The sequence below is a fragment of the Thioclava sp. JE_KL1 genome (assembly GCF_009296265.1).
In the GTDB taxonomy this organism is placed as follows: domain Bacteria; phylum Pseudomonadota; class Alphaproteobacteria; order Rhodobacterales; family Rhodobacteraceae; genus Thioclava.
The window spans coordinates 169651-225927 of record NZ_WBJS01000004.1 but is presented as its reverse complement, the minus strand read 5'-3'; the positions used below and the strand labels follow the sequence as shown (position 1 = coordinate 225927).

Annotated in this window: 53 protein-coding genes and 1 pseudogene (2 of these 54 cut by a window edge); 32 read left to right on the top strand and 22 right to left on the bottom strand. The window is 64.6% G+C overall.

Annotation, left to right across the window (positions count from 1 at the left end; translation table 11 throughout):
• Nucleotides 1-903, top strand: partial view of a sigma-54 dependent transcriptional regulator gene (locus F8R15_RS08910; RefSeq protein ID WP_078520784.1) — the 3' portion only. It extends 498 nt beyond the left edge of the window; the window shows 903 of its 1401 coding nt (coding positions 499-1401); the start codon falls outside the window, past its left edge; it ends in the stop codon at nt 901-903.
• Between the two features lie 102 nt (nt 904-1005).
• Here F8R15_RS08910 and F8R15_RS08905 read toward each other — a convergent pair whose 3' ends face one another.
• The 6 genes from F8R15_RS08905 to F8R15_RS08880 form a co-directional block, all read right to left on the bottom strand.
• Nucleotides 1006-2334 carry a branched-chain amino acid ABC transporter permease gene (locus tag F8R15_RS08905; protein WP_152844329.1) on the bottom strand — a complete coding sequence of 443 codons (1329 nt, stop codon included), beginning with the start codon at nt 2332-2334 and terminating at the stop codon, nt 1006-1008.
• Nucleotides 2331-3338 (bottom strand): branched-chain amino acid ABC transporter permease, encoded by a 1008-nt coding sequence (locus F8R15_RS08900; RefSeq protein ID WP_078550208.1) that lies wholly within the window; start codon nt 3336-3338, stop codon nt 2331-2333. The genes F8R15_RS08905 and F8R15_RS08900 overlap by 4 nt, the downstream gene beginning before the upstream one ends.
• A 3-nt stretch (nt 3339-3341) precedes the next feature.
• Nucleotides 3342-4046, bottom strand: a complete 705-nt coding sequence (locus tag F8R15_RS08895; RefSeq protein ID WP_078540796.1) for an ABC transporter ATP-binding protein — start codon at nt 4044-4046, stop codon at nt 3342-3344.
• On the bottom strand, nt 4043-4903 hold the full coding sequence (locus F8R15_RS08890; protein ID WP_078540797.1) for an ABC transporter ATP-binding protein: 861 nt from the start codon (nt 4901-4903) through the stop codon (nt 4043-4045). Before F8R15_RS08890 ends, F8R15_RS08895 begins: the two co-directional genes overlap by 4 nt.
• Nucleotides 4904-5007: 104 nt before the next feature.
• Nucleotides 5008-6192, bottom strand: coding sequence for an ABC transporter substrate-binding protein (locus tag F8R15_RS08885; RefSeq protein ID WP_152844328.1), 1185 nt, complete (start codon nt 6190-6192; stop codon nt 5008-5010).
• Between the two features lie 191 nt (nt 6193-6383).
• A complete protein-coding gene (locus F8R15_RS08880) occupies nt 6384-7412 on the bottom strand; it encodes a GlxA family transcriptional regulator (protein WP_108722344.1) in 1029 nt (342 codons plus the stop codon).
• A gap of 222 nt (nt 7413-7634) precedes the next feature.
• On the opposite strand from F8R15_RS08880, the gene F8R15_RS08875 reads away from it, so the two are divergent.
• Nucleotides 7635-9005, top strand: coding sequence for a class II 3-deoxy-7-phosphoheptulonate synthase (locus F8R15_RS08875; RefSeq protein ID WP_078540799.1), 1371 nt, complete (start codon nt 7635-7637; stop codon nt 9003-9005).
• 104 nt (nt 9006-9109) lie between these two features.
• On the opposite strand, the gene F8R15_RS08870 is transcribed toward F8R15_RS08875, so the two are convergent.
• Nucleotides 9110-9874, bottom strand: a complete 765-nt coding sequence (locus F8R15_RS08870) for a PAS domain-containing protein (RefSeq protein ID WP_152844327.1) — start codon at nt 9872-9874, stop codon at nt 9110-9112.
• A gap of 174 nt (nt 9875-10048) precedes the next feature.
• On the opposite strand from F8R15_RS08870, the gene F8R15_RS08865 reads away from it, so the two are divergent.
• From F8R15_RS08865 to F8R15_RS08855, 3 genes are read left to right on the top strand one after another with little or no spacing between them, the layout of a single operon-like run.
• Nucleotides 10049-10987, top strand: coding sequence for a YicC/YloC family endoribonuclease (locus F8R15_RS08865; RefSeq protein WP_253732500.1), 939 nt, complete (start codon nt 10049-10051; stop codon nt 10985-10987).
• Nucleotides 10988-10992: 5 nt separating this feature from the next.
• Nucleotides 10993-11637 (top strand): guanylate kinase, encoded by a 645-nt coding sequence (gene gmk, locus F8R15_RS08860; RefSeq protein WP_152844326.1) that lies wholly within the window; start codon nt 10993-10995, stop codon nt 11635-11637.
• The gene (locus F8R15_RS08855; protein ID WP_152844325.1) at nt 11634-12155 is read left to right on the top strand and encodes a gamma carbonic anhydrase family protein; all 522 of its coding nucleotides are present in this window, start codon (nt 11634-11636) and stop codon (nt 12153-12155) included. Before gmk ends, F8R15_RS08855 begins: the two co-directional genes overlap by 4 nt.
• Here F8R15_RS08855 and F8R15_RS08850 read toward each other — a convergent pair.
• Nucleotides 12152-12505, bottom strand: a complete 354-nt coding sequence (locus F8R15_RS08850) for a hypothetical protein (protein WP_152844324.1) — start codon at nt 12503-12505, stop codon at nt 12152-12154. The genes F8R15_RS08855 and F8R15_RS08850 overlap by 4 nt on opposite strands.
• A gap of 297 nt (nt 12506-12802) precedes the next feature.
• On the opposite strand from F8R15_RS08850, the gene F8R15_RS08845 reads away from it, so the two are divergent.
• The 4 genes from F8R15_RS08845 (at nt 12803) to F8R15_RS08830 (ending at nt 16969) form a co-directional block, all read left to right on the top strand.
• On the top strand, nt 12803-13861 hold the full coding sequence (locus F8R15_RS08845; RefSeq protein ID WP_152844474.1) for a cell wall metabolism sensor histidine kinase WalK: 1059 nt from the start codon (nt 12803-12805) through the stop codon (nt 13859-13861).
• A 131-nt stretch (nt 13862-13992) separates the two neighbouring features.
• The gene (locus tag F8R15_RS08840) at nt 13993-15138 is read left to right on the top strand and encodes a Ppx/GppA phosphatase family protein (RefSeq protein WP_078520771.1); all 1146 of its coding nucleotides are present in this window, start codon (nt 13993-13995) and stop codon (nt 15136-15138) included.
• Nucleotides 15138-15872 (top strand): RlmE family RNA methyltransferase, encoded by a 735-nt coding sequence (locus F8R15_RS08835; RefSeq protein ID WP_152844323.1) that lies wholly within the window; start codon nt 15138-15140, stop codon nt 15870-15872. The genes F8R15_RS08840 and F8R15_RS08835 overlap by 1 nt, the downstream gene beginning before the upstream one ends.
• A gap of 125 nt (nt 15873-15997) precedes the next feature.
• On the top strand, nt 15998-16969 hold the full coding sequence (locus tag F8R15_RS08830) for a GAF domain-containing protein (RefSeq protein WP_078520769.1): 972 nt from the start codon (nt 15998-16000) through the stop codon (nt 16967-16969).
• 49 nt (nt 16970-17018) lie between these two features.
• Here F8R15_RS08830 and F8R15_RS08825 read toward each other — a convergent pair whose 3' ends face one another.
• The 5 genes and pseudogenes from F8R15_RS08825 to F8R15_RS08805 form a co-directional block, all read right to left on the bottom strand.
• Nucleotides 17019-17669, bottom strand: a complete 651-nt coding sequence (locus tag F8R15_RS08825; protein WP_152844322.1) for an aspartate/glutamate racemase family protein — start codon at nt 17667-17669, stop codon at nt 17019-17021.
• Nucleotides 17670-17675: 6 nt separating this feature from the next.
• Nucleotides 17676-18512 carry an ABC transporter permease gene (locus tag F8R15_RS08820; protein WP_078520767.1) on the bottom strand — a complete coding sequence of 279 codons (837 nt, stop codon included), beginning with the start codon at nt 18510-18512 and terminating at the stop codon, nt 17676-17678.
• Between the two features lie 3 nt (nt 18513-18515).
• Nucleotides 18516-19373 carry an ABC transporter permease gene (locus F8R15_RS08815; protein WP_078601352.1) on the bottom strand — a complete coding sequence of 286 codons (858 nt, stop codon included), beginning with the start codon at nt 19371-19373 and terminating at the stop codon, nt 18516-18518.
• 74 nt (nt 19374-19447) lie between these two features.
• Nucleotides 19448-20711, bottom strand: a pseudogene (locus F8R15_RS08810) (PotD/PotF family extracellular solute-binding protein).
• A 31-nt stretch (nt 20712-20742) separates the two neighbouring features.
• A complete protein-coding gene (locus tag F8R15_RS08805) occupies nt 20743-21717 on the bottom strand; it encodes an ABC transporter ATP-binding protein (protein WP_078601354.1) in 975 nt (324 codons plus the stop codon).
• Between the two features lie 228 nt (nt 21718-21945).
• Here F8R15_RS08805 and F8R15_RS08800 point away from each other — a divergent pair, with 228 nt between their 5' ends.
• From F8R15_RS08800 to adh, 4 genes are all read left to right on the top strand, one after another.
• Complete coding sequence (locus tag F8R15_RS08800; RefSeq protein ID WP_078550232.1) at nt 21946-22632, top strand: GntR family transcriptional regulator; 687 nt, start codon at nt 21946-21948, stop codon at nt 22630-22632.
• A complete protein-coding gene (locus F8R15_RS08795) occupies nt 22629-23447 on the top strand; it encodes a GNAT family N-acetyltransferase (RefSeq protein ID WP_152844321.1) in 819 nt (272 codons plus the stop codon). Before F8R15_RS08800 ends, F8R15_RS08795 begins: the two co-directional genes overlap by 4 nt.
• 475 nt (nt 23448-23922) lie before the next feature.
• The gene (locus F8R15_RS08790) at nt 23923-26304 is read left to right on the top strand and encodes a S8 family peptidase (RefSeq protein ID WP_152844320.1); all 2382 of its coding nucleotides are present in this window, start codon (nt 23923-23925) and stop codon (nt 26302-26304) included.
• Between the two features lie 265 nt (nt 26305-26569).
• Entirely contained in the window at nt 26570-28096 is a 1527-nt protein-coding gene (gene adh, locus F8R15_RS08785; protein WP_078540815.1) for an aldehyde dehydrogenase, read from the top strand.
• Nucleotides 28097-28199: 103 nt separating this feature from the next.
• Here adh and F8R15_RS08780 read toward each other — a convergent pair whose 3' ends face one another.
• Nucleotides 28200-29093 (bottom strand): helix-turn-helix domain-containing protein, encoded by an 894-nt coding sequence (locus tag F8R15_RS08780; RefSeq protein ID WP_078540816.1) that lies wholly within the window; start codon nt 29091-29093, stop codon nt 28200-28202.
• 108 nt (nt 29094-29201) lie between these two features.
• The gene (gene miaA, locus F8R15_RS08775; protein ID WP_253732498.1) at nt 29202-30086 is read right to left on the bottom strand and encodes a tRNA (adenosine(37)-N6)-dimethylallyltransferase MiaA; all 885 of its coding nucleotides are present in this window, start codon (nt 30084-30086) and stop codon (nt 29202-29204) included.
• Nucleotides 30087-30204: 118 nt separating this feature from the next.
• Here miaA and pyrH point away from each other — a divergent pair, with 118 nt between their 5' ends.
• The 14 genes from pyrH to F8R15_RS08710 all read left to right on the top strand — a co-directional run bounded on the left by pyrH (nt 30205) and on the right by F8R15_RS08710 (nt 43062).
• On the top strand, nt 30205-30936 hold the full coding sequence (gene pyrH / locus F8R15_RS08770) for a UMP kinase (protein WP_078550242.1): 732 nt from the start codon (nt 30205-30207) through the stop codon (nt 30934-30936).
• 89 nt (nt 30937-31025) lie between these two features.
• The gene (frr, locus tag F8R15_RS08765) at nt 31026-31589 is read left to right on the top strand and encodes a ribosome recycling factor (RefSeq protein WP_078550245.1); all 564 of its coding nucleotides are present in this window, start codon (nt 31026-31028) and stop codon (nt 31587-31589) included.
• A gap of 51 nt (nt 31590-31640) precedes the next feature.
• Nucleotides 31641-32399 carry a polyprenyl diphosphate synthase gene (uppS, locus tag F8R15_RS08760; RefSeq protein ID WP_152844318.1) on the top strand — a complete coding sequence of 253 codons (759 nt, stop codon included), beginning with the start codon at nt 31641-31643 and terminating at the stop codon, nt 32397-32399.
• Entirely contained in the window at nt 32396-33193 is a 798-nt protein-coding gene (locus F8R15_RS08755; RefSeq protein ID WP_279627338.1) for a phosphatidate cytidylyltransferase, read from the top strand. Before uppS ends, F8R15_RS08755 begins: the two co-directional genes overlap by 4 nt.
• 3 nt (nt 33194-33196) lie before the next feature.
• Complete coding sequence (dxr, locus tag F8R15_RS08750; protein ID WP_172976194.1) at nt 33197-34375, top strand: 1-deoxy-D-xylulose-5-phosphate reductoisomerase; 1179 nt, start codon at nt 33197-33199, stop codon at nt 34373-34375.
• Nucleotides 34376-34378: 3 nt separating this feature from the next.
• Nucleotides 34379-35719, top strand: a complete 1341-nt coding sequence (rseP, locus tag F8R15_RS08745) for an RIP metalloprotease RseP (RefSeq protein WP_172976193.1) — start codon at nt 34379-34381, stop codon at nt 35717-35719.
• A 121-nt stretch (nt 35720-35840) separates the two neighbouring features.
• Entirely contained in the window at nt 35841-36014 is a 174-nt protein-coding gene (locus tag F8R15_RS21440; protein WP_166741394.1) for a hypothetical protein, read from the top strand.
• A 289-nt stretch (nt 36015-36303) separates the two neighbouring features.
• A complete protein-coding gene (gene bamA / locus F8R15_RS08740; RefSeq protein WP_146673605.1) occupies nt 36304-38556 on the top strand; it encodes an outer membrane protein assembly factor BamA in 2253 nt (750 codons plus the stop codon).
• A 9-nt stretch (nt 38557-38565) separates the two neighbouring features.
• Nucleotides 38566-39453: an OmpH family outer membrane protein gene (locus F8R15_RS08735; protein WP_152844317.1), complete on the top strand. Its 888-nt coding sequence runs from the start codon at nt 38566-38568 to the stop codon at nt 39451-39453.
• 122 nt (nt 39454-39575) lie between these two features.
• Nucleotides 39576-40037, top strand: a complete 462-nt coding sequence (gene fabZ, locus F8R15_RS08730) for a 3-hydroxyacyl-ACP dehydratase FabZ (protein ID WP_078520753.1) — start codon at nt 39576-39578, stop codon at nt 40035-40037.
• 4 nt (nt 40038-40041) lie between these two features.
• Complete coding sequence (gene lpxA, locus F8R15_RS08725; RefSeq protein ID WP_152844316.1) at nt 40042-40839, top strand: acyl-ACP--UDP-N-acetylglucosamine O-acyltransferase; 798 nt, start codon at nt 40042-40044, stop codon at nt 40837-40839.
• The gene (locus F8R15_RS08720) at nt 40836-41651 is read left to right on the top strand and encodes an LpxI family protein (protein ID WP_152844315.1); all 816 of its coding nucleotides are present in this window, start codon (nt 40836-40838) and stop codon (nt 41649-41651) included. The genes lpxA and F8R15_RS08720 overlap by 4 nt, the downstream gene beginning before the upstream one ends.
• Nucleotides 41648-42799 carry a lipid-A-disaccharide synthase gene (lpxB, locus tag F8R15_RS08715; RefSeq protein WP_152844314.1) on the top strand — a complete coding sequence of 384 codons (1152 nt, stop codon included), beginning with the start codon at nt 41648-41650 and terminating at the stop codon, nt 42797-42799. Before F8R15_RS08720 ends, lpxB begins: the two co-directional genes overlap by 4 nt.
• A complete protein-coding gene (locus tag F8R15_RS08710) occupies nt 42799-43062 on the top strand; it encodes a hypothetical protein (protein ID WP_152844313.1) in 264 nt (87 codons plus the stop codon). Before lpxB ends, F8R15_RS08710 begins: the two co-directional genes overlap by 1 nt.
• Nucleotides 43063-43083: 21 nt before the next feature.
• On the opposite strand, the gene F8R15_RS08705 is transcribed toward F8R15_RS08710, so the two are convergent.
• From F8R15_RS08705 to F8R15_RS08690, 4 genes are all read right to left on the bottom strand, one after another.
• Nucleotides 43084-44454 carry an aspartate aminotransferase family protein gene (locus tag F8R15_RS08705; RefSeq protein ID WP_152844312.1) on the bottom strand — a complete coding sequence of 457 codons (1371 nt, stop codon included), beginning with the start codon at nt 44452-44454 and terminating at the stop codon, nt 43084-43086.
• 46 nt (nt 44455-44500) lie between these two features.
• The gene (locus F8R15_RS08700; RefSeq protein WP_152844311.1) at nt 44501-45976 is read right to left on the bottom strand and encodes an NAD-dependent succinate-semialdehyde dehydrogenase; all 1476 of its coding nucleotides are present in this window, start codon (nt 45974-45976) and stop codon (nt 44501-44503) included.
• A gap of 102 nt (nt 45977-46078) precedes the next feature.
• On the bottom strand, nt 46079-46561 hold the full coding sequence (locus F8R15_RS08695) for an Lrp/AsnC family transcriptional regulator (RefSeq protein WP_075775114.1): 483 nt from the start codon (nt 46559-46561) through the stop codon (nt 46079-46081).
• A 69-nt stretch (nt 46562-46630) separates the two neighbouring features.
• The gene (locus F8R15_RS08690; protein WP_172976192.1) at nt 46631-48103 is read right to left on the bottom strand and encodes an MFS transporter; all 1473 of its coding nucleotides are present in this window, start codon (nt 48101-48103) and stop codon (nt 46631-46633) included.
• Between the two features lie 527 nt (nt 48104-48630).
• On the opposite strand from F8R15_RS08690, the gene F8R15_RS08685 reads away from it, so the two are divergent.
• A complete protein-coding gene (locus F8R15_RS08685) occupies nt 48631-50445 on the top strand; it encodes an alpha/beta hydrolase (RefSeq protein WP_152844309.1) in 1815 nt (604 codons plus the stop codon).
• Here F8R15_RS08685 and F8R15_RS08680 read toward each other — a convergent pair.
• Both F8R15_RS08680 and F8R15_RS08675 read right to left on the bottom strand, forming a co-directional pair.
• The gene (locus tag F8R15_RS08680; RefSeq protein ID WP_152844308.1) at nt 50442-52016 is read right to left on the bottom strand and encodes a cisplatin damage response ATP-dependent DNA ligase; all 1575 of its coding nucleotides are present in this window, start codon (nt 52014-52016) and stop codon (nt 50442-50444) included. The two genes, F8R15_RS08685 and F8R15_RS08680, sit on opposite strands and share 4 nt — an antisense overlap.
• Nucleotides 52013-53014 carry a ligase-associated DNA damage response exonuclease gene (locus F8R15_RS08675; protein ID WP_152844307.1) on the bottom strand — a complete coding sequence of 334 codons (1002 nt, stop codon included), beginning with the start codon at nt 53012-53014 and terminating at the stop codon, nt 52013-52015. Before F8R15_RS08675 ends, F8R15_RS08680 begins: the two co-directional genes overlap by 4 nt.
• A 171-nt stretch (nt 53015-53185) precedes the next feature.
• On the opposite strand from F8R15_RS08675, the gene F8R15_RS08670 reads away from it, so the two are divergent.
• Nucleotides 53186-53557 (top strand): phasin family protein, encoded by a 372-nt coding sequence (locus F8R15_RS08670; RefSeq protein WP_165756948.1) that lies wholly within the window; start codon nt 53186-53188, stop codon nt 53555-53557.
• A gap of 128 nt (nt 53558-53685) precedes the next feature.
• Here F8R15_RS08670 and mnmA read toward each other — a convergent pair whose 3' ends face one another.
• Entirely contained in the window at nt 53686-54822 is a 1137-nt protein-coding gene (gene mnmA, locus F8R15_RS08665; protein ID WP_152844306.1) for a tRNA 2-thiouridine(34) synthase MnmA, read from the bottom strand.
• Nucleotides 54823-54953: 131 nt separating this feature from the next.
• On the opposite strand from mnmA, the gene F8R15_RS08660 reads away from it, so the two are divergent.
• From F8R15_RS08660 to ligA, 3 genes are all read left to right on the top strand, one after another.
• Nucleotides 54954-55232 carry a DUF1153 domain-containing protein gene (locus F8R15_RS08660; protein WP_078520740.1) on the top strand — a complete coding sequence of 93 codons (279 nt, stop codon included), beginning with the start codon at nt 54954-54956 and terminating at the stop codon, nt 55230-55232.
• Nucleotides 55233-55327: 95 nt separating this feature from the next.
• Entirely contained in the window at nt 55328-56041 is a 714-nt protein-coding gene (gene ctrA / locus F8R15_RS08655; protein ID WP_075774873.1) for a response regulator transcription factor CtrA, read from the top strand.
• 90 nt (nt 56042-56131) lie between these two features.
• On the top strand, nt 56132-56277 hold the start of the coding sequence (gene ligA / locus F8R15_RS08650; protein ID WP_152844305.1) for an NAD-dependent DNA ligase LigA. The gene runs 1978 nt beyond the window's last position; only the first 146 of its 2124 coding nucleotides appear in the window; its start codon is at nt 56132-56134; its stop codon lies off the right edge, out of view.

Sequence of the window (56277 nt, the reverse complement as noted above, 5' to 3'; positions counted from 1 at the left end):
CTGACGGGCGAACCGGGCTCGGGCAAGGAAATGGCCGCGCGCTATATCCACCAGTTCTCGACCCGTGCGGCGGGGCCTTTCATCACCGTGAATTCCGCCTCGATCGAACCCGACCGGATGGAAGAGGTGCTGTTCGGGCGCGAGACGCCCGAGCGTGGCGTCGAGAAGGGGCTGCTGGAACAGGCCCATGGCGGCGTGATCTATTTCGACGAGGTGGCCGAGATGCCGCTCGGCACGCAGTCGAAGATCCTTCGCGTGCTGACGGAGCAGCAATTCCTGCGCGTGGGCGGGGCCGACAAGGTCCGCGTCGATCTGCGGGTGATCTCGTCGACGACCCGCGATCTGATGACGCAGATCCGCGAGGGGCTTTTCCGGCAAGAGCTCTACGACCGGCTGAACGTCGTGCCGATCGAGGTGCCGCCGCTCTCCGAGCGGCGCGAGGACGTGCCGCTTCTGGCGGACCATTTCCTGCGCGGCTTCAACGAGACCCAGGGCCTGCCGCTGCGTGAAATCTCGGAAGAGGCCGCGGCGCTGATGCAGACGATGGACTGGCCCGGCAATGTCCGCCAGCTGCGCAACGTGATCGAGCGGGTGCTGATCCTCGGCGAAGGCACGGGTGCGATCGAGGCGCGCGAGCTGCCCGGTCAGGAAGGCCCGGCGGATGAGGGGCGCATCGTTCTGGGCGGCGCGCTCGCCACGCTGCCTTTGCGCGAGGCGCGCGAGCTGTTCGAGCGCGAATACCTGCTCACCCAGATCAACCGCTTCGGGGGCAACATCTCGCGCACCGCGAATTTCGTCGGCATGGAGCGCTCGGCGCTGCACCGCAAACTGAAATCGCTCGGCGTCGTCACCACGAACAAGGCCGGCGCTCGCGTCGCCCAATTCGACGGCGGCGAGGAGTAACGAAAAACGCGCGCCTCCTTTCGGGGCGCGCGTCTTGTCTTCGTTTTGGCAGAAATATCCCGGGGTGAGCCCGGAACGGGCGAGGGGCAGAGCCCCTCGTTTTTATTTCTCCGGCAACAACCCGCGCGGGCTGAAGCGCAGCACCATCAGCAGGATGATCCCCATCACCAGCATCCGCATATGCGGGGCTGACTGGATCAGGTGATCCTTGAGCCCGCCATCGGGGAAGGGTGCCGCCAGCGCGCCCATGATATCCGGGCCCCAGTCGCCGGCCTTGACCCAGACATACCAGATCAGAACGCCGCCGAGGATCGAGCCCCAGTTGTTGCCCGAGCCGCCCACGATCACCATCACGAGGATCAGGAAGGTGTAGCGCAGCGGGTTGTAGGAGGTCGGCGTCATCTGCCCGTCGAGCGAGATCATCATCGCGCCCGCAAGCCCGATCACCGCCGAGCCCAGCACGAAGATCTGCAGGTGGCGGCGGGTGACGTTCTTGCCCATGGCCGCCGCCGAGATCTCGTTGTCGCGGATCGCGCGCATCATCCGGCCCCAGGGCGATTTCAGCGACATCTCGGTCAGCCAGATCAGCGCGAGGATGACGATCACGAACAGAACGAGGAAGGCCAGCTTCACCACGATGGTCGAGCCGAGCTGCGGATCGAGGCCCCAAGCCTGCATCTGCGCGACGAAATCGGGCGAGTTCTGCAGGTCGATCTCGTAGGGCACCGGCCAGGGGCGAGGGATGCCGTTGACGTTCAGCACGCCCCGGTCGAGCCATTGCTCGTTTTTCAGGATCGCGACGATGATCTCCGCGATGCCGAGCGTGGCGATCGCGAGGTAATCCGAGCGCAGGCCGAGCGCGGTTTTGCCGACCAGCCAGGCCGCGCCTGCGGCCAGAACCGCGCCCACGGGCCAGGAGATCAGCGTCGGCAGGCCAAGCCCGCCGAGGTTGCCCTGCGCCGAGGGGTTGATCGCCTCGATCACCTCGACCGCCGGATCGAACAGCCAGCGATAGGTGAAGAAGCCGACGATCAGCACGGCGGTCACGGCGAGGCCGCGCGTCTTGCCGCGCAGATTGCGCCAGATCCAGACGGCCGCGAGCACCGCGACGATGGCCACGAAGAAGGCCGCCATGATGCCCGGACCGCCGCCCGAGAAGGCGCCGGGGGTGGGCGGCATGGAGATCAGCACCGGGGCCAGACCGCCAAGCGCGAGGAAGCCCATCGCGCCCGCGTTGAACAGGCCCGCATAGCCCCATTGCATGTTCACGCCGAGCGCCATGATCGCCGACAGAAGCCCCATGTTGAGAATGCCGAGCGCCGAGTTCCAGCCCGAGGTGAAGCCCTCGAGCAGGATGAGCGCAGCCATGATGGCGAAGAAGAGGGGCGCGCGGAGACGGCTGGTCTCGCCAGCCTGACGATTGCTGCTCATACGATTTTCCCCTTGAAGAGGCCGGTCGGCTTGAAGATCAGGACGAGGATCAGGATCGTGAAGCTGACTGCGTATTTGTAGTCGGTGGAGAGAAGCTGAACGAGCCCGTCCGGCTCCCAGCTCGGGACCAGATAGGTCGCGACCTTCTTCCACGCGTAGGTGAGACCCACTTCCGAGAAGGAGATCACGAAGCCGCCCGCGATCGCGCCCACCGGGTTGCCGATGCCGCCGACGATGGCCGAGGCGAAGATCGGTAGCAGAAGCTGGAAATAGGTGAAGGCTTTGAACGACTTGTCGAGCCCGTAGAGCGTGCCTGCGATGGTCGCGAGCGCGCCGGTGATGATCCAGGTGACTGCCACGACCTTGTTCGGGTCGATGCCCGACAGCAGCGCCAGATCCTCGTTATCGGAAAACGCGCGCATGGATTTGCCGGTGCGCGTCTTGCCGAGGAACCAGAACAGCGCGGCCACGGTGATGATCGCGGTGACGACGGTGATAACTTGGGTCGAGCGCAGCGTCAGCGGCTCGTGCAGTCCCGTCATGTCGCGCCATTGCCGCGCGTTGATCACGAAGCGCGTGCCGTCATCGAAATTGATCTGGTCGACCCCGATCAGGAAGCGCGTGAGCGCGTTCATCACGAACATCACGCCGACCGAGACCATGACCATGACCACGGGCGCGGCTCTGACCTTGCGGTAATATTGGTAAACGACCTTGTCCGTGCCGAGCATCAGCGCCGCGGTGACCGCGATGCCGAAGGGCAGGGCGAGAAGGGCGGTCGGCAGTGGGCCGAAGCTGATCCCCATCGCCTGAAAGCCCCAGGTGATCAGGATCACGACCCCGGTGCCGAAGGCCATCGTGTCGCCATGGGCGAAGTTGGAAAACCGCAGGATCGAGTAGATCAGCGTGACCCCGAGCGCCCCGAGCGCAAGCTGCGCGCCATAGGCGGTGGCGGGGATGATGACGTAGTTGGTAACCGCGACAAGCGCGTTGATGAGTTCCATTCCTCAGCCCCCCAGGAAGGTGCGGCGGACTTCCGGGTCGGCCAGAAGGGCCTCGCCAGTGTCGGTGTATTTGTTCGCGCCTTGCACGAGGACATAGCCTTTATCCGCGATCTCAAGGGCTTGGCGGGCGTTCTGTTCGACCATCAGGATCGAGATGCCGCTGCGGGCGACCTCGATGATGCGATCGAACAGCTCGTCCATCACGATGGGCGAGACGCCCGCGGTCGGCTCGTCGAGCATCAGCAGTTTCGGCTGGGTCATCAGCGCGCGGCCCACGGCCACCTGCTGACGCTGCCCGCCGGAGAGCTCGCCCGCGTTCTGGCGTCGCTTTTCCTTCAGGATCGGGAACAGGTCGAAGACCTGATCCATCGTGCCCCGGAAATCGTCGTCGCGGATGAAGGCGCCCATCTCGAGGTTTTCCTCGACCGTCATGGTCGGGAAGACGTTGTTCACCTGCGGGACGAAGCCCATACCTTTCTTAACGCGGTCCTGCGGCGAGAGGCCGGTAATGTCCTGCCCGTCGAGCGTGACCTTGCCTTCGCGCAGGCCGAGCATGCCGAAGACCGCCTTCATCGCGGTGGATTTGCCCGCGCCGTTGGGGCCGACGATCACGGCGATCTCGCCCTTTTCGACGGTCAGCGTGCAGTCGTGCAGGATGTCGGCCTTGCCGTAGCCGCCGGTCATATTGGAGGCGTTGAGATAGCTCATTGGGCACCCCCTTTGCCGGCTTCATCGCCCAGACCGGGCTGCGCGCCGTGGTCTTCATGGGCGGCGGTCTCGGCGGTTTCCTCGGCCTTGACCTTGTTCTTCAGCCCGGTGCCCAGATAGGCCTCGATGACGGCTTCGTTTTCCATGATGTGATCGGCAGACCCTTGGGCCAGCACCTTGCCCTCGGCCATCACGATGACCGGGTCGCAGAGGCGGCCGATGAAATCCATGTCGTGTTCGATGACGCAGAAGGTGTAGCCGCGCTCTTTGTTGAGGCGCACGATGGCATCGCCGATCGTGTTCAGAAGCGTCCGGTTCACGCCCGCGCCGACCTCGTCGAGGAAGACGATCTTGGCTTCGACCATCATCGTGCGGCCCAGCTCCAAAAGCTTCTTCTGGCCGCCCGAGAGGTTTCCTGCCTTCTCGTCCTTGAGATGCGAAATCGTCAGGAAATCAAGAACTTCATCGGCTTTCTTCAGAAGCGCCGCTTCCTCGTCGCGGATGTGTTTTCGCCCGAACCATGTGTTCCAGAGCGTCTCGCCCGCCTGTCCGGTGGGCACCATCATCAGGTTCTCGCGCACGGTGAGCGAAGGAAACTCATGCGCGATCTGGAAGGTGCGCAGCAGCCCCTTGTGGAACAGCTCATGGGGCGCAAGCCCGGTGATGTCCTCGCCATCCATCGTGACACGGCCCGCGGTGGGTTCGTGCACGCCTGCGATGACGTTGAAGAGCGTTGATTTGCCGGCGCCGTTCGGGCCGATCAGCCCGGTGATCGAGCCGGTCGCGATTTCGAGGCTCGCGCCATCGACCGCGCGGAATCCTCCGAAGGATTTGACTAGGTTTTCAACCCGGATCATAGGGTCCCCTGAGTTGTAGGCGTGTTAGCTTCACGCCGCATCTTGTTGTTTTATAATTGAAAACAGCCCGGATCGCTCCGGGCTGCCTCAGCTCTGATGACCGATTAGCGGTATTTCACCGTCTCGATCTTGTCGTCCTTGATCGTGATTTCGCGGAAGGTGCCCGCGGCTTCGCCATTGCCGATCAGGTTGACGGCGGTCGCGCCTTCATAGTCGACCGGCTTGCCTTCCTTGATCAGGTCGAGCGCCTTGCCCAGCTCGCCGGGATAGATCTTCTCGCCGGGGCCGTTCGCAACTTCCATGACCTTGTCCTTGTAGACTTTCGGGTCGGTGGAATCCGCCGCCTGCATCGCGAGCAGCATCAGAGCCGCCGCGTCATAGGCGCCGCCCGAATAGGCCGACGAGCCGTCGAAGCCGGCTTTCTCGGCCATGCCGAGATAGGTCTTCATGCCGTCGCCAGCCGAGTCGGGAAGCTGGCCGAAGGAGCCGTTGATTTCCGAGCCGAAATTGTCTTCGAGCGTCTGGCTGACCATGCCGTCGGGGAAGACGAATTTCTCGAAGGCGCCGGTGTCGAGCGCGCCGCGCAGGATGCCCGAGCCGCCCTGGTCGATATAGCCGGCGATGACGAGCGCGTCGCCACCTGCGGAAGCGAGCGATGCGACTTCAGCGGAGTAGTCGCCCTTGCCGTCTTCGTGCGCGGCCGAGATGGTCACGGTGCCGCCCTTGGCCTTGTAGGCTTTCTCGAAGCTGTCGGCGAGACCCTTGCCGTAGTCGTTGTTGGTGTAGGTCACGGCGACGTTCTTGATGCCCTTCTCGAGGATCTCGTCGGCCATGACTTCGCCCTGACGCGCATCCGACGGTGCGGTGCGGAAGAACAGGCCATCATCCTCGAGCGTCGAGAGTGCCGGCGAGGTCGCCGAGGGCGAGATCATCACGACGCCGTTCGGCATTGCGACGTTCTGCAGGACAGCGGTGGTCGCGCCCGAGCACATTGCGCCCATGATGCCAGCGACCTTGTCGGTAGTGACCAGCGTTTCGCCTGCCGCGGTGGCGGCGGCTGCGTCGACGCAGGTCGAGTCGCCGCGGACTGCGGTCACGGTGTCGCCACCCAGCAGCTTGCCGGAATCGGAGACTTCCTTGATCGCCATCTCGGCACCCTGCGCCATCGGCGGGGCGAGCGATTCAAGCGGGCCGGTAAAGCCCAGCAGGACGCCCATCTTCACGTCATCGGCATATGCGCCAGTCGCGCCAAGCGCGATCGCAGCCGAAGCCAGAAGCAGTTTTTTCATGTGTTCACTCCCGTGTTGGAACTCGCGTTCTTGCGCGAGGTTAGTGCGCGGTTTGTCAAATGTGAAGAACCGCGAGTGGCGCGATGACGCGAAAAACGGACCCGAAGGTCAAGGTGCGCGCAATGCGACGTAACGGCAATTTGGGGTTATGTGCAAATTCGTGAAAGGCGCGAGGGGTGATTGCGCAATTTTCAGTCGAGCGAGTCTTCCGGCCCTAAATCCACGGTGGAGTCCAGGCTTTCCTTTTCGCCCGCAGCGCTCGCGCCACGTTCACGATAGGGTGTGGTCTGGTAATGCGCGCGGTAGCATTTCGAGAAATGCGAGGGGCTCGCAAAGCCGCAGGCCATGGCCACGTTGATCACGCTCATTTCCGTTTGCATCAACAGGTTACGCGCCTTTTGCAGCCGCAATTCCATGTAATAGCGCTTCGGCGAGCGGTTGAGGTAGCGACGGAACAGCCGCTCCAGCTGGCGCGCGGACATGCCCACTTCGGTGGCGAGCGTCGCGGGGCTGATCGGGTCTTCGATATTGCGCTCCATCCGCCCGATCACCTGCGCGAGCTTGGGGTGACGCACGCCGATCCGGGTGGGAATCGACAGCCGCTGCGTGTCGCGATCCGAACGGATCGAGGAATGGATCAGCTGATCGGCGACGGTATTGGCCAGTTCTTCGCCGTGATCGCGGGCGATCAGCCGCAGCATCAGGTCGATCGAGGCGGTGCCGCCCGCCGTCGTCACCCGGTTGCCGTCGATCACGAAAACGCCCTTGGTCAGTTCGATATCGGGGAAATCCTCGGCGAAAGCGTCGACATTCTCCCAGTGGATCGTCGCGCGTTTGCCGTCGAGCAGCCCTGCGCGGGCCAGCGCATAGGAGCCGGTGCACAGGCCCCCGATCGTCGCGCCACGCCGCGCCTCGCGCCGCAGCCAGTTCAGAAGCGGCTTGGTGACCGCCTCGGCCACGTCGATGCCGCCGCAGACCAGCACCATCGTATCGCGGCCCAATTCTTCCAGCCCGATATCGGTGCGGAAGGTCGTGCCGTTCGAACAGGTGACATCCTCGCCGGTTTCCGAGGCCAGTTTCCAGGTGTAGAGCGTGCGGCCCGAAACCTGATTGGCGAGGCGCAGCGGTTCGATCGCGCTGGCGAAGGCCATCATCGTGAACCGGTCGAGAAGCATGAAGACGACCGAGCGCTGGCGCGCGTCCGGGGCGATCCGGATCATCCCCTGCGAAGGGGCTGGGCGACGGGTGGGGCGGGGATCAGGCATGTCGTCAATCCGTCATCTGTGGTGAATCACCGAAACAGGAAATTGGTGCCCGCCGCAAGAGGGGGAACTTACGGAGGGGCCCGCAGGCGTGCGGAAATGCAATTTCGGGTTTGTTTCCCTGACCCGCGCCGTCTATAAGCGGCGCCGAATGAAACGACCACGCTTTTGGAGGATCAGATGGGCAAGGGTTGGAGCAAATCGGACTGGCGCGCGAAACCGCGGGTTCAGATGCCCGACTATCCCGATCAGGGGGCGCTGAACGCTGTCGAGGCACAGCTGTCGCGGATGCCGCCGCTGGTCTTCGCGGGCGAGGCACGCACGCTGAAGTCGGAGCTGGCGAAAGCCGCGCGCGGCGAAGCATTCCTGCTGCAGGGTGGCGATTGCGCCGAGTCCTTCGGGGAATTCTCGGCCGATAACATTCGCGACACTTTCAAGGTGATGCTGCAGATGGCGGTCGTGCTGACCTGGGGCGCGAAGGTTCCGGTCATCAAGGTCGGCCGCATGGCGGGGCAGTTCGCCAAGCCGCGTTCGGCACCGACCGAGACCATCGACGGCACCGAGCTGCCGAGCTACCGCGGCGACATCATCAACGGCTTCGAATTCACCTCGGAGGCGCGTCTGCCCGATCCGAACCGGATGCTGCAGGCCTACACGCAGGCAGCCGCGTCGCTGAACCTGCTGCGCGCCTTCTCGACCGGTGGTTTCGCCGACATCCACCGCGTCCAAAGCTGGATCGCGGGCTTCACCGATGCCGACGACGCCGAGAAATACCGTCAGGTCGCCGATCAGATTTCGGAGGCGATGGACTTCATGCGGGCCGCGGGCGTGACCTCGGAAACCGCGCATGAGCTGGCTTCGGTCGATTTCTACACTTCGCACGAGGCGCTGCTGCTGGAATATGAAGAGGCGCTCTGCCGCATCGATTCCACCTCCGGCCTGCCGATCGCGGGCACCGGCCACATGCTCTGGATCGGCGACCGCACCCGTCAGCCCGACGGCGCGCATGTCGAATTCGCACGCGGCGTGCAGAACCCGATCGGTCTGAAATGCGGCCCCACCACCACCGAGGACGACCTCAAGGTGCTGATGGAGAAGCTGAACCCGGAAAACGAGGCGGGCCGTCTGACCTTGATCGCGCGTTTCGGCGCGGGCAATGTCGGCGATCACCTGCCGCGCCTGATCCGCACGGTCGAGGCCGAAGGCGCGAATGTCGTCTGGTCCTGCGACCCGATGCACGGCAACACGATCAAATCGGCCTCGGGCTTCAAGACCCGTCCCTTCGAGTCCGTGCTGCGCGAGGTGAAAGAATTCTTCGCGATCCACAAAGCCGAGGGGACGATCCCCGGCGGCGTGCATTTCGAGATGACCGGCAAGGACGTGACCGAATGCACCGGCGGCGTGCGCGCCGTGACCGATGGCGATCTGTCCTCGCGCTACCACACCGCCTGCGACCCGCGTCTGAATGCGAGCCAGTCGCTGGAACTGGCCTTCCTCGTGGCCGAGGAACTGCAGGACCGCCGCAAGTTCGCGAAAGCCGCGTCGCAATAAGCGCGCGCCGCACTGCGGCAGGTTTCAACGGATTGATTGGCCCGGACCTTGGTGTCCGGGCCTTCTTTTTTGCGTCGCGAGGCAGAGCTCATCCATTAGGGGTCTCACCCCTCCTGACGCACCACCCTGAACATCGCGCGGCGCTCGTCCGGCGTCATCTCCGCCAGATGCTCGGCGTGGCTTTTCGGGCGTGGCGTGTAGGGCGTCTGACCCTCGGCGAAGCCCGAGCTGGCGGGCATCGGTGCGGGCTGCTCGAATTGGGGCGCGTCGCGGAAATCGCGTCCGGCAGGTTTGGGCTGGGGCGGCATCTCCAGCGGTTTGATCCGGGCGCCCGTGACCGTAAAGCGGCGCGGGGCGCGGCCTGCATCGTGGATGTCTTCCGCCTCGCCCGTATTGCGCAGAGGCTCTGCCACGAAACATCCCAGCGCTCGCGTCACCGCCCCGAAATCATCCGTCAGCGGCAGCATCACCAGATGGCCCGCCAGCCCCGGCTTGCCGATCCCGGCCTCCGAGACCAGCTGCGCCTCGGCGATGGCGGGGCGCGCGAAGACGGCCTCGGTCAGATCGGCGATCTGCTTGCGGCCCTCGGGCGCGAAAAGCGAGGTCAGGGGCATTCCGCGCACCTCCATTCCCATCAGGTCGCAAATGTGCTGCCCTGCGAGACGAAACCGCCCCATGCCCGGCGCGACCCGTTCGAGGATGAAGGCGAATTCCAGCGCGCGGTCGATGCCGCGCGGATCGATATCGGCGCGCGCGGGCATCGGGCGGCCGGCCAGCAGCGCTTCCCAATAGGCGCGCAGCTCGTTGCCGATCCGGCGACCTTTGGCCGAGGCGGGGGATGCGGCGTTGCTGTCGGTCTCGCGATCCATTTCAATCACCCTTGCTTCGCCCCGCGCGGCACGGGCGCGGGGTGGCTGTCTCGCGCCCGGCGATCCGGCGGCACATGCCGCCTTGCGGTTGACCGTCAGGGCGAAATCGTTACTGAACTCTTACCGGGGCCAAGTTAGGCCATTTTTTCGTCATATGGGGAAAGAAACTCTTAAATGGTTAAACCCGCTCCAGAGCCGCGCCCGGAGGGGGCGCCCGCCGCCGCCGCGACTGTCTCGATGACCGGATTTGCCGCCGGGCAGGGGAGCGGCGCGGGGCATGACTGGAGCTGGGATCTGCGCTCGGTCAATGGCAAAGGGTTCGACTTGCGGCTGCGGCTGCCCGATATCGAGGGGCTGGAGCCCGCGCTGCGCAAGGCGGTCGGCGAACGCGTCGCGCGGGGCAATGTCACGCTGAACCTCAAGCTCACGCAGGCCGCAGGCAGCGCCGCGATGCGGATCGAGCCCGACGTGCTCAATGCCGCCCTTGCCGCCGTCGACAAAGTCGAGCGCGCCGCCGAGCGCAAGGGCGTGGCGCTGGCGCCGCTTAAGCCGAGCGATCTGATGGCGATGCGCGGAGTGGTCGATCACTCGGGCGGCACGATCGAGGATCCCGCGGCACTGCTGGCAGCACTGCTTGAGAGTTTCGAGCCCGTTCTGGAAAGCTTCGTCGCGATGCGCCGTGAAGAAGGCGCGCGAACCGGCGCCTTGCTGGCCGCGCGCATCGACGAGATCGCCGCGCTGACCGATGAGGCTGCTGACGCCGCCGCCGCGCGCGCCCCGAAGGCTGCAGAGACGCTGAAGGCTGCGTTGGCGCGGGTGATGGAAGCCACCGAGGCCGATCCCGACCGGGTCGCGCAGGAGCTGGCCCTGATCGCGATCAAGGCCGATGTCACCGAAGAGATCGAGCGCCTCCGCGTCCATGTCGAAGCCGCCCGCGCGCTTCTCGCCGAGACCGGGCCCGTGGGCCGCAAGTTCGAGTTTCTCGCGCAGGAATTCGTCCGCGAGGCCAATACGTTGTGCTCGAAATCGGGCGATGCGGAGTTGACGCGGATCGGTCTGGCGTTGAAATACGCGATCGACCAGCTGCGCGAGCAGATCCAGAACGTAGAGTAATACTGATGCCCGATACCAACCGCCGCGGCCTTCTCATTATCCTGTCTTCGCCCTCGGGCGCAGGCAAATCCACACTCGCCAAGCGGCTGATGAACTGGGACCCGACGCTGCGCTTCTCGGTCTCGGCCACGACGCGCGATCCGCGCCCGGGCGAGAGCGACGGGGTGGAGTATTTCTTCAAATCCCGCGCCGAGTTCGAGAAGATGGTCGATCAGGGCGACATGCTGGAACATGCCGAGGTGTTCGGCAATTTCTACGGCACGCCGAAAGGGCCGGTGGAGGCCGCGATGGGCGAGGGGCGCGATACGCTGTTCGACGTCGATTGGCAGGGCGGGCAGCAGATCCGCAACTCCTCGCTGGGCAAGGACGTGGTCTCGATCTTCATCCTGCCGCCCTCGATTGCGGCGCTGGAAGAGCGTCTGCGCAGCCGCGCGCAGGACAGCGATGCCGTGATCAACGGCCGGATGGAAAAATCGCTCGCCGAAATCAGCCATTGGTCGGAATATGACTATGTTCTGGTCAATGACGATCTCGACCGCGCGGAGGAGCAGTTGCGCACCATCCTGAGCGCCGAGCGCAGCCGCCGCGATCGTCAGACCGGGCTGAATGAATTCGTGCGAAAACTGAACAGGGAGTTCGAGACGAGATGATTTACGAACTGGACGGGATTGCGCCCGAAATCGCCGAAGACGCATGGGTCGCGCCGGACGCCAATCTGATCGGCAAGGTGGTGCTTGAAACTGAGGCCTCGGTCTGGTTCGGCGCCACTCTGCGCGGCGATAACGAGGAAATCCGCGTGGGCGCGGGCTCGAACCTGCAGGAGAACGTGGTCTGCCACACCGATATGGGCTTCCCGCTGACCATCGGCGCGAATTGCACGATCGGGCACAAGGCGATGCTGCATGGCTGCACGATCGGGGACGGCTCGCTGATCGGGATGGGCGCGACGGTGCTCAACGGCGCGAAGATCGGCAAAGGCTGCCTGATCGGCGCGGGCGCGCTGATCACCGAAGGCAAGGAAATCCCCGATGGCAGCCTCGTGATGGGTGCGCCGGGCAAGGTGGTCCGCCAGCTCGACGAGAAGGCACTGCAGGCGCTGCTGGGCTCGGCCGCGCATTATCGCGAGAATGCCGCGCGCTTCTCGAAGGGACTGAAAGCGATCGGCTAATTGTCGCGAAAATCATCGATCGGCAGGGTGAATATGTCGAAATCGAGCTGGGGATGCGCGGCGCGCACCTCCTGCCGGATCGCGGCGATATTCGGCAGCGGGCGGGAATAGGCCCGCAGCTTGCCGGTGAACCCGAATTCCTCGAGCCGCTTCGCGAGGTCGAGAATGTCGAACCTCTCCGACAGAAGCGGCGCCAGCACCAGTTCGGGGCGCAGCTTCACCATCTTTTGCGCGGTAATCTGGTCGTATTGAAGCACCTGAATCGCCTGGCCGGAAATCTCTTTGAGCGAAGACGGCAGCTCACGCGCAGGGTCGACCAGCAGCAGGTTGCTGGTCTCAGACGCCTTCACACATTGAAAGAGAACGGCTTGTAAGGCGAGACGGGAACGGGGGGTTCTTGACATAGTAATAGTGCAAACCTCATCGCCCCCGCGGTGTAAGTGACGGGATCCGGAAAGATCCCATGAAATACACGCCTAGGTTTAGCGTTTTTTCACTTATTTCACAAGGCACTGATTGTTGACTGCGAAGCGTGAGTTGCAAAACCGAAGCAGGGGTCGGTTTTTCGGGCATGGCAAGGCTTTACAGCTCGCGCCGCATCGCTCAAACCTTGCCGCGACAGCGATGGCAGGCGGGGAGGCATGGCAATGAGCCAAGGGGCGATCGGACAGGTTCTCGACGCGCTGCCGAGCGCGGTTTTGCTGATCGGGCGCGACGAGCGGATCGCGCAGGGCAATATCGCGGCCAACCGTCTGTTCGGTACGCAGTTTCTGGGGCGTCCCTATGTGACGGTGCTGCGCCAGCCCGGCTTCGGGGCCGCGGTGAGCGCGGCCCTGCGCGGCGCGCGGCCCGACCCGGTTCGCCTGCGGCTGCATCCCACCGGTCAGGCCGAGACGATCACGCTGGTGCATTTCTCTCCGCTGCCGCCCGCGCCCGAAGGCCCGCTTTCCACGAATTCGGTTCTGGCGAGTTTCGAGGACATCACGGCGCTGGAGACCGCCGAGGCGATGCGGCGCGATTTCGTGGCCAATGTCAGCCACGAGCTGCGCACGCCGCTGACCGCGCTGATGGGCTTCATCGAGACGCTGCGTTCGAGCGCGCGCGACGATGCGGCGGCGCGCGATCGGTTCCTGTCGATCATGGAGCGTGAGGCGGCGCGGATGAACCGTCTGGTGGGCGATCTTCTGTCGCTGAGCCGCGTCGAGGGCGAGGAACGGATGCGCCCGACAACCAAGGTCGATCTGGCGCTGGTTCTCAAGGGGGTCACGCAGACGCTCGAACCCGTCGCCGAGGCGGCACAGGTGAAGCTGATCTCCGAGGGCGAGACCGGGGCTTTGCCGGTGCAGGGCGATCCCGATCAGCTGACGCAGGTCTTCTCCAACCTCGTGGAGAACGCGATCAAATATGGCGGGCAGGGCGGCGAGGTGCGGCTTCGCGTCTCGGCGATCGCGCATGAGCCGGTGCTGCGCGGCAAAGCCTATCGCGTCGATGTGATCGACCGCGGCGAGGGGATCGACGAACAGCATCTGCCGCGCATCACCGAGCGCTTCTACCGCGTCGACACCCACCGCTCGCGCGAGAAGGGCGGCACCGGGCTGGGGCTCGCCATCGTCAAGCATATCGTGGCGCGCCACCGTGGCCGGTTCCGCGTCGACAGCAAGAAGGGCGAGGGCAGCTGCTTCACGGTGATCCTGCCCGCGGTCTGAAGGCGCGCCGGGGCGACCCGGTTGCGGCCCGCGAAAAGCGCCGGCCTTCTATCACTTCCGCGTCGCGCTCCCTTGAACCGGGAGGCGCAAACCGATAGCTTTAGAGCAACTTCAAATCGGAGGGCGTAATCATGGCGCCCAAGCGTCCCCGGTCGGCGGGCGCGCTCCCGACAGCTGCATCGCCCGCGCGGGCGGTGAAACCGGCTCAGGTCGAGTCCCCCGCGACCAAATCCGCCAAGTCCGGCGAGGGGCTTTATGCCGCTCTCGACCTTGGCACCAACAGTTGCCGGATGCTGATTGCCCGTCCAAGGGGTTCTCAGTTTCAGGTCGTGGATAGCTTCTCAAAAGCCGTCCAGCTGGGCCAAGGTCTTGAAACCTATGGCCGTTTGTCGCGCAGCTCGATGTCGCGCACCGTTCAGGCTTTGCAAATCTGCCGCCGCAAGATCGAAACGCATGGGGTCACCCGGATGCGGCTGGTGGCGACCGAAGCCTGTCGCCGGGCCAAGAACGCGCGCGATTTCATCCGCTATGTGCGCCGCGAGACCGGCCTGCCGCTGGAGATCATCCCGCCCGAGGAAGAGGCGCGGCTGGCCGTGATCTCCTGCGCCTCGCTGGTGTCGCCCAATTCCGAGCAGGTGCTGGTGGTCGATATCGGCGGCGGTTCGACCGAGCTGGTCTGGATCGACCTCGAGGATGTGCCGCCTGGCGATCGGGCGCGCGCAATCATGCGGCTCTCGCAAGGGTTCAACCAGCCCGACGGGCCGGACCCGGCGGCGCGGGTGGTCGACTGGATTTCGGTGCCGCTCGGGGTCGCGACGCTCAAGGATCAATTCGCCGATGTCGAGGACGATGCCGCGCGCTTTGCGCTGATGAGCTGGTTCTTCGAGGAGAAGCTTGCCGATTTCACGCCCTATGCGGCGGGCAGCCCGCAGGACGGGTTCCAGATCATCGGCACCTCGGGCACCGTCACGACCGTCGCGGCCTGCCACCTCAACCTGAAGCGCTACGACCGCAACCGGGTCGACGGGCTGACCATGACCTCGGGCGAGATCGACGCGGTGATCCGCTCCTTCCTGCAACTCGGCCCCGCCGGGCGGCGCTCGGATCCGCGGATCGGGCGCGACCGGCACACTTTGATTATGTCGGGGGCTGCAATCCTGCAGGCCCTGATGCGGGTCTGGCCCACCGACCAGATGTCCATTGCCGACCGTGGCCTGCGCGAGGGGCTCCTCTATGCGCAAATGGCCGGAGACGGCGTGTTAGAAGAGATGAAATGATGGCGAAGACACCCAGCGGCAAGAACACTTCCGGACGTGGGCAGCGCGACCTGCGCGTGCGCGTGAAGACGGCGAAGGGGCGCAGGCTGTCCTCGACCCTCTGGCTGGAGCGGCAGCTCAACGACCCTTACGTTCAGCGCGCCAAGAAAGAGGGCTATCGCGGACGCGCGGCCTACAAGATCCTCGAGCTGGACGACAAGTATCGCTTCCTCGTGCCCGGCGCGCGGGTGGTCGATCTGGGCTGTGCTCCCGGCGGCTGGTGTCAGGTGGCGGTCAAGCGCGTGAACGCCTTGGGCGAGAAATCGGGCAAGAAGGTCGGCACCGTTCTGGGCGTCGACCTGCAGGAGGTCGATCCGATCCCGGGGGCCGAGATCCATGTGCTCGATTTCCTCGAGGAAGGCGCCGACGACAAGGTCAAGGAATGGCTCGGCGGGGCTGCGGATGTGGTGATGTCGGATATGGCGGCCTCGTCCTCGGGGCACCAGAACACCGATCACCTGCGCATCATCACGCTGTGCGAGGCGGCAGCGGAGTTCGCTTTCGACGTGCTCGAAGAGGGCGGCACTTTCGTGGCCAAGGTCCTCGCAGGTGGCGCGGAGCAGGGGCTGATGACGATCCTGAAGAAAAACTTCACCAAGGTCGCGAATGTGAAACCACCGGCCTCGCGCTCGGACAGCTCGGAGAAATTCGTGGTCGCCCAAGGATTTCGCGGGCGGCGGCACGAGGAGGACTGAGCCGCGACTGTCTCACCCCCGAGACAGGTGCCGGGCCGCTCAGCGGGAATTTACGTTGTGTAAGGTCCGAATCGGCCTAACCTGCTTGAGCTTTCATAGGCTGCGCAAGAGAGGGAGGCTTTCGCATGCCGTCACTGCATACGGGCGTTCCGCGCCAACATGCCGATATAGTGCGCGAGGTCGTCTCTTCGCCGAAATCCGCCACGCGGGCGGGGTTCGCGGCCAGCTGGCGCCGCTCGATGATCCATCATCGCATCGACCCCGAAACCGGCGGGCGCAACGAGCGCCTGACCCAGGCCGAGATGCGCGAGCGCCGCGAGCGGGCGGGTCTGATGATGCGGATCGCCTCGCCGGTGCTCGACCGACTGTCGCGCGCGGCAGGCGATGCGGGCTGTACGGTGCTTCTGTCGGATGCGGGTGGTCTGGTGCTCGATGAACGTTTGCGCGACGCGGATGTCGATGATTTCCATTCCTCGAACCTCGCACCCGGCTCGGACTGGTCCGAAGGGGTCGAGGGCACGAACGGCATCGGCACCTGCGTGGCCGAGGCGCGCCCCGTCACCGTCTGGCGCGATCAGCATTTCCGCACCCGCAACACCGTGCTGACCTGCATGGGCTCGCCCATCTTCGGCGCGCAGGGCGATCTCGCGGGGGTGATCGATGTCAGCTCGGCGCGCTCGGACATGACCGAGGGCTATGCACGCCTCGTGGCGCTGACCGTGCAGGACGCGGCGCACCGGATCGAGGCGGACCTGTTTCGTGCCTCCTATGACGGCGCGCGTATCCTCTCGACCGGCTCGGGCGAGACCGGGGCGCAGGGCGTGATGCTCTTGGCGCTCGACCGCGACGATCTGGTCGTCGGCGCCACCCGCGCCGCGCGGCGGCATCTTGGGATCGAGGCGGGACAGATCGGCCAGCTTCCGGCGTCGGACCTGCTGGAACATGGCATCCGCAACGGGCTGGAAGAGGCGCAACGCTCGGAAATGGCCCGCGCACTGGCCCGCAACGGCGGCAATGTGTCGGCGGCGGCGCGCGATCTCGGCATCGGGCGGGCGACGTTCTACCGCAAGGCCAAGGCGCTCAATCTCGGGGTCTGAGCGGTAGGTCGACGGGCAGGGTGCTTCGCCCTCAGGGACACGTTTGATTTCAACTCAGGGTCGCCCTGATCGCGCGCGCCAGATGCGCCGAGGCGATGACACCGTCGATCAGCGGAACGCGGGTTCTCTCGAAGAGATCGGCGCGCAGATGCGACATGCCTGCGCATCCCATCGCAACAGCGCGCGCGCCCTCTCTCCCGGCTGCGGCGATCTCCTCGGAGAGGCGCACGCGGACCGGCTCTGATCCCTCTTCGACTGCCAGCACCGGCACGCCACTCGCGCGCACCGCGATGCACGCACCCGCAAGCCCGTACTGCGCGATGTTCTCCTCGAGGACCGGCACCGACACAGGCAAGGTCGTCACCACCGAGAACGCCCCGAACGCCAGCGCGCCGATCACATAGGCGGCCTGACCGATCCCGATCACCGGGCAATGCGCGGCGGCGCGCAGCTCCTCGAGCCCGGTATCGTCGAAACAGGCGATCACGATCAGATCGGCGCCAATCCCCTTCGCCTCGGGCAGCAGTTTCTTCAGCCCGATCACGGCATGCGCGCCATCCTCGGGCCCCTCGATGGCGGGCGGCCCTTCCGCATTCGTCCAGCCGACGATCTCGGCGTCAGGTAGTGCTGCCCGCGCGATGCCCACGATCTGATCGGTCATCGACGCCGTCGAATTCGGATTGATGTAGAGGATGCGCATCTGGGGTCAAACGCCCTTCCCGGCATCCGAGCCAAGCCGGGCGCGCCGCCGTGCCATGATCCAGGCGGCGATCAGGAAAGCCCCGATGATCAGCAGCGAAAACGCCGTGGTCAGCGTGCCCAGGGCATAGACCACGGGCGTCGTCACATTCGTCGTCATCCCGAAGATCTCGAGCGGCAGCGTGTTGTAGCTGCCCGCCGTCAGCAGCGTGCGCGCGAATTCGTCATAGCTCAGCGTGAAGCCAAACAGCGCCACACCGATCAGCGACGGCGCGATGATCGGCAGGACCACGAAGCGGATCGTCTGCCATGCGCTCGCGCCCTGATCGCGCGCGGCCTCCTCGAAGCTTTTGTCGAAGCGGTTGAAGACCGCGAACATGATCAACAGGCCGAAGGGCAGCGTCCATGTCAGCTGCGAGCCGAAGCCCGAGGTCGCCCAATGCACCTTCAGCCCGAGCTGGTTGAAGATCAGCCCGACGCCCAGCGAGATCAGAATCGAGGGGATCACCAGCGAGGCAATCGTCAGGTAGAACAGAATGCCGGAGCCCGGGAATTTCTTGCGGAATGCGAGGCCCGCCATGACCGAGACGACGACCGTCGTCACCATGACCAACAGGCCGAGCATGAAAGACCGCCGGAACGCGCCCCAGATATCGCCCACCGCTTGCTGCTGGAACAGTTCGTGGAACCAGTTGAGCGACACGCCCCGCATCGGGAAGGTCAGCCCGCCCTCGGGACCCTGAAAGCTCAGGATGCCGATGGTGATCGTCGGTCCGTAAAGGAACAGCACGAAAAGCGCGAAGATGACGGTCAGGACGTAGAAGCTGCGCGGACGTTTCTCCATGGATCAGAGCTCCTTGCGGATGTTGACGAAGCGCAGCAGGATTCCGATCACGATCAGCACGGTGCAGAGCAGCACCACGGCCGTGGCGGCCGCGGAGGGGTATTGCAGCAACGCGATATCGTTGGAGATCAGGCGCCCGACATTGGCCCGCTGCGAGCCGGACATGAAACGCACGGTGATGAAATCGCCCATCACCAGCGTCAGCACGAAGATCGTGCCGATCATGATGCCGGGCTTGGTCAGCGGGATGATCACATGAACCAGCGTCTGGAATCCGCTCGCGCCATTGTCGCGCGCCGCCTCGATCAGATTGCGGTCGATCCGCATCATCGTGTTGAAGATCGGCACCACCATGAACAGCGTGTAGAGATGCACGAAGGCGAGGATCACCGAGAAATCGGAATAGAGGAGCCATTCCAGCGGCTGGTCGATCACGCCCCATGAGATCAGCGTCTGGTTGGCGATCCCGTTGCGACCGAGGAACGGGATCCACGAGATCATGCGAATGATGTTCGAGGTCCAGAACGGGATCGTGCACAGCAAAAACAGCGCGATCTGCATCGTCTGGCTGCGGATGTGAAAGGCGAGGTAATAGGCGACCGTGAAGCCGATCGCGAGCGTCATCGCCCAGGTCAGGAAGGCGTATTTGAAGGTCGCGGCGAAGACCTTGTAGGTCACCGGCGAGCCGAAGAGGAACTCGTAATTCTCAAGACTGAAGGCGGGGATGATCGAGAATTCGGTCGCCTGCCAGAAGCTGACGATCACGATGGTAATGATCGGCGCGACCAGAAAGCCCAACAACACCACCGTCAGGGGTGCCGCCTGCAACCATCCCGTCACCGTCTCGCGGGTCACTTTCATCGCGATCCTGCCCTTCGACTTGGCTCAAATATCCTCGGGGGGTGTGGGGGGCAGACAGCCCCCCACCACGGTCATCACGAGGCGATGAACTCGTTCCACTTGCGAACCATGTACTGGTTCTCGTCCATCACGGCGTTCCAGCACGCGACATGGCCCATTCGGTCGTAGAAGGAGCCGCCGTCGCGGGTCTCGCCGGCTTCGGCCAGCTTGTCGCCGGTGGGCGAGGTGATGACATCCGTCGCGGGCTTGCCTTCGAACCAGTAGCCCCACTCGTTGTCGGACATGAAGTCCTTCGAGGTTTCCGGCACGGCCGAGTAATAGCCCTGACGCATCAGGTAGCCGCACCCAGCCCGAGAGATACCAGTTGATGTATTCATAGGCCGCATCCAGCTCCATGCCCGAGAGCGACTTCGACAGGCCGAGACCGCCGCCCCAGCTGCGATAGCCCTCTTTCAGAGGCTGGTAGACGCAATCGATGCCGCGCGATTTCACCGCGGTGATCGCGGGCGACCACATCGACTGGATCACCACCTCGCCCGAGGCCATCAGGTTCACGCTCTCGTCGAAGGTCTTCCAGAAGGCGCGGAACTGGCCGTTCTTCTTCGCCTCGGTGAAGATCGCCATGGTCTTGTCGATCTCTTCGCGGGTCATGTTGCCCTTGTCGCCATACTGGATCTCGCCCATCGCCTCGCAGACCATGGCCATGTCCATGATGCCGATCGAGGAGATGTCGAGGATCGACGCCTTGCCCTTGAACTCGGGGTTCAGCAGTTCGGTCCAGCTCTCAATGGGACGACCGATCAGGTCGGGGCGGATGCCCAGCGTGTCGGCGTTGTAGATGGTCGGGATCAGCGTCATCCAGCCGGTTTCACTCTCGGCGAAGGTGGTGCCGCCGGGGCCGTCGACGAAACCCACGGTCGAGGGCGCGGTGCCTTGGGCGATCTCGCTCTCGGGCGTCAGCTTGCCGGATTTGAAGATGCCGACGATCTTGTCGTAATTCTTGATCTTCGAGGTATCCATCGCCTGCAGGTTGCCGGTCGGCCAGACCTTCTTGCAGATCCAGTATTCGATATCGGCGATGTCGAAGCTGTCGGGCTGGGTTGCCGCGCGCTGGGTCACCGCGTCGGAATCGAGCGCGGTCATCTCGAGCGTGAACCCAAGGTCTTCCTTCACCTTGTTGGCCACGTCATTGAGGTTCGACACGCCCGTGCCGAACTGGCGCAGCGTGATGTTCTTGATTTCCTGCGCCCAGATCATCGGCGCGGGCAGGGCGGAGGCGCCAAGCGCGGCCGCCCCGGTTTTTAGAATCGAGCGGCGGGTATAACCGGTTTTCGACATTGTCACTTATCCCTCTGTTGGAGTGTCGATTTCAGGCACGGAGGCGGTGCAGCCGCCCCTCATCCCAAGCAAGACGCACTTGCTCGCCCGGGTTTATGTCGTTGGAATAGAAGGCCTCGTCGCTCATCAGCGCGATGATCGGTTCCTGGCCCTCGGCCTGGGCGGTTACCGCGACGCGGTCGCCCTGATATTCGATCGCACTGACCGTCGCGGGCATCCCCTCGGGGCCAAGGCGCACTGCATCCGAGCGGATCGCATGGAGCTGCCCGTCGAGCGTGACCACGTTGTGGCCGCCCATGAAGCGCGCCACGAATTCGGTCCGGGGCGTGTTGAACACCTCGCGTGCGGGTCCGGCCTGTTCGATGACGGCATTGTTCATGACCACGACCTCGTCGGCGAGCGCGAGCGCCTCGTCCTGCCCGTGGGTGACATGAAGGAAGGTGATGCCGAGCTCGCGCTGCAGCCGCTTGAGCTCGGCACGCATCCGCACCCGCAGGAAGGGGTCGAGTGCGGAAAGGGGTTCGTCGAGAAGCAGCACCTCCGGTTCGGTGACCAGCGCACGCGCCAGCGCGACGCGTTGCTGCTGCCCGCCGGAGAGCTGCGTGGGAAGACGCTCGGAGAGATGCGCCATATCGACGAGTTCGAGAAGCTCCATCGCCTTGGCATGGCGCGCGGTTTTGTCGACGCCCTTCATCCGCAGCGAGAATGCGACATTGTCCTTGACTGAAAGGTGCGGGAAGAGCGCGTAGTTCTGAAACATCATCGCAGTACCGCGCTTGGCCGGGGGCAGGGCGGAGATATCGGTGCCGTTCAGGCGGATCGCGCCTTCGCTCACGCTTTCATGGCCCGCGATCATCCGCAGGGTCGAGCTTTTGCCGCAGCCCGAGGGACCGAGCAGGCAGACATAGCTGCCCGGCGCGAAGACATGGTTGATCGCGTCCACCGCGACCGTGTCGCCGTAGCGCTTCGTCAGATTCACCAGCTCGAGATCATGTGCCGTTCGCATCGCATCGCTTCCCTTTGATCTGGGTCCAGCCTTCGGTGCGAACCAGACAGCTCGCCATCATTTTCCGAACTCACGGTGCCGTGAATCCGACCTTGCCTCGAATTTGAGCAGAAAAATTTTCTGCATGCGCAAAATTACGACACAACATTGTATACAATCCGAATCGGAGCGATCCAGCTTGTCCTCCGCAGATCGCCCGGGGCATCGTGTGAGCGAAAGGAACTCAAGATGAACGATCCGCTCCCCGCCGCCCCGATGCCCGATACGATCGCCAATGATCTGGCGCTCGCGATCCACGAGCATCGTCTGATGCCGGGCACCAAGCTGTCGGAAGAGGAGCTGGGGGAGATCTATGGTGTCTCGCGGACCATCATCCGAGCCGCATTGCAGCGATTGGCCCATGACCGGCTGGTGGAGCTGAAGCGCAACCGCGGGGCCTATGTCGCGCAGCCCACGGTGCGCGAGGCGCGCGAGGTGTTCGAGGCGCGCGCTCTGCTCGAGCCGCGCACCGCGCGCTCGGCGGCCGAGCGGATCACCGAGGACGACCTCGCTGCCCTTCAGCGCCATATCGACGAAGAGCACGCGGCGATCGACGATGGCGAGGCGGGCCGGGCGCTCTTTCTCTCGGGGCAGTTCCACCTAGAGATCGCGCGGATTGCCGATCAGGCCACGATCACCGAATTCATCACCCAGCTGGTCGCGCGGTCTTCGCTGATCATCGCGCTTTATTGGCACCGGCGCGGGGCCCTGTGCGAAAGCCATGCTCACCATGCCTTGATGCGCGCCTTCGCGGAACGCGATGCCGATTTGGCGGAGGAGCTGATGAAAAATCACCTTCTCGACCTCCTCAGCTCTCTCGACTTGCGAAACCGCACGTCCGCGCCTGCGAGCCTGCGTGAGGCCTTGGGGGCATGATCCTGAGAAATGCCGATCTCTCAGAGCTGGAGACGGTTCTCGACTGGGCCGCCGCCGAGGGCTGGAATCCCGGCCTCGCGGATGCCGAGGCTTTCTACGCAGCCGATCCCCAAGGGTTCTTCGTCGCGGAGGTGTCAGGCGCGCCTGTGGCCGCGATCTCAGTCGTCAATCATGATGCGAATAATGCGTTTCTGGGTCTTTATATCTGCAAACCCGAGGTTCGGGGGCAGGGGATCGGGTTCGCCCTGTGGCAACATGCGTTGCGTCATGCGGGAGAGCGCAGTGTCGGCCTCGATGGCGTGGCGGCCCAGCAGGACAATTACGCGCGCTCCGGGTTTCGGCGTCAGGGTGCGAGTTTGCGGCTGACGGGGGTGCTGTCACGCGAAGACGACACGGGCATCGTGCCGACCGAGCATGCCGACTTGGAGCACCTCATTGCGCTCGATGCGCAGGCATCTGGCGTGCGGCGCGACGCTTTCCTTCACCGCTGGCTCGCGCACGGTCCATCCCGTCAGACCGTCCGGCTCAGCGATGGCACAGGCTTCGCGACCGTCAGGCAATGTCGCGAGGGGCTCAAGATCGGGCCCGTCATTGCCGAGCGGAGTGACGATGCGATGCGGCTGGCACGCGCCGCGGCATACCGCTTTCCGACTGCGCCCGTCTCGATCGATCTGCCCGAGAGCAACGCGCAGCTTAGGGCCCGTCTGTCGGACTGCGGCTTCAGTCCGGCTTTCGAGACGGCGCGCATGTATCGCGGCACCGCTCCGAAGACGACTGCATCATTGCAGGCCATCGCAACGATGGAGCTTGGTTGAGCGCAGATCAAAGCGGTTCAGTCGCGGGTCATTTGGCCGCCTGGTCTCGCATAGATGCGTGCTGTTCGCTCAACGTCGCGCGCCGCGGTACGCGACCCGCTACGCTGCAGATTGTGCCGAAAGGGGCCGATGCAACCCGACCGAGCGCCGCGATGACGTTTCAATTGTTCGTGTATCCGAAGCGACCGGCATGCTTGCGAGGCGCAGCGCATCCGACGTCCCGCCATCCGCGACTTCGCGAAGGCGGGCCAAGAAACATTGAGATTTCGCACCGTGTCCGCTGCGTTTCCAAGCGCGCGCTGATGAATTTTCCGAGGGCTCCCTGCGTCGCGATCGACACATGCCAGCGCGTTTAACCGATGCTTAACTCAAGTGTCGTTGAAGCAAGGGGAGAAGCACAGTATCGCTGAGGCTATCCAAACAAAAAGAAGCCGGACCTCCGCGAAACAGGCATTTTTCCGCGAAAGGGATCTTGATGACGATGGGACGTATTCTGGCGGCGACGGCTTTGACCTCGCTTGCCGTCACACAGGTGCATGCACAGGATCTCACTCAACGGATCGCGCTCGCGGGTCGCACGACGGTCTCCTACGGTCTCGCGCAGGCTCCCGCCGCCGCGCCCGGTTCGGCTGACACCGCTTCGGGAAATACAGCGGATACTGCCGCGGCAAGCACGACATCGGTGACCGGCTCCAACAGCATGCTCTTGCTCCTTGGCCTTGGTGTGGTGGGGCTGGCCGCCGCTGCGGGGGGAGGAGGAGGCGGGTCCTCGAGCTCATCCGGCTCCTCGAGCAACACCCAGCCGCCGCCCTCGGGCAACGCGCCGTATACCGGAACTGGCGGAAGCGTCAGCAGTTTCGAGACCGACGAGTATTATGCAAGCGGCGGCCTTGCGCAGACCGAGGCAGCCTATCGCTACGCCGAAGGGGCCTATGGGTTGGGAACGCTCGTGTCGATCTACGATTCAGGCGCGGATGTGACCCATCCCGATCTCGCTGACAACATCGATGGCGCGCTCTCCTACAGCTATTTCGACAACACCTCTGACGTCACCGACACCGACGGGCACGGCACGCATGTGGCCGGGATCGTTGCCGGTGTGCAGAACGGGCAGGGGATCGAGGGGATCGCCTGGGGGTCCAAGCTGATGATCCTGCAAGGCGTCGGAGGCTCGGTGCCTGCGGGCAGCTACGCCGATGCGGTCACGCGCTCGGTCAATGCCGGTGCGGTCTCGATGAACAACAGCTGGGCCTATGTGGACAGCAATAACAAGACGCTCACGATCGACCAGTTTTCGAGCGCCGACCAGATCCGCCAACAGCTTGGGTCGGCCACCATCGACTCGCTCGACGCGGCGGCAAAGGCGGGCATGGTCAGCGTGTTCGCCGCGGGCAATGACGGCGGTGCCAATCCGAGCCTGATGGCGGGTCTGCCGGAGTATTTTCCGGAAATGGAAGGCTCGATCCTTGGCGTCGTGGCCGTGGACAGCAACCACCAGATCGCCAGTTTTTCCAACCGCTGTGGCGAGGCGATGAATTACTGTCTCGCCGCGCCGGGCGTGGATATCCTCTCGACCTACCCGAGCGATCTCGGGAGCGATTACGCCTATATGAGCGGGACCTCGATGGCGACGCCCTATGTCACCGGCGCGGTTGCGGTGCTCAAGAGCGAGTTCCCCGAGCTCACCGGTCAGCAGATCGTGCAGATCCTCGAAAACAGCGCAACCGATCTCGGTGCGGTGGGGATCGACCCGATCTATGGCTGGGGCGAGCTCAATCTCCGGCAGGCTCAGGCACCGGCCGGAACGCTGAAAGTCGAGACGACCAGCTCGCTCGACGGTCCTTCCGTGCCCGCCACCCAGAGCACGATCAGCGCAACCCGCGGTGTCGCAGGCGCCCTGCGCGCGACACTCTCCAATCAGCGGATGATCGTCACGGATGCCTATGATCGCGGCTATCACGTGGCGGCGAGCAGCTTCGTGGCCGACTATGCCGATGCCCGCGCCGCGCAGGTCTCCACCGAGACTTTCGCGATGGGGGCGACCGCTCCGGTCAATTTCAGCGCGGGCACCGGCACCCTGTCGCTGTCACATGGCGACAGCTCCGCGATTGCCGGAACGAAATGGGTCGACAGTGCCGCGATGGCCGCGCCTTATTTGAAGTCTTTCGACACCGACTCCGCGCTTCACTACGAAATCGGTCTCGGCGATGGCGTGTCGGCCTCGATTTCGCAGGCAGGCGGCGGCGCGGGCGATGTTAGCTCGCAATATATCGCCGGTTCGCTCAATGCCCGGTTCGGCGCCAGCACGCTTTCGATGACCGTCGGCAACCTGCACGAAGACGGCGGTTTCCTGGGCACCTCGGTGGGGGGCGCGTTCGGCGGCGGGCTTTCGAGCAATACCCATTTCGTACAGCTCGGGATGAATGTCTCTCTCGGCGACGGGACGACTCTCGAGCTTACCGCAGCGAATGGCAACTCCAGCTTCTCCGGGAACGGTTTGCTCCAATCCGGGAGCGGGCTGAGGTCGAACGCCTATGCCATTGGCCTGAGCAAGACCGGTTTTCTGACCGGGGACGACCGCCTCTCTGTCGGGGTTTCGACGCCGATTACGCTCGCCTCCGGCAAGATGACGATGAGCGTTCCGACCGCTGTCGGCGCAGCCGTCGGAAATACGCGGTCCGAAAAGGTCGTGATGACGACAGCCTCGGTGAATATCGAAAGCGCGGCCCCCCAGCCCGACCTGCAGATCGGCTATTCGCGCAAGGCCGGGATCGGGCGGCTCGGTGCCGGGCTCGTCTACGAGCCGGGGCAGAGTTCGGCGATGGGGGTTTCGCTGGGATGGACGGCGCGTTTCTGATCCGGCTTGGGCGGTCCTGAACGACTTGCCGTCGTGAAATCCACGTGTCTCAGGACTTCGCTTCCTAGCGCGCGTGACACACGCTGTCTTCGATAGTCTCAGCGCGCCTACAAATCCTCAATGCTGCGGCTGCACCTGTCTCAGGCGCGAGACAGATGATGCATTCCACCAGCGCAGAGCGGCTATGCGCAGGGCGCGCGGTTCGGCAGGCTTATCCCATGGCGCGCAGCCCTGTCGGTTGCGCTCAAATCTGGGAGGAAGACCAATGGCCAACGATATGGCACCTGAATTCAAGGGCGTTTCGGTTTCGCCGTTCCGCGACCGTTATGACAACTTCATCGGCGGCAAATTCGTGCCCCCGAAAAACGGCAAGTATTTCGACAACATCACCCCGATCACCGGCGGCAAGGTTTGCGAAGTCGCGCATTCCTCCGCAGAGGATATCGAAGCCGCGCTCGACGCAGCTCATGCCGCGAAAGACGCGTGGGGCAAGACTTCGGCTGCCGAGCGCTCGAACGTCCTTCTCAAGATCGCCGACCGGATCGAAGAAAATCTCGACCTGATCGCCGCGGCCGAAACCTGGGACAACGGCAAGCCGATCCGCGAGACCACGGCGGCCGACATTCCGCTCGCCGTCGACCATTTCCGCTATTTCGCGGGCGTTCTGCGCAGCCAGGAAGGCACGATGTCGGAGATCGACAACGACACCGTCGCCTATCACTTCCACGAGCCGCTGGGCGTCGTGGGTCAGATCATCCCGTGGAACTTCTCGGTGCTGATGGCGGCATGGAAACTGGCGCCGGCTCTGGCGGCGGGCAACTGCATTGTGCTGAAACCGGCCGAGCAGACCCCGGCGGCGATCCTCGTCGTGATGGAAGTCATCGCCGACCTGCTGCCCGACGGTGTCCTGAACATCGTCAACGGCTATGGCGCGGAAGTCGGCGCGGCACTCGCGAGCTCCTCGCGCATCGCCAAGATCGCCTTCACCGGCTCCACCGCGACGGGCCGCAAGATCATGCAGGCCGCGACCGAGAACCTGATCCCGGTCACGCTCGAGCTGGGTGGCAAATCGCCCAACATCTTCTTCTCCGACGTGATGGCCGAAGATGACGCCTTCCTCGACAAGGCGGTCGAAGGTTTCGTGCTGTTTGCCTTCAACCAAGGCGAGGTTTGCACCTGCCCGAGCCGTGCGCTCATTCAGGAAGACATCTACGAGAAGTTCATGGAGCGCTGCATCGCCCGTGTCGAAGCCATCAAGCAGGGCGATCCCCGTGCGATGGAGACGATGGTCGGCGCGCAGGCCAGCCAGGAGCAGCATGACAAGATCATGTCCTATCTGAGCATCGGTCGCGAAGAAGGGGCCGAGGTGCTCACCGGCGGTGACGCCGCGCGCTTCAACGGCGATCTGGCGAACGGCTTCTACATCCAGCCGACGATCCTGAAGGGCCACAACAAGATGCGGGTCTTCCAGGAAGAAATCTTCGGCCCGGTGGTGTCGGTGACGACCTTTAAGGACGAGGCCGAGGCGCTCGAGATCGCCAATGACACGATGTACGGCCTCGGCGCCGGTGTCTGGACCCGTGACGGCTCGCGTGCCTATCGCTTCGGGCGCGGCATCGAGGCCGGGCGCGTCTGGGTCAACAATTACCACGCCTATCCGGCCCATGCGGCCTTTGGCGGGTATAAGCAGTCGGGCATCGGTCGCGAGACCCACAAGATGATGCTCGATCACTACCAGCAGACCAAGAACATGCTGGTCAGCTACAACCCGAACAAGCTCGGGTTCTTCTGATAGGGTTTACCTCCCCAAACCCCGGGCCGCGTCTGCAAAGGCGCGGCCCTTTTTCGTGTCGCGGGGTCGGATGGATCGGGCAGGCGGCCTGTCCTGGCGGGGGTCAACTCGCGCGGCGGAAAGCGTTCGGCGTGCTGCCGGTTCCGGCCTGAAAAGCACGGGAGAAATAGCCCGGGCTGCGATAGCCCAGAAGCTGCGCGATATCCTTGATCGGAACGGGCGTGTCGCGCAGCAGGCGGCGTGCTTCATACAGACGCCGCTCCTGCATCAGTTCCAGCGCGGATTTCCCGCAGGCATCGCGGCAGGCGCGCGACAGATGCGTGGGCGTGACGCCCAACTCGCGCGCGATATCCGCGACCGGCGTTCCCGCGCGATACTCGCGCTCGACCAGAACGGCGTAGCGCGTGACGAGACGGCGCGCAGCACTCGGGCGGATCGCCTCGTTCGCATTGCTTGCGATCTGCCGCTCGAGCCAGACGCTCAGCAGGCCCAGATGGCTGCGCAGCGCGCGGTCGGCGGCGGGGCGCGTGCTTTCGCTCTCGCGCTGGATGGCCTCCAAGATCGAGCCGATCTCGCCCTGCGCAATCGCTTCGCGGATGCGCAGGTGATGGGCGGCAGGCGGCAGAGTGATGTCGGTGTCGCGGCCGAAGAACAGCGCCTGACCGTGAGTCTGGTTGGAAATCTCGAAGCCGTGCATCACGCCCGGCGGAATGAAGATCGCGTTATTGGGGCCGTAGCCGCGGGTCACACCGCCCAGTGTGATCCGGCCTTGTCCGCGCGAGAACCACAGCAGGCAGGGTTCGGAATGGGCGCGCATCGCCTCCACCCGCCAGCGCCCGCCCTTTGCCAGATGCGCGATCTGCACCAGCCGCGGCTCACTCGGGGGGCTCGGCAGGTCGCTCGCGGTCGGCGCCGGGCCGGGTGAGCCGCTTGCGCCGGGCTTCACGGTTTTGGCCTGCGAGAGCTGCGAAAGGGGCGGTGTCGAAAAGAGCTTCACGATGCTTTGATCCTACGCGATTTCGGCGGGAGGATAGCCCGCAACTCTCGCGTGAACCAAGGAATTTTCCACAGAATCCCGGGCACCCAGTTGCCGCAGGGTCACAGTCTACGTGATCTTGTGCCACGCCTTCATGCGGCCACGAAACCAAGTGCGCTGGCGCTTGGCATATTGGCGACTTGCCGCCTGTGCGCGCTCTCGCGCCTCGCTCAGATCGAGCTCGCCATGCAGATGCGCGATCAGTTCCGGCGCCCCGATCGCCTTCGCCCAGAGCGCGTTCGGATCCCAGATCGGCTCCACCGCGCGGACCTCGTCGAGCGCGCCCTGTTCGAGCATCAGGTCGAAACGGCGGTCGATGCGCTCGGCCAGCCAGTCGCGATCCGGATCGAGGTGAAGCGGCGCCACGGTGTCGAGCGGCAGAAGCGGCGGCGGGGTGCGGGCCTGCCACGCGGCGAGCCCCTCACCGGTGGCGCGCAGCACCTCCCACGCGCGCTGCACCCGCATCGGGTTCTGCGCGTCGATCTTCGCGCGGGTCGCATCGTCCAGCTCGTCCAGCATCCCGGCATGGCCTTCCGAGAGGCGTCGCTGATCGGCCTCGGCGCGGATTTCCGGAGGAGTTTCAGGGATTTCCGCCAGTCCTTGCGTCAGGGCGGTGAAATAGAGCCCGGTGCCGCCCACGATGATCGGGCGCGGCCCACCTGCGTGGAAGGCCACCAGATACGGGGTGACGTCGCGCAGCCAGTGGCCGACGGAATAGTCGGCGCCGGGATCGAGATGACCGTAGAGCGCATGCGGCGCGCGAGCCTCTTCCTCGGGCGACGGACGCGCGCTCAGCACCCGCCAGCACGACCAGACCTGCAGCGCGTCGGCATTGATCACCACGCCGCCCTCGGCCTCGGCGATCGACAGCGCCAGCGCAGATTTTCCGCTCGCCGTCGCTCCCGCGATCAGCACGGGCGTTCGCGGCGATATGTCGGGCAGGGCAGTCGGCATCGGCGGCTCTTGCAGGCTTTCTGGCGGGCTCGGGGCTCTACGCTTTCGCAAGAGGTTGAACCCCGGCTCTATTTGGATCATTTTGCGCGCCAATGACAACAGCCCATCGGAGGATCAGATGAGCACCGAGACGCATCCCGCGGCCAAATACAATCGCGTGCTACTGAAGATCTCGGGTGAGGCGCTGATGGGCGATCAGGGCTACGGCCTGCATCCGCCGACCGTCTCGCGTATAGCGCATGAGGTGAAATCGGTGCGCGATCTGGGCGTCGAGATCTGCATGGTGATCGGCGGCGGCAACATCTTCCGTGGGCTTGCGGGCTCGGCTCAGGGGATGGAGCGCACGACGGCCGATTACATGGGGATGCTCGCGACGGTGATGAACGCGCTGGCGATGCAATCCGCGCTGGAAGGCCTCGGTGTCTTCACCCGCGTGATCTCGGCGATTCCGATGGATCAGGTCTGCGAGCCCTATATCCGCCGCCGCGCGGTGCGCCACCTCGAGAAGAAGCGGGTCTGCATCTTCGCCGCCGGTACCGGCAACCCCTATTTCACGACCGACACCGCCGCCACGCTGCGCGCCAACGAGATGTCCTGCGAGGCGATCTTCAAGGGCACCAAGGTCGACGGGGTCTATGACAAGGACCCGGTGAAATTCGACGACGCCAAGCGCTACGACACCGTCAGCTATGACGAGGTTCTGCAGAAGAACCTCGGCGTGATGGATGCCTCGGCGATCGCGCTCGCACGCGACAACAACAAGCCGATCATCGTCTTCTCGCTTGACGAGCCGGGTGGCTTCCGCGGCATTCTGGCAGGCGAAGGCACCTACACCAAAGTGCAGGGCTGAGCGCCGCGCGACGGTCACAAATGCTAGTTTTCGCCTGCGAGCTGCGCTAAAGCTCGGCCCGAGGCTCAACAAGAACGGGGAAATACCCAATGTCCGACGATATCGAGATCGACACCGATGACCTTGCCCGCCGCATGGATGGCGCAATGAGCTCGCTCAAGCATGAATTCGCGTCGCTGCGCACGGGCCGCGCCTCGGCCTCGATGGTGGAGCCGGTTCAGGTCGAAGCCTATGGCCAGATGACCCCGATCAATCAGGTCGGTACCGTGAACGTGCCCGAGCCGCGGATGGTCACGATCAACGTCTGGGACAAGTCGATGGTCGGCAAGGTCGAGAAAGCGATCCGCGAATCCGGTCTGGGCATCAATCCGCAGACCAACGGCACGATCATCATGCTGCCGATCCCGGAGCTGAACGAAGAGCGCCGCCGCGAGCTGACCAAGGTCGCCGCTCAATATGCCGAGCACGCCCGCGTCGCGATCCGCAACGTGCGCCGCGACGGCATGGACCAGATCAAGAAGGCCAAGGCCGACGGCATGTCCGAAGACGACGTGAAGATCTGGGAGAGCGAGGTTCAGGACATGACCGACGCGCATATCGCCAAGGTCGACAAGGCGCTCGAAGACAAGCAAGCCGAGATCATGCAGGTCTGAGGCTTTTGCCTCAGCCCCCCTGCGTCTTGAGCGAAAAGGATCACATTGCCGATGGCCCCTAGCATTCCCGACATCGCCCAGACCCCGCAGGGGCATGAGGGGGGCGCCCCGGCGCCGCTGCATGTCGCGATCATCATGGATGGCAACGGGCGGTGGGCCACCCAGCGGGGCTGGCCGCGTCTGGCCGGTCACCGCAAGGGGGCCGAGCAGATCAAGAAGGTCGTGCAGGCCGCGCCCGATCTGGGCATCCGCTACATGACGATCTACGCCTTCTCGACGGAGAACTGGAAGCGCTCGACGCAGGAAGTTCTCGGGTTGATGAAGATGTTCCGGCTGATGATCAAACGCGAGGCGGCGGAGCTGTCGCGTCAGGGCGTCGAGCTGCGTTTCATCGGCGATCGCACGCCGCTCGACCCGCTGCTGCGCGAGACGATGGATGCGATCGAGACGCGCACCAAGGGCAACTCCAAGCTGACGCTGGCGGTTGCGATCAATTACGGCGGGCGCGACGAGCTGAAACGCGCAGCCCAGTCGATTGCGCGCGACGTGGCCGCGGGCAAGTTCGCGGCCGACGAGGTTGACGAAGCGATGATCTCGTCGCGGCTCGACAGCGCGGGCATGCCCGATCCCGATCTGGTGATCCGCAGCTCGGGCGAGACGCGGACCTCGAATTTCCTGCCCTGGCAGGCGGCCTATTCGGAATATGAATTCACGCCGACGCTCTGGCCCGATTTCACGCCGGACGAGCTGTCCGACATTCTCGATCGGTTTGCCGGGCGCGAGCGGCGCTTCGGCGGGGTTGCCTCGTGACGGAGACGCCGCGGACCGGCAAATGGGGCGATCTCGTCCCGCGGCTTGCCTCCGGGCTTGCGATGGTCGCGATCGGGCTCGCCGCGATCTGGTGGGGCGGACCCGTCTTCGCGGCGCTCTCGGTGCTCGTGACGGGTCTGATGATCTGGGAACTCACCGCGATGCTGCGCCCCGAACGCCCCGGCAAGGCGGTCGGTCTGGGGCTGGTGGCGGCGGCTGCGCTGACGTTCGTCTTGGCGATCCATGAGCCTTACGGCCTCCTTTACCTGCTGATCGTGCCGATCATGGCGGCGGTGATCTGCACCGGGCGGCGCTGGCTCGGTGCGGGCTATGCGCTCGCGATCATGCTGACGGGCTATGGGCTTGTCGCGTTGCGCGAAGGGGCAGGGCTCGGCGCGATCACATGGATCGTCGCGGTGGTCGTTGTCTCTGATATCATGGGATATTTCGTGGGCCGCACGGTGGGCGGGCCGAAATTCTGGCCCAAGGTCAGCCCGAAGAAAACCTGGTCGGGCACGGTCGGCGGCTGGGTCGGCGCGGCGCTCGTGGGCTTTCTCTTCGCCCAGATGGGCGGCGGGCTCGCGATGATCTGGATCTCGCCGCTTCTGGCCTTTGCAGGCCAGCTGGGCGACATCGCCGAAAGCGCGATTAAGCGCGCGACCGGCGTGAAGGACAGCTCCTCGCTGATCCCGGGCCATGGCGGCGTGCTGGACCGCTTCGACGCGCTGACCGGCGCGGTCGTGTTCCTGATGCTGATCTCGCAGGTGATGACCCTGCCGCTGACGGAAGGCTGAACGATGCGGAAGGTTTCGGTCTTCGGGGCGACCGGCTCGATCGGCGAAAGCTGCTTTGATCTGCTGATGGCACAGGGCGGGGCGGAGGCCTACGACGTGGTCGCCCTGAGCGCGGGCCGCAATGTCGCGCGACTGGCCGAGCAGGCCGTGGCGCTGAAGGCCGATCTGGCCGTGACGGCCTTCGACGAGTGTCTGCCCGCGCTGCGCGAGGCGCTGGCCGGGACCGGGATCGAGGTGGCCGCCGGGTCGCAGGCGCTGATCGAGGCAGCCTATCGTCCGGCCGATTGGGTTCTCTCGGGTATCGTCGGCGCGGCGGGGCTCGCCCCCGGTTTCGCGGCACTCTCGCAAGGCGCGACGCTGGCGCTGGCCAACAAGGAATCGCTGGTGACCGCGGGCCCCTTGCTGATGGCCGAGGCGCGCGCACATGGCGCGACGATCCTGCCAGTCGACAGCGAGCATTCGGCGATTTTCCAGGGCCTCGTGGGCGAGGATATCGCCGCGGTCGAGCGGGTGATCATCACCGCCTCGGGCGGCGCGTTCCGCGACTGGCCGATGGAAAAGCTCGCCCATGCCACGGTGGCCGAAGCCTCGGCACACCCGAACTGGGACATGGGCCAGCGGATCACGATCGACTCCGCGTCGATGTTTAACAAAGCTCTGGAAGTCATTGAGGCGAAAGAGTTCTTCGGCTTTGCGCCGGAGCAGATCGAAGTCCTCGTCCATCCCCAGAGCATCGTCCATTCGCTGGTCGGGTTCCACGATGGCGGGCTGATGGCGCATATGGGCGTGCCCGACATGCGGCACGCGATCGGCTATGCGCTCAACTGGCCCGCGCGCAAACCGCTTCCGGTCGAGAAGCTCGATCTGGCGAAGATCGGACAGCTTGATTTCCGCACCCCGGATCTGGAGCGGTTCCCCGCGCTGCGGCTGGCGCGCGAGGTTATGGAAACCGGCGGTCTGGCGGGCACCGTGTTCAACGCCGCCAAGGAAGTCGCGCTCGATCTGTTCATCGCGGGCCGAATCGGATTTCTCGACATGGCCACGCTGGTCGAGAAGGTTTTGGGCGAGATGTCGCGGGACCAGGGTCTTGGAATCGCCGCAAAAGACCTCGATATGGTTCTGAGCTGCGACGCCGAAGCGCGGGCGCGCGCGATGGCGATTTGTGAACACGGAAGGATCTGAGTTTTGGACCTGCTGCCCCAATTCGGCAATCTGCTCTATACCGTGGTGGCCTTCGTCGTCGCGCTCTCGATCATCGTCGCGGTGCATGAATACGGCCATTACATCATCGGGCGGATTTCCGGGATCAAGGCGGAGGTCTTCTCGCTCGGCTTCGGGCCGAAGCTGATCAGCCGCGTCGACAAGCATGGCACGCGCTGGCAGATCGCCGCCGTGCCGCTTGGCGGCTACGTCAAGTTTCTGGGCGATGCGAATGCGGCCTCTTCCGGGGTCGATTCCGAGGAAATGGCCCATCTGAGCCCCGAGGAGCGCCGCCACACGATGCATGGCGCGCCGCTTTGGGCACGGGCCGCGACCGTGGCGGCCGGGCCGGTCTTCAACTTCATCCTGTCGATCTGCGTGATCGCGGGGCTGAGCCTCTGGACGGGGCAGGCCACCGAGACGCCCGCGATCCAGACCGTCGTGGCGCTGCCCGGCGGGCCGGGCGATCTGCAGCAGGGCGATGTGATCGATGCGGTGGCGGGCAAGCCTACGCCGGATTATCAGGCGCTTTCCGATGTGGTCGACCATCTCCCCGCAGGGCCGACGCTAGATTACACCGTGACCCGCGACGGCAGCAAAACCGACGCGTCGGGGCCGCAGCTTTTCCCGGCGCGGTTTGCAGGCGTTCAGCCCGGCTCTGCTGCCTATGATGCCGGGCTGCGCGCGGGCGACGTGATCACCGCGATCGACGGCAAGCCGGTCTATCGTTTCGTCGATCTGCAGGACGCGGTGAAGGCGGGTGAGGGCAAGGCGGTCTCGCTCGATATCTGGCGGCCTGCGGGCGATGACGGTGAGACCTTCTCCGTGACGCTGGCGCCGCGCCGCACCGATCTGCCGGTGGGCGACGGGCAGTTCGAGACGCGCTTCCTGATCGGCGCGACAGGCTCGTTCATGTTCGAGCCGGTGACCCAATCGGTCGGTCCGGTCGATGCACTCGTCGGCGGCGCGCGGCAGACCTGGGGCATCATCACGCAATCGGTCTCGGGCATTCAGGCGATGATCGCGCAGCGGATTTCCAGCTGTAACCTGACCGGCGCGCTGCGCATTGCCGAGACCTCGGCGGCGGCGGCGAAATCGGGCGTGCTCGATTTCATCTGGTTCATCGCGGTTCTCTCGACGGCGGTGGGCTTCCTGAACCTCTTCCCGATCCCGGTGCTCGATGGCGGGCATCTGATGTTCCACCTCTACGAGGCGATCACGGGCAAGCCGCCCTCCGATCAGCTGATGAACGTCTTCATGTCGATCGGCTTGGCGCTGGTGCTGACGCTGATGGTCTTCGGCCTCTGGAACGATCTGACCTGCTGAGCGGGGGCCTGACGGGCGCCTGACAGTTGTGGCTGCCGCGGTTTCGCCACAATTGCCTCGCAATGCGGTCATGAAGACAGGGTAGGAACTCTTAGCGCAAATCGCGCGAAGGAGGCCACTCATGTCCGAGATCATCGCGCATCACTATCGCGAACTTCGCCCGTTGGTGGAAATCGTCGGGGATCGGCTGCTGTTCATCGCGGCGGTTCTGGTCGCGCTGTTCGGCGCGGCGCTGATCGGTATTCAATTGATCGACATTCTCGGCGGCGACGCTTCCAGCTTCCAGCGCATCTGAGCCGGACCGAAAAGGGCACGAAACGCCCGCAAAACCCGTTCATCATCGATCCCGGGGCCGCCTTTGCGGCCCTTTCTTTCGTGGCAAGATGATCGCGCTCCACAAAATCTCGGGTCTGAGCCCCCATCCCAGCTTTGACATCGCTTACGCCCTTCGGTACGACCCTTATCAAAGGGAAAAAGTGAACTTCCGGCGGGAGAGGGCGATGTCTATGAGCGTGCAAACTATGCTGAGACTCTGTGCGACGCGAAAGGCACTGCGGGCCAGCGTAGTATTTCCAGCAGTTGCAATGAGTTGCCTTGCGGTTCCCGTGATCGCTCAGGCGCAGCAATACAGTTTCTCCCAGGTGGTGATCACCGGTAACGAGCGCGTCGACGCGGCGACGATTCTGTCCTTCGCCAGAATCGCCCGTAATCAGCCCGTCACCGCCGCCGATCTCAACGCCGCGTACCAGCGTCTGACGAATTCCGGCCTGTTCGAGAACGTTGCAATCACGCCGCAGGGCAACACGCTCAAGATCGCCGTGACCGAATATCCGACGATCAGCGTGATCAATTTCGAAGGCAACAAGATCATCAAGGACGAGCAGCTCGCCACGATCATTCAGGCGAAGCCGAACCGCGTCTATAACCCCGCCCAGATCGAAGCCGACGCCCAGCGTCTGGCGCGCGCCTATTCCGAGGATGGCCGCATGGCCGCCCGTGTGGTGCCGAAGGTCATTCGCCGCGACAATAACCGCGTCGACGTCGCCTTCGAGATCAAGGAAGGCAAGGTCACCTCGATCGAGCGCGTGACCTTCACGGGCAACCGCTCCTACTCGGATCGTCGTCTGCGTCAGGTGCTCGAGACGAAGCAGGCGGGGATCTTCCGTACCTTCGTGAAGAACGACACGTTCAACGCGAACCGGATCCCGGTCGACCGTCAGAAGCTGATCGATTTCTACCAGGCGCGTGGCTACAAGAACGTGCAGGTCACCGGCGTGTCCTCGCAGATGTCGCGCCAGCGCGATGCGTTCTTCATGACCTTCAACATCATCGAAGGGCAGAAATACCACTTCAATTCGATCAACACGACTTCCGAGATCGACGGCGTCGCGCCTGACGATTTCGCGCCGCTCACCAAGATCCGCCAGGGTCAGACCTTCTCGCCGAAAGCGATCGAACTGGCCGTGACCCGGATGGAGCAGCTCGCGATCAAGAAGGGCATTCAATTCGCCCGCGTCGAGCCGCGCATCACCCAAGACCCGCGCACGCAGTCGGTCAATGTCGATTTCGTGCTGGTCCGTGGCCCGCGCGTCTTCGTTCAGCGCATCGACATCGAGGGTAACACCGCGACGCTCGACCGGGTGGTCCGGCGCGAGTTCCGGACGGTTGAAGGCGACCCCTACAACCCGCGCGAGATCTCGAACGCCGCCGACCGCATCCGCGGCACCGGCTACTTCAAGTCGGTCGACGTGAACACGAAACCGGGCTCGAGCTCCGATCAGGTCGTCGTCGACGTGAACGTCGAAGAGCAGCCCACCGGCTCGCTCGGCTTCGGCGCCTCCTATTCGAATTCGGACGGGATCGGCTTCAATGCCTCGCTGGAAGAGAAGAACTTCCTCGGTCGCGGGCAGTATCTCGGCGTGTCGATCGGCACGACCAAGGACAATAACAGCTCCAGCTTCCGGTTCATCGAGCCGGCGTTCCTCGGACGTGACGTGGCGCTGAAGTTCTCGGCCGCCTATGCGACCTCGAGCTCGGCGTCGAACACCGCTTACGACACGCGTCGCATCAGCGTCGAGCCGGCACTGGAATTCCCGGTCTCCGAGCGCGGCCGTCTGCAGGTGAGCTACAAGATCGGCGAAGACACTCTGAACAACGTGCCGAGCGACTCCTCGGACATCCTGCTGAACGAAGAAGCCGACAAGGGCACGCAGCGTTACAGCGGCCCGGGTCTGCGCTACAGCTATGATACCGCGCGCGAACAGATCGACCCGCGCTTCACCTGGCGGTTCAACGTCGATCAGCAGTTCTGGGGCGTCGGCGGTGACGTGAAAGGCGGCCAGACCACTGCGAAGATCGTCGGCGAGCGCAAGATCTTCAACGAGGAAGCGACGTTGCGCGCCTCGCTCGAAGGGGGCGCGGTCGATGCCACGGATGGTTCGACGATCTTGCAACGCTTCTCGGGCAGCCAGATCCGCGGCTTCGAGAGCTACGGCATCGGTCCGCGTGACCTCAATGCGGGCAATACCGACGCGCTCGGCGGCAACTACTACTGGGTCGGCAAGGTCGAAGCGGAATTCCCGATCGGTCTGCCCGAGGAATACGGCATCACCGGCGGCGTGTTCTGGGACGTGGGCTCGGTCTGGGGTCTGGACGACACGACTGGGACCGGCGGCAACGAAGTCGACGACTCGATGCATGTCCGCTCGGCGGTCGGTGTCTCGATCTTCTGGAAATCCGCGATCGGTCCGCTGCGTCTGAACTTCTCGCGGGCGATCAAGAAAGAAAGCTACGACAAGACCCAGAACTTCGATCTGTCGCTTTCCACGCAGTTCTAAGGGCGCGCGATGCGTCTGAGCAGCGTCACCGCTTCCTTCATTGCAGCCGCGCTGGCCTTCGGGCCCGGCGCGGCTGTCGCGCAATCGGCGGTGCAGACGCCCCACACGCAGGCGCCCGCAGCCGGGCCGCGCGTCCAGCAGAGCGCGGTCCTCACCCTCGATTGGGAGCGGCTTTACGACAACTCGCTGTGGGGCAAGCGGGTGCAATCCGAGATCGAGACCGCTTCGAGCGCGCTGCGCAAGGAAAACGACCGGATCGCCAGTCAGCTCGAGGCGGAAGAGCGCAAGCTCACCGAGGAGCGGCTGACGATGCCGTCGGATCAGTTCCAGCAAGCCGCCGATGCCTTCGACACGCGGGCGACCGATATCCGCAAGGCCCAGAAGGCCAAGGCCGATGCGATCCAGCGCCAGTTGAATCAGGAGCACCAGACCTTCGTGCAGACCGTGGTGCCGCTACTCGACGAGGTGCTCAAGGCGCGCGGCGCAGTCGTGGTGCTCGATTCCCGCGCGATCATTCGCGGGCTCGCGCAGGCCGATGTAACGGCTGAACTGGGCGCGCGAGTCGACAAGGAAATCGGGGACGGGGCCGGGCGCGTGACGCCCTTGGTTCCGCCGACGTCGAACGGGAACTCGGCGGATGCGGCTCAAGGTGCGCCCGAGAAGCCGGACCAGCCTGCTTCGGACCAGCCCGCATCGGGCCAAGCCTCAAACGGCGCAGCCCCGGATCAAAGCGGCGAGGCAGGCGTTTTCGTGGACACGACCCCGAATACCGCACCCAAGGGCGACGGCAATTCGACGCTCGACGGGGCGACCCGCGACGCGCCCGGTCTGCCGCTTGGCCTGCCGGTCGTGAATGGCACTCAGGGCACGCAAAGCGACGCCACGACGGCGCAATAGCAGGCGCGCGCTGCTTGCCAAGCGGGGCCGCGATTGCTAGCAACAATCCAAAAGCGACGATCGCGTGATGCGGCAAACTGATACCGCCGCAGGCGCAGTGCGCCCAAGAACGAGGACAGCTCATGACCGAACCCGCCCCCTATACCGAAGCCGATCTGTCGCTCATCAAGCGCATCATTCCGCATCGTTATCCGTTCCTGCTGATCGACAAGGTGCGCGACATCGTCCCGAACAAGGGCGCTGTCGGCATCAAGAACGTCACCGCGAACGAGCCGCATTTCCAGGGCCATTTCCCGGAAGAGCCGATCATGCCCGGCGTCACCATCGTCGAGGCGATGGCGCAGACCTCTGCCGTCGTGGTGGGGATCTCGCTCGACGTGATCGACAAGCCGCTGCTGACCTATTTCATGGGCATCGACAAGTGCAAGTTCCGCCGCAAAGTTGTGCCGGGCGACGTGCTCGAACTGCATGTCACCGTGAAGCGCGGCGGCGGCAAGATCTGGAAATTCGAAGGTCGGGGCACGGTGAATGGTGAACTGGCGGCCGAAGCCGAGTTCACCGCCATGATGGACCTTCAGGGCTGAATGCATGAGCATTGACCCAAGCGCGCAGATTCACGCGTCCGCGGTGATCGAAGCCGGCGCGGTGATCGGTCCGGACTGTCGGATCGGCCCGTTCTGCGTGGTCGGCCCCGAGGTCGTGCTGGGCCGGGACGTGTCGCTGCAAAGCCATGTCGTGCTGCAGGGCGCGACCGAGATCGGCGAGGAGACGCAGATCTTTCCCTTCGCCTCACTGGGTCAGATACCGCAGGATCTCAAATTCAAGGGCGAGAAGACGCGGCTCAAGATCGGCAAGCGCAACCGCATCCGCGAATATGTCACGATGAACACCGGGACGGATGGCGGCGGTGGGCTCACTCAGGTGGGTGATGACGGGCTGTTCATGTCGTCCTGCCATGTCGGGCATGACTGCAAGATTGGCGACCGCGTGATCCTTGTGAATTCCGTGGCGCTCGCGGGACATTGTCAGCTCGAGGATGACGTCATCGTCGGCGGTCTGTCGGGCGTGCACCAATTCGTCCGCATCGGGCGCGGCGCGATCATCGGCGCACTGTCGATGGTGACGGCGGATGTGATCCCGCATGCCTTGGTGGCGGGACCGCGCGCAGGGCTCGAAGGGTTGAACCTCGTGGGGCTGAAGCGCCGTGGCACGCCGCGCGAGGAAATCTCGGCGCTGCGCAAAACCGTCGAGGCGCTCGGTCAGGGCAGCTTCCGCGAAAGCGCGCGGACCCTCTCGGAAGAGGGCGTCGAAGGCGAATTGGCGCGCGAAGTGCTCGATTTCATCCTCGGCCCGTCCGAGCGCAGCTTCCTGACGCCCGGCAAATGAGCGGGGGCAAGCATACCGCGCTGATCGCCGGAGCTGGCCGTTTGCCCGCGATTCTGACCGAGGCCGCGCCGGATATTCTGGTTTGCGAAATGATCGGCGCGCCTTGCGATCTGGACGGCGAGCATCTGCGCTTCCGGATCGAGCGGCTGGTGCCGTTTCTCGACGAACTGGCCGATCGCGGGATCGAGCGGGTAGTGTTCGCAGGCGCGATGCAGCGTCCGGCGATCGATCCCGAGCAGTTCGATCCCCGCTCGGCGCAGCTGGTGCCGCGGCTCGCGATGGCGATGCAGGCCGGCGACGATGCGACGCTGCGCGCGGTGATCGAGGTCTTCGAGGAATTCGATCTGGAGGTCGTCGGCGCGCATGAAATCGCGCCCGCGCTGCTGCCCGAGGCGGGCGTGCTGTGCGGCAAGCCGTCGGTCGTGGACGAAGAAGACGCCGAGCGCGGGGCCGAAATCGTGGCCGCGCTTGGGGCGTCGGATATCGGTCAGGGCGCAGTGGTCGGGCGCGGGCTTTGCCTTGCGGTCGAGACCCTGCCGGGCACCGATGCGATGCTAGAATTCGTGCGTCACCACAAAGGTTTGCGCGGCGATCTTAAAGCGGTGAAAGGGGTCTTTTACAAGGCGCCGAAACCCGATCAGGACCGTCGCGCCGATCTTCCTGCGATTGGTGTCGAAACGGTCAAGAACGCCGCCGCCGCTGGCCTTTCGGGGATAGCCTTCGAGGCGGGCGGCGTGATGCTTTTGGACCGCGACGCGGTCATCGAGGCCGCCGAGGCAGCAGGCCTCTTTCTCTGGGCGCGGGAGCCATGAGGCTCTACGTCATCGCGGGCGAGGCATCGGGCGACAAGCTCGGCGGCGCCCTGATGGCGGGGATCAACGGGCTTGCGCCGGGCGTGGACTGGTCCGGTATCGGCGGCGAGGAGATGGGCGCGCAGGGGCTCACCAGTCTTTTCCCGATGGAAGAACTTTCGGTCATGGGGCTGATGGAGGTCCTGCCGAAATACCGCCATCTGAAGCGCCGCATTGCCGAGACGGCGGATCATGTGATCGAAAGCGGCGCCGAGGCGCTGATCACCATCGACAGTCCCGATTTCTGCCTCCGCGTTGCGCGGCTGGTGAAGGAAAAGCGCCCTGATCTCAAGGTGATCCACTATGTGGCGCCCTCGGTCTGGGCGTGGCGTCCGGGGCGCGCGACGAAGATGGCGCAGGTGGTCGATCACGTGCTTGCGCTGCTGCCGTTCGAGCCGCCCTATATGGAAGCTGCCGGGATGAGCTGCGATTTCGTGGGGCATCCGGTCGTGGCCGAGCCGCGCGCGACCGGGGCAGATGCGGCGGCCTTCCGCGAGACCCATATGATCGGCGAGGAACAACCGCTGGCGCTGTGTCTGCCGGGCTCGCGGCGCGGCGAGGTCAAACGGCTTGGCGCGCGCTTCGACGAAGCGCTGATGCAGCTGCGCGACCGCGAGCCGGGGCTGCGGGTGGTGCTGCCGACGGTGCGGGGTGTCGCGCCGATGGTGCGCGAGATGACCGCGCGCTGGCCGGTCGCGCCGATCGTGGTCGAGAATGCCGATGACAAACGTGCGGCCTTTGCCGCCGCCGATATCGCACTGGCGGCCTCGGGCACGGTCAGTCTGGAGCTGGCGGCGAACCGAGTGCCGATGGTGATCGCCTATGACGCGAATTTTCTGACCTGGCACGTGATTTCGCGGATGCTCAAGATCGACACGGTGACGCTAGTCAATCTGGTCTCCGATACCCGGGTGATCCCGGAATTCCTCGGGCCCGACTGCAAGCCGCGTGACATCTCGGCGAAAATGCTGGAATTGCTGGAAGAAGACGCGGCCCGCGACGAGCAGATGGCCGCGATGGAAGAGGTGATGCGCCGTTTGGGCGAGGGTGGCGAGCCGCCCGGTCTGCGCGCGGCGCGTTCGGTTCTGGAGTTTCTCGGGAGGGCGTGATGCGCGTCTTTTTGACTGTTTTTCTGACAATCTGGGCCGGGGCCGCCTTGGCCGAGACCGATCCGGCGCAGCTCTTCGCGCAATCCTGCGGGCGCTGTCATCGCGATGCGGTCAGGATGGTCGCAAAGATCGACTGGACCGCAGATACGCAAACGCCCGAGGCGCGGCGCGACTGGTTCGACGATTTCATCGCCACGCACCATTCGCCCGATCCAGACAGCCGCGCGGCGATTGCCGAATGGCTGGCAGGGCTCGCCTCGTAAGACGACCCCTGCCGAGGGGCCTTAGCCCAGAACCGATTTCACGGCATCGGCGGTGACTTCGACGATCTTGTCGGCCTCCGCCTCGGTGAGGCACAGCGGCGGGGCAAGGCCGAGGATGTCGCCCTGCGGCATCGCGCGCCCGATCACGCCACGCTCGACCATCGCGCCTGCGATCTTCGCGCCGATCTTGTCGGAAGCGTCGAAGAAGCTGCGATTGTCGCGATCGGCCATGAATTCCACCGCGCAGAGCATCCCTTCGCCGCGGATATCGCCGACATTCGCGTGCTCGCCGATGGCGGCTCGCATCTGATCATTGAGGTATTTGCCGACCGAACCCGCATTCTCGACGAGGCCCAGCTTGTCGATCAGTTCGAGGTTCGCGACACCGGCCGCGGCCCCGATCGGGTGCGCCGAATAGGTCCAGCCGTGGCCGATCGGGCCGTTCTCGTCGGTGCCTTGCTCCAGCACTTTCCACATCTTGTCGGAAACGATGGTGCCCGAGAGCGGCGCATAGGCCGAGGTCAGGCCCTTCGCGATGGTGATCAGGTCGGGCTTCATTCCGTAGTGGTCCGAGCCGAACATGCTCCCCAGACGCCCGAAGCCAGTCACGACCTCGTCGGCGATCAGCAGGATGTCGTATTTGTTCAGAACCTTCTGGATCGCTTCCCAGTAGCCAGCCGGCGGGGGCACGATGCCGCCGGTGCCCAGAACCGGCTCGCCGATGAAGGCGGCGATGGTGTCGGGGCCTTCGCGTTCGATCAGCTGCTCGAGCTCGGACGCGCAATAGGCGGTGAAGGCCTCTTCCGACATCGCCTCATCGGGGCGGCGGTAGTAATAGGGCGCCTCGGTGTGGATCACCTGGCTCAGCGGCAGGTCGAACTTCTTGTGGAACAGCTCCAGACCCGTCAGCGAGCCGGTCATCAGGCCCGAGCCGTGATAGCCGCGCCAGCGCGAGATGATCTTCTTCTTCTCGGGGCGGTTCAGGATGTTGTTGTAATACCAGACCAGCTTGATGTTGGTCTCGTTCGCATCCGAGCCCGACAGACCGAAATAGACCTTCGACATGTGATCGGGCGCACGGTCGAGGACCATATGCGCCAGCGTGATCGAGGCTTCCGTGCCGTGGCCGACATAGGCGTGGTAATAGGCCAGCTCCTTCGCCTGCTCGGCGATGGCCTCGGAGATCTCGGTGCGCCCGTAGCCCACGTTCACGCAGTAAAGGCCCGCAAAGGCGTCGAGCAGCTTGTTGCCGTCGCGATCCTCGATGAACACGCCCTTGCCGCCGGTGACGATGCGGTTGGGGGACTCGCCGCGCGCGTGCTGGGCGAGATGCGTCGAGGGGTGGAAGAAGCTTTCGCGATCCCACTTGTCGAGTTGGTCATTGGTCAGCAATTTTCTCTCCTTCTTCTTGTCTTGGGCGTCCAGGCGGGCGGGGAAATTAACCCCAATCCCGGCAGACGTATTTGATTTCCATGAACTCTTCCATTCCGCGACGCGAGCCTTCGCGGCCGAGGCCGGATTGCTTCATGCCGCCGAACGGGATCGGCGCGCCGGTGACCTTGGTGCGGTTGACCGCGACCATGCCGAATTGCAGCGCGCGGGTGGCGCGGTAGATGCGTTTCGGGTTCTGGCTGTGGACGTAAGCGACGAGGCCGTATTCGGTCGCGTTGGCCTTGGCGAAGACCTCTTCTTCCGTGTCGAAGACGGTGATCGGAGCGACGGGGCCGAAGGTCTCCTCCTGCATGATCTTGGCGTTATCAGGCACGTCGGTCAGCACGGTCGGCGCGAAGAACAGCGGGCCGCGATCGAGCCGCTTGCCGCCGCAGGCGAGTTTCGCGCCCTTTGCCAACGCATCGGCCACGTGCTCTTCCTGCTTGGCCATCGCCTTTTCGTTCATCAGCGGGCCGATATCGGGATCGTCCATGCCGATGCCCACGCTGAGCGCCTGCGTGGCCTCGGTGAAGCGGCGGCAGAACTCCTCATAGACGGGACGCTCGACATAGATCCGGTTCGCGCCGAGGCAGTCTTGGCCGGAGGTTGCGAATTTCGCCTTGATGACTTCCTCGACGGCCTGATCGAGATCGGCCCCCTTGAAGACGATCACCGGGGCATGGCCGCCCAGTTCGAGGACCAGCCGCTTCACGGTCTGAGCCGATTGGCGATAGAGCAAGCGACCCACTTCGGTGGAGCCGGTGAAGGAGAGCGCGCGCACGCGGGTGTCGTCGCACCAGGGCTCGACGATCTCGGGCGCGTGGCCGGTCAGCACGTTGAACACGCCTGCGGGCAGGCCCGCGCGCTCGGCCAGTTCCGCCAGCGCCAGCGCCGAATAGGGCGTCTCATGCGAGGGGTGCGCGACCACGGTGCAGCCAGCCGCGATGGCGGCGGCGGCCTTGCGGGTCAGCATCGCGGCGGGGAAGTTCCACGGCGTGACGAGACCCACGACGCCCACGGGTTCGAGCCACAACTCCACCTCTGCGTCGTGCAGATGCGAGGTGACGCCCTCGATATTCGGACGCTTGGCCTCTTCGGCGTAGTACTCGATGAAGCTCGCCGCATAGTCGATCTCGCCCATGGCTTCGCTCAGCGGCTTGCCCTGTTCGAGCACCATGATCCGGGCGAGATCGTCCTTCGCCTCGATGATCAGGTCGAACCAGCGGCGCAGAATGGCGGAGCGTTCCTGCGGCAGCGTCATCGACCAGTCGAGGAAGGCGGCTTGGGCGGCATCGACCGCCGCGCGCGACTGGCCGCGGTTGAGCGCGGTGATATCGCCCAGACGTTCGGCATTGGCGGGGTTGGTGACGGGGATCACCTCGCCCGTCTCGCCCGCGATCCAGCGGCCGTTCACATAGGCAAAGCTGCGCAGCAGGCGCTTGTCGGCGATATCGGGGCGGGCGGAAATGGCGGTGTCGAGCATGAGAGACCTCCTTGGTTGAGATCACTCTGCGCCCGATTTCACAGGGTAATAGTCCGAATGGACTGCGCGGGCCCCGGATTTGGGCTGAAATAGCGCCGTCCGTCAGTCCATTTGGTCTGCGAAGAGGTCGAAGGGGGGCATGGCGGCGTTCTTCACCTCTTTCGTGACGATATAGGTGAAGTAGCGCGCGATGCCGATCCGCGCGTCCAGCATCGAGTCGATGAGCCGCTGATAGGCGTCGATGTCGCGGGTCACGATCTGCATCAGATAGTCGAATCCGCCGCCCAAAGCCCAGCAGCCCACGACCTCGGGGTGCTGATCGAGCGAACGCTCGAAGGTCTGGAAACTGGCGGCGGTGTGATCGGCCAGTTCTGCGGCCACGAACAGCGTCACATGCGGCCCGAGCTTCTTGAGGTTGAAGGTCGCGCGATAGCCCGCGATCAGGCCCGCTTTCTCCAGCTTTTTCAGCCGGTCCCAGGCGGGCGTGGGCGAGAGGTTGATCTTCTCGGCCAGCGCCGCCTTGGTGATGCGGCCCTCGCGCGCCAGCACGCGCAGAATTTCGATATCGCGGGGGTCGAGCTTGATCATGGCGCCACGCTACACCGGGTTAACGCCCTGCGCATCCCCGATTTTTCGGGTCCGGTGCAGCACTGCTCATTCGGCTGGTTCACGTTGTTTGGATTGCGGCGCGCGGAAGCGCTCCTTGGCCGAACCGTATGGCTCCACCGTCCGGCGTTTGCGGCGCAGCCCGTCGGCATCGCCCCGGCGCAGGCGGAGGAAATAGAGCGCCGAGAGCGGCCCCGTCGCGCCCGCAATCGCAAAGCCCCAGAGGAAGGCGTGGATCGGGATCATCTCGGCCCCTGTCGTGGTCGCCGCCGAGCCTGCGGTCAGCTCCAGCACCACGCCCGCCAGCGCGATGCCGAGCGCGAGCGAGACCTGACGGCTCATCGCGGTGAAGGCGGTGGCGGGGCTCATCTCGCGCGTGTCGAGATCGGCAAACCCGATGGAGTTGATCGCGGTGAAGACGACCGATTGCGCCGCGCCCCCGATCAGCAGAAGCGGGATCAGTTGCCAGTCATGGATGCTCGTCACGGTGAGGAAGCCGAAGATCGTGGCGCCGCGGATCACCGCCGCCCAGATCATCACCCATTTGAAGCCGAACCGGTCGAGGATGCGCGGCACGAAGGTCCGCAGGCTGACCGCACCCACCGCGTTCAGACCCGTCAATGCGCCCGAGACCATCACCGAGGCACCAAGCCCCAGCTGAAAGAACAGCGGTAGCAGCAACGAGATCGCCCCGTTCGACAGCCGGAAAATCAGCCCGCCGGTGATCGAGACATCGAAGGTGCGGTGCCGGAACAGTCGCAGATCGAGAAGCGGCTCCTCCGTGTTGCGCGCCCGCAGCCAGTAAAGGACCAGCAGCGCCACACCCGCAACGCTTAGGCCCGCGGCGGCCTGCCATGGCAGGATATGCTCGCCCAGCGCGGAGAAGCCAGTCATCACCGCCGCCAGCCCCACGGCAGACAGCAGGAAGCCCGGGAAGTCGAACGGTTTCGGCTCGGGAGGGCCGTCGGCGGGCATGTGGCGCAGCGTCAGCCAGATCGCCAGCGCGCCGAGCGGCAAGTTCATCAGGAAGATCGAGCGCCAGCCGAGAAAGGTCGTCACCGTCGCGCCCACGAAGGGGCCCAGCGCCGGGCCGATCAGCGCGGGCAGGGTGACGTAGACCATCGCGCGGGTCATCTCCTCCTTGGAGGTGTGGCGCAGCACGATCAACCGGCCCACCGGACTCATCATCGCCGCCCCGATGCCCTGCAGCGCGCGGGCCAGCACCAGCCCCGTCAGGCTCGTCTGGATCGCACAGAGAAGCGAGGCCACGAGAAACACGCCCATCGCCGCGAGGAAAGTCCGCCGCGCCCCGATGCGATCCGCGATCCAGCCCGAGATCGGCACGAAAGCCGCGAGCGCGATCAGATAGGTCGCCATCGCCATCTTGAGCGACAGCACCGGCACCGAAAGGTCCCGCGCGATCACCGGGATCGCGGTCGCCAGAACGGTCGCGTCGATCAGCTCCATCAGGAGCGACAGCGCGACCGTCAGCGGAATGATATTGTCTCGAAGCCTGCTCAACATGACCGGGCATAGCTAGCACGCAGGCGCACGGTGTCACCCCGCGGCCGCGCGCAGGCTTGCGTGCTCTATCGCGCAGGTGAGGCGGGTAAAGAAAAGCCCCGCCCGAGAGGGGCGGGGAGTTGGGAGTGAAGGGGCCTGCTTCCGGGCAAGAGAGACAGGAGAACCCGGAAGCAGGTCGTGCCGGAAACCCAGGCAGAGGGAAGGGTGGAGAGAGAAACCCGGCCTTTCCGTATGTCGTATCCGTATGTCGCGGGGCATCGGCAGCGGACAGCGCTCCCCGGGGGTGGCGTGTCCCGGTTTGCCATCTCGCCTTTGCCCTTGCGTCTCGAGATGTGCAGGGTGAACCGATGCAGCAATGCCTCAGTTCCGATATTTCATCCGCCTCCCGCCCATGTGAGATCGGCTCTTATTTGCGTGAGGCGTTGCGGTGGCGCGTTCTCTTGCGTCAGGTCAAACCACTGTCATCGGTTTTGCGGTAAGTTCTGCGCGGAATCGCAACGCTAGGAGGCTGCGGGATGAAGGATATGGCCGGAGACAAAACGCCACCGCGCAAGGGCGCAGGGAAAGCTGCGGGCAAATCTGCACAGGCCGACACGCCTCAGGCCGAGGAGCACAGCGCGGCGCTGGCCTCGTTCGAACGTCTCGATCGGTTGTCTCACGCGCTGATGGGCCGGGCCGAAGGCGGGCTGTCTCCGATTTCGCTCGGGCTCGCGTTTTCCGATTGGGCGACCCATCTTGCGCTCAGCCCCGGCAAGCAGGCCGAACTGGGCTGGAAAGCGGGCCGCAAATGGATGCACCTGATGCGCGAGATGGCGCCGCACCGGAGCGACGACGAGGGCGCGCAGCCGCTCGAGCCGCTGCCGCAGGACCGCCGCTTCTCTGCGCCCGATTGGCAGAAGTTCCCGTATTCCCTCTATGCGCAGAGTTTCCTCCATGCCCAGCAATGGTGGCACAACGCCACGACGGATGTGCGCGGGGTCGAGGCACGCCATGAACAGATGATGCAGTTCTACGCGCGGCAATGGCTCGACATGGCGTCGCCCACGAATTTCATCGCGACCAATCCGCTGGTCCTTGCCCAGACGCTGAAAGAGGGCGGCGTGAACCTCATGCGCGGGGCGCGCTATTGGGGCGAGGATGCGGTCAAGGTGATGACCGGCGACACCAAGCCGGAGCCCACGTTGATCCCGGGAACCGACGTGGCGCTGACGCCGGGCAAGGTGGTGCTGCGCAACGATCTGATCGAGTTGCTGCAATACGAGCCCAGCACGCCGAAGGTCCATTCGGTGCCGCTGCTGATCGTGCCGGCATGGATCATGAAATATTACATCCTCGATCTGGAGGAGACGAATTCTCTGATCCGCTGGCTCGTGGGGCAGGGTTTCACCGTCTTCGCGATCTCGTGGAAGAACCCCGACGAGGGCGACCGCGATCTGGGCTTCGACGATTACCGCGAAGAGGGCGTGATGACGGCGCTCGATGCGCTCTGCGAGATCACCGGGGCGGAAAAGGTTCACGGGCTGGGCTATTGCCTCGGCGGCACGCTTCTGTCGGTCGCGGCGGCGGCGATGGCGCGCGATGGCGATGACCGGCTGGCTTCGCTCACGATGCTGGCGGCGCAGGTCGATTTCACCGAGGCCGGGGAATTGAGCCTGTTCACCAATGAAGATCAACTCAGCCTGATCGAAGACATGATGTGGGAGGAGGGCTATCTCGACAAGACCGCGATGGCGGGCACTTTCACCATGCTCAAATCGAAGGACCTGATCTGGTCGCAGGCGGTTCATACCTATCTGATGGGCGAGCGCGAGACGGATGGCGCGATGGCCTCGTGGAGCCACGACGCGACGCGGATGCCCTACAAGATGCATTCGCAATATCTGCGCCGGCTGTTCCTCGACAACGATCTGGCCGAGGGGCGGATGGACACGCGCGGCACGCCGGTCTTCCTGCAGGATATCGAGACGCCGGTCTTCGCCGTCGCGACCCAGACCGATCACATCGCGCCCTGGCATTCGGTCTTTAAGCTGACATGGTCGCTGCCGGGCGCCGTCACCTTCGCGCTGGTCTCGGGCGGGCACAATACCGGGATCGTGCGCCCGCCGGGTGCGCCGCGCGCGAGCTATCGCTTGATGGAGCACCGCCCCGGCATGCTGCATCCTTCCGCGTCGGACTGGGCTGCGGAATGTGAGCCCCGCGAAGGGTCGTGGTGGGAGCCTTGGGCGAAATGGCTGCGCAAGACGGGCGACGGGCAGGAGATCGCGCCGCCGCCCATGGGCAAGGGGCGCAAGTATCGCCCGCTCTGCGATGCGCCGGGGTCCTATGTGCTGACCCGCTAGGGCTGCTCGACCTCGGGCAGCATCGCGCGCAGCGTCTCGATCCGATCGGCCTCGCCTGCGGGCTTGTCCCAGCGGATGCGCGAGATGCGCGGGAAGCGCATCGCGACGCCGGATTTGTGCCGGGTGGAGCGGTTGAGCCCCTCGAAGGCGACCTCCACCACCAAATCGGGCGACAGGGACCGGACCGGGCCGAAGCGTTCCACGGTGTGATTGCGCACGAAACGGTCGAGGCGGCGCAGCTCTTCGTCGGTGAAGCCGGAATAGGCTTTGCCCACGGGCACGAGCCGCTCGCCTTCCCAGACGCCGAAGGTGAAATCGGAATAGAAGCCCGAGCGTTTGCCATGTCCGCGTTGGGCGTAGAGGATCACCGCGTCGATGATGCGCGGATCGCGTTTCCACTTGAACCACGGCCCCTTGGGGCGGCCCGCCATATAGGGCGTGTCGCGGCGTTTGAGCATCACGCCTTCGATCACCACTTCGGGCGGCGCTTCGCGTAAACTCGCAAGGTCGTCCCACGTCTCGAAGGGTAGCAACTCCGAGACGTCGAACCGTTCGGGATTGAGATCGGCAACGAAGGCCTCCAGCCTCGTGCGGCGGGTGTCGAAGGGCAGGGCGCGCAGGTCTTCTTCGCCTTCGATCAGGATGTCGTAGAGGCGCAGCGCCGCCGGATGCGAAGCCAGCGTCGCCTTGCCCGGAGACTTCCGCCCCAGCCGCTTTTGCAGATCGCCGAAGGGCGCGACCTGATCGCCGCGCCGCACGATCAACTCGCCATCGAGCGCGCCCTCGAAGCCCATATACGCAACTACATCGGGAAAGGCTCCGGAGATATCCTCGCCGGTGCGCGAATAGAGCCGCCGCTCGCCGCCCTCCGCCACGGCCTGTACCCGGATGCCGTCCCATTTCCATTCGGCGGCGAAGTCGTCGGGCGGCAGGTCGGTGAGCGCGTCGAGATCGGTCGGCGTTGACAGCATCACCGGCCGGAAGGGCGCAAAGCCCGCGCGCTCGGGCTTCTCGCCGCCTTCGATCCAGTCGAAAAGCGGCTGATAGGGCGGCGAGAGCCCGTGCCAGATTTCCTCGATCTCCTCCAAGTCCGGCGCGCCGACCGAGGCCAGCGCCACCCGCGCAAGCCGCGCCGAGACACCGACGCGCAGCCCCCCGGTCGCAAGCTTCAGAAGCGCATAGCGTTCGGAGGGCTCGAGCCGGTCCAGCCAGCCCGCGATCAGTGGGCCTGCGCGGGTTTTCGGCGTGTCCTGCAAGGTCTCGACGATCTCGACCAGATCGACGTCCTGGGCGGTGTTCTCCTGCGGCCAGATCAGCGCGATCGTCTCGGCCAAATCGCCGACATAGTCATAGGACAGCGCGAAGAGCTCGGGATCGACCCGTTCGCCCACCATCGCGCGCAATACCGCAGGCTGCGCGCGGCCCAGCTCCAGCTCTCCGGTCAGGGCCGCCAGCGCGTAGCCGCGCTCGGGATCCGGCGCATGGCGCAGGTAATCGGCCAGCACGTCGAGCTTGGCATTTCGCCCCGGCGTGAAGGCGAGCCGTTCGAGGAGGACCGCGAAGGCTTTCATTCCGGCTCCTCCTCGTAGCCCACGAGGTGCAGCGGCCGGGCGAAGCGCCCCTCCAGTTTGGCCCAGCGCATCAGCGCCTCCTCGCGGCCATGGGTGATCCACAGCTCGGACGGATCGACCTCGCGCACCGTGCGCGTCAGGTCCACCCAGTCGATATGGTCCGAGATCACCAGTGGCATTTCGACGCCGCGCTGGCGGGCGCGCGCCCGGATCTGCATCCAGCCCGAGGCGAAAGAGATCACCGGATCGGCGAAGCGCTGCACCCAAGGCGAGGAGAAGGCCGAGGGGGGCGCGATCACCAGCGCTTCGCGCAACGCCCGCGCCTCGGCCTTGTCCATCGTGGCAGGGCGCAGATCGCCCAAGGGGATGCCCTGCTCGATGTGATAGTCGCAGAGCTTTTGCAGCGCGCCGTGGATATAGATCGGCGCGTCGTAACCTGCCTCGCGCGCCAGCATGATGACCCGCTGCGCCTTGCCCAGCGCATAGGCGCCCACCAGATGCGGCCGCTCCGGCGCGGCCCGCATCGAGGCCATCAGCTTGGCCATTTCGTCAGCCGGGCCGGGATGCTTGAAGACCGGGAGCGCGAAGGTCGCCTCGGTGATAAACGTGTCGCAGGGCACCGGTTCGAAAGGCGCGCAGGAGGGGTTCGAGACGCGCGCGTAATCGCCCGACGCCACGATCCGCTGCCCGCGATGCGTGATCGCGATCTGCGCCGAGCCCAGCACATGTCCCGCCGGGTGAAAGCTGACATCCACGCCGCCTACGGAGAGCGGCCCCTCATAGGCTTGCCGCTGGCCCGCGAAATCCTTGCCATAGCGGATCGCCATGATCTCCAGCGTCTGGCGCGTGGCAAGCACATGCCCGTGGCCTGCGCGCGCGTGATCGGCGTGGCCGTGCGTGATCAGCGCGCGCGCCACGGGGCGACTCGGGTCGATGTAGAAATTGCCGCTAGGGCAGTAGAGCCCCTCGGGGCGCGGGATCAGAAGCGGCTCGGCCATCGGTCCTTCACTTACGCTAACGCTCGAAATGCATACGCGGGCGCGCGATCTCGGCCCAAATTTTCGGCATTTGCCTTGAGCCAAGCTTTTCGCGCTACGATTGTTCCAAATCAAACGCTGTGCGTCGCACCCATGCTACGCTCGCGACATCCAGTCACAAGGGAGGCTGACATGGCACAGAAGAAATCCGCACCCGGTATGAACATGGCTGGCTGTATGCCAGTGCCGGATATGGGGTCGGTAAGCTCGGTGATGGCACCGCAGCTCAAGATGATGGAATCGATGATCGCGCAGAATATCGAGCTGCTCGAGTTTCTGAAGACCCGCTTCGAGCGCGACCAGGAGATGGTCACCCAGTTGGCGGAAACGCCCGATCCGATGCGCGCGATGAGCCTCTGGGGCGAATTCTGGCAGCGCACGGCCAGCGATTACACCGCCGAGATGACGAAGCTCGCGACCTCGATGACGGGGATTGCGGAGCGCGCGGTGCGCTCGGCCACCGAAGAGGGCGAAGCGCTCGCCAAGGCGGTCGGAAAAAAGTGACGACTCGGGTCGGCAAGCACGGGGTGAGCCTCGGAGACGTGCCGGTCTGAGTGATCCGACAGATAGTTAGGCGCGGCAAGCTAGACGGGCTCGCCGCGCGCAGTGCTGTTTGCGGGCCTATTCGGCGCTTACTTCTTGTAGATCCAGCCACCGCCGAAGATGCGGCTGTCCTCGGGCGCGTAGAACACGCAGGCCTGACCGGGGCTGACGCCTTCCTCTGGCACGACCAGTTCGACTTCCGCCTCGGTTTCCGAGATCGGACGGATGATCGCTTCGCGCGGCGGGCGGGTCGAGCGGACCTTGACCTTCAGATGCCACTCCTTGCGCGAGGTGAAGGGCTCGTCGCCCAGCCAGTTGATCTCGCGCACCGGGATGGTGCGGGTGGAGAGCGCCTCTTTCGGGCCGACGACCACATGGCGGGTGTCCGGATCGAGCTTCACCACATAGAGCGGGTCTTCGAGCCCGCCGATGCCAAGCCCGCGCCGCTGACCGATCGTGTAATGGATCACGCCGCGATGCTGGCCGAGGACGTTGCCCTCCATATCCACGATATCGCCGGGATCGGCCGCGCCGGGGCGCAGCTTCTCGATGACGCTCGCATAGTTCCCATTCGGCACAAAGCAGATATCCTGACTGTCGGGCTTGTCCGCCACCGCCAGCCCGTATTTCGCCGCCAGTTCCCGCGTCGCATCCTTCGAGGGCAGGTGGCCCAGCGGGAAGCGCAGGTAATCGAGCTGCTCGGGCGTGGTCGAGAACAGGAAATAGCTCTGATCGCGGTTCGCATCGGCTGCGCAATGCAGCTCGGGCCCGGTCACACCGTCCTTGCGCTGGATGTAATGGCCGGTCGCCATGCAATCGGCGTCGAGGTCCTTCGCCGTCTCCAGCAGGTCCTTGAACTTCACACGCTCGTTGCAGCGGATGCAGGGTACCGGCGTCGCACCGCCAAGATAGGCGTCCGCGAATTCGTCGATCACCGCCTCGCGGAAGGTGTTCTCGTAATCGAGCACGTAATGCGGAAAGCCCATTTCCTCGGCCACGCGGCGCGCATCGTGGATGTCCTGCCCGGCGCAGCACGCGCCTTTCTTGGCCAGCGCCGCGCCATGGTCGTAAAGCTGCAGCGTCACGCCCACCACGTCATAGCCTTCCTCGGCCAGTTTGGCGGCCACGACCGAGCTATCGACGCCGCCCGACATGGCGACGACGACGCGGGTGTCCGCGGGCGGTTTGGCGAAACCGAGCGAATTGAGCGGCAGATCCTTGGGCATGATGAAGCGTCCTTTAACGAGACGTGCAGCAATATAGGAAAATGCGACCCACTCTCAACCCCGCGTTTCACGCAGTGTTAAGGGCCCGCGCGCCAGTGTGGTCGGCGTGAAGAGCTTGAAGGGGTGAGCCCATGTATCTCAAGAAAGTCGATGGTCCGCGCGCGGTGACCCTCGCCGACGGCACGATCCTGACGCGCGCGGATCTGCCCTCTCCGAAAACCCGACGATGGGTGGCGAGCCGAAAAGCGGTGATCGTGCAGGCGGTCGCGCATGGGTTGATCGCCCGCGACGAAGTTCTGGAGCGTTACGCGCTCTCTGACGAGGAATTGGATCTCTGGATCGAGGGGGTCGAAAGGCACGGGATTCAGGGGCTTAAAGTCACCGCGATCCAGAAGTTGAAACAACTTTAGATTGCGATGTAACGGAATCGTGACAAGGTAACCCGGTGTTAACCATTTGGTGTAAGTCTCGACCCCGATCGAGGGATTAATGCGGAGAACCCAGGATGCGGATTTTATTGGTGGAAGACGACCCGACGACGTCGCGCAGCATCGAATTGATGCTGACGCACGCGAATCTCAACGTCTACTGCACCGATCTGGGGGAGGAAGGAATCGATCTCGCGAAGCTCTACGATTACGATCTGATCCTGCTCGACCTCAATCTTCCTGATATGAACGGGCACGAGGTGCTGCGGCAATTGCGTCTTTCGAAGATCGACACGCCGATCCTGATTCTCACCGGCGCGGACGACACTGAGAACAAGATCAAGGGATTCGGCTTCGGCGCCGATGACTACATGACGAAGCCGTTTCATCGCGAGGAGCTGGTGGCGCGCATTCACGCGATCATCCGCCGGTCCAAAGGCCATGCCCAATCGATCATCCGCACCGGCAAGATCTCGGTCAATCTCGATGCGAAGACGGTCGAGGTCGATGGCAAGCCGGTGCATCTGACTGGCAAGGAATACCAGATGCTCGAACTGCTCAGCCTCCGGAAGGGCACGACCCTGACGAAGGAGATGTTCCTCAACCACCTCTATGGCGGCATGGATGAGCCCGAATTGAAGATCATCGACGTCTTCATCTGCAAACTGCGCAAGAAGCTCGCCGATGCCACCGAGGGTGAGAATTACATCGAAACCGTCTGGGGCCGCGGCTATGTGCTGCGCGATCCGGACCCGTCCGAGTTGGAACGTCGCATCGCTATGGGTGCCTGACGTCCCGAAAGCCGATGATCTCCGTCGTCACGGCTCTTTACGCCCCCTCGGCGCTTGCCTAAACCAAGGTCAGCACGAGGGGGTCTTTTTATGTCCGAGCCAAGCCGCACCGAGATCGACGCGCTGAGCGAGGCCGAGGCCCGCGCCGAGCTGCCCGAGCTGATCGCGAAGATCGCGGCGGCCAATACCGCCTATCACACCCACGACGCGCCCGAGATTTCGGATGCGGAGTATGA

What these genes read in the sequence shown, in the direction of transcription:
- F8R15_RS08905 (WP_152844329.1), bottom strand. Translation starts at nt 2,334, where the DNA reads ATGAGCAGCAATCGTCAGGCTGGCGAGACCAGCCGTCTCCGCGCGCCC.
- F8R15_RS08900 (WP_078550208.1), bottom strand. Translation starts at nt 3,338, where the DNA reads ATGGAACTCATCAACGCGCTTGTCGCGGTTACCAACTACGTCATCATC.
- F8R15_RS08895 (WP_078540796.1), bottom strand. Translation starts at nt 4,046, where the DNA reads ATGAGCTATCTCAACGCCTCCAATATGACCGGCGGCTACGGCAAGGCC.
- F8R15_RS08890 (WP_078540797.1), bottom strand. Translation starts at nt 4,903, where the DNA reads ATGATCCGGGTTGAAAACCTAGTCAAATCCTTCGGAGGATTCCGCGCG.
- F8R15_RS08885 (WP_152844328.1), bottom strand. Translation starts at nt 6,192, where the DNA reads ATGAAAAAACTGCTTCTGGCTTCGGCTGCGATCGCGCTTGGCGCGACT.
- F8R15_RS08880 (WP_108722344.1), bottom strand. Translation starts at nt 7,412, where the DNA reads ATGATCCGGATCGCCCCGGACGCGCGCCAGCGCTCGGTCGTCTTCATG.
- F8R15_RS08875 (WP_078540799.1), top strand. Translation starts at nt 7,635, where the DNA reads ATGGGCAAGGGTTGGAGCAAATCGGACTGGCGCGCGAAACCGCGGGTT.
- F8R15_RS08870 (WP_152844327.1), bottom strand. Translation starts at nt 9,874, where the DNA reads ATGGATCGCGAGACCGACAGCAACGCCGCATCCCCCGCCTCGGCCAAA.
- F8R15_RS08865 (WP_253732500.1), top strand. Translation starts at nt 10,049, where the DNA reads ATGGTTAAACCCGCTCCAGAGCCGCGCCCGGAGGGGGCGCCCGCCGCC.
- gmk (WP_152844326.1), top strand. Translation starts at nt 10,993, where the DNA reads ATGCCCGATACCAACCGCCGCGGCCTTCTCATTATCCTGTCTTCGCCC.
- F8R15_RS08855 (WP_152844325.1), top strand. Translation starts at nt 11,634, where the DNA reads ATGATTTACGAACTGGACGGGATTGCGCCCGAAATCGCCGAAGACGCA.
- F8R15_RS08845 (WP_152844474.1), top strand. Translation starts at nt 12,803, where the DNA reads ATGAGCCAAGGGGCGATCGGACAGGTTCTCGACGCGCTGCCGAGCGCG.
- F8R15_RS08840 (WP_078520771.1), top strand. Translation starts at nt 13,993, where the DNA reads ATGGCGCCCAAGCGTCCCCGGTCGGCGGGCGCGCTCCCGACAGCTGCA.
- F8R15_RS08835 (WP_152844323.1), top strand. Translation starts at nt 15,138, where the DNA reads ATGGCGAAGACACCCAGCGGCAAGAACACTTCCGGACGTGGGCAGCGC.
- F8R15_RS08830 (WP_078520769.1), top strand. Translation starts at nt 15,998, where the DNA reads ATGCCGTCACTGCATACGGGCGTTCCGCGCCAACATGCCGATATAGTG.
- F8R15_RS08825 (WP_152844322.1), bottom strand. Translation starts at nt 17,669, where the DNA reads ATGCGCATCCTCTACATCAATCCGAATTCGACGGCGTCGATGACCGAT.
- F8R15_RS08820 (WP_078520767.1), bottom strand. Translation starts at nt 18,512, where the DNA reads ATGGAGAAACGTCCGCGCAGCTTCTACGTCCTGACCGTCATCTTCGCG.
- F8R15_RS08815 (WP_078601352.1), bottom strand. Translation starts at nt 19,373, where the DNA reads ATGAAAGTGACCCGCGAGACGGTGACGGGATGGTTGCAGGCGGCACCC.
- F8R15_RS08805 (WP_078601354.1), bottom strand. Translation starts at nt 21,717, where the DNA reads ATGCGAACGGCACATGATCTCGAGCTGGTGAATCTGACGAAGCGCTAC.
- F8R15_RS08800 (WP_078550232.1), top strand. Translation starts at nt 21,946, where the DNA reads ATGAACGATCCGCTCCCCGCCGCCCCGATGCCCGATACGATCGCCAAT.
- F8R15_RS08795 (WP_152844321.1), top strand. Translation starts at nt 22,629, where the DNA reads ATGATCCTGAGAAATGCCGATCTCTCAGAGCTGGAGACGGTTCTCGAC.
- F8R15_RS08790 (WP_152844320.1), top strand. Translation starts at nt 23,923, where the DNA reads ATGACGATGGGACGTATTCTGGCGGCGACGGCTTTGACCTCGCTTGCC.
- adh (WP_078540815.1), top strand. Translation starts at nt 26,570, where the DNA reads ATGGCCAACGATATGGCACCTGAATTCAAGGGCGTTTCGGTTTCGCCG.
- miaA (WP_253732498.1), bottom strand. Translation starts at nt 30,086, where the DNA reads ATGCCGACTGCCCTGCCCGACATATCGCCGCGAACGCCCGTGCTGATC.
- pyrH (WP_078550242.1), top strand. Translation starts at nt 30,205, where the DNA reads ATGAGCACCGAGACGCATCCCGCGGCCAAATACAATCGCGTGCTACTG.
- frr (WP_078550245.1), top strand. Translation starts at nt 31,026, where the DNA reads ATGTCCGACGATATCGAGATCGACACCGATGACCTTGCCCGCCGCATG.
- uppS (WP_152844318.1), top strand. Translation starts at nt 31,641, where the DNA reads ATGGCCCCTAGCATTCCCGACATCGCCCAGACCCCGCAGGGGCATGAG.
- dxr (WP_172976194.1), top strand. Translation starts at nt 33,197, where the DNA reads ATGCGGAAGGTTTCGGTCTTCGGGGCGACCGGCTCGATCGGCGAAAGC.
- F8R15_RS21440 (WP_166741394.1), top strand. Translation starts at nt 35,841, where the DNA reads ATGTCCGAGATCATCGCGCATCACTATCGCGAACTTCGCCCGTTGGTG.
- bamA (WP_146673605.1), top strand. Translation starts at nt 36,304, where the DNA reads ATGAGTTGCCTTGCGGTTCCCGTGATCGCTCAGGCGCAGCAATACAGT.
- F8R15_RS08735 (WP_152844317.1), top strand. Translation starts at nt 38,566, where the DNA reads ATGCGTCTGAGCAGCGTCACCGCTTCCTTCATTGCAGCCGCGCTGGCC.
- fabZ (WP_078520753.1), top strand. Translation starts at nt 39,576, where the DNA reads ATGACCGAACCCGCCCCCTATACCGAAGCCGATCTGTCGCTCATCAAG.
- lpxA (WP_152844316.1), top strand. Translation starts at nt 40,042, where the DNA reads ATGAGCATTGACCCAAGCGCGCAGATTCACGCGTCCGCGGTGATCGAA.
- F8R15_RS08720 (WP_152844315.1), top strand. Translation starts at nt 40,836, where the DNA reads ATGAGCGGGGGCAAGCATACCGCGCTGATCGCCGGAGCTGGCCGTTTG.
- lpxB (WP_152844314.1), top strand. Translation starts at nt 41,648, where the DNA reads ATGAGGCTCTACGTCATCGCGGGCGAGGCATCGGGCGACAAGCTCGGC.
- F8R15_RS08710 (WP_152844313.1), top strand. Translation starts at nt 42,799, where the DNA reads ATGCGCGTCTTTTTGACTGTTTTTCTGACAATCTGGGCCGGGGCCGCC.
- F8R15_RS08700 (WP_152844311.1), bottom strand. Translation starts at nt 45,976, where the DNA reads ATGCTCGACACCGCCATTTCCGCCCGCCCCGATATCGCCGACAAGCGC.
- F8R15_RS08685 (WP_152844309.1), top strand. Translation starts at nt 48,631, where the DNA reads ATGGCCGGAGACAAAACGCCACCGCGCAAGGGCGCAGGGAAAGCTGCG.
- F8R15_RS08680 (WP_152844308.1), bottom strand. Translation starts at nt 52,016, where the DNA reads ATGAAAGCCTTCGCGGTCCTCCTCGAACGGCTCGCCTTCACGCCGGGG.
- F8R15_RS08675 (WP_152844307.1), bottom strand. Translation starts at nt 53,014, where the DNA reads ATGGCCGAGCCGCTTCTGATCCCGCGCCCCGAGGGGCTCTACTGCCCT.
- F8R15_RS08670 (WP_165756948.1), top strand. Translation starts at nt 53,186, where the DNA reads ATGGCACAGAAGAAATCCGCACCCGGTATGAACATGGCTGGCTGTATG.
- mnmA (WP_152844306.1), bottom strand. Translation starts at nt 54,822, where the DNA reads ATGCCCAAGGATCTGCCGCTCAATTCGCTCGGTTTCGCCAAACCGCCC.
- F8R15_RS08660 (WP_078520740.1), top strand. Translation starts at nt 54,954, where the DNA reads ATGTATCTCAAGAAAGTCGATGGTCCGCGCGCGGTGACCCTCGCCGAC.
- ctrA (WP_075774873.1), top strand. Translation starts at nt 55,328, where the DNA reads ATGCGGATTTTATTGGTGGAAGACGACCCGACGACGTCGCGCAGCATC.